Origin of the sequence: Vibrio sp. OPT24, assembly GCF_015163545.1 — a bacterium.
In the GTDB taxonomy this organism is placed as follows: Bacteria; Pseudomonadota; Gammaproteobacteria; order Enterobacterales; family Vibrionaceae; genus Vibrio; species Vibrio cyclitrophicus.
Window position 1 is genome coordinate 232,479 of the sequence record NZ_JADDYI010000020.1, and the last position, 57,671, is coordinate 290,149.

General features: G+C 44.5%; 40 protein-coding genes (2 of these 40 cut by a window edge). 22 read left to right on the forward strand and 18 right to left on the reverse strand.

The window, feature by feature from the left end; translation table 11 throughout:
- Positions 1–484, reverse strand: the 5' portion of a protein-coding gene (ftsH, locus tag IQO02_RS06750) for an ATP-dependent zinc metalloprotease FtsH (RefSeq protein WP_016767297.1). The gene continues 1,481 nt to the left of window position 1, outside the view; only the first 484 of its 1,965 coding nucleotides appear in the window; the start codon lies at positions 482–484; its stop codon lies off the left edge, out of view.
- A gap of 107 nt (positions 485–591) precedes the next feature.
- On the reverse strand, positions 592–1,221 hold the full coding sequence (gene rlmE, locus IQO02_RS06755) for a 23S rRNA (uridine(2552)-2'-O)-methyltransferase RlmE (protein ID WP_010436116.1): 630 nt from the start codon (positions 1,219–1,221) through the stop codon (positions 592–594).
- A 114-nt stretch (positions 1,222–1,335) separates the two neighbouring features.
- On the opposite strand from rlmE, the gene yhbY reads away from it, so the two are divergent.
- A complete protein-coding gene (yhbY, locus tag IQO02_RS06760; protein WP_004734509.1) occupies positions 1,336–1,632 on the forward strand; it encodes a ribosome assembly RNA-binding protein YhbY in 297 nt (98 codons plus the stop codon).
- Positions 1,633–1,766: 134 nt separating this feature from the next.
- On the opposite strand, the gene greA is transcribed toward yhbY, so the two are convergent.
- Complete coding sequence (gene greA / locus IQO02_RS06765) at positions 1,767–2,240, reverse strand: transcription elongation factor GreA (protein WP_010436111.1); 474 nt, start codon at positions 2,238–2,240, stop codon at positions 1,767–1,769.
- Between the two features lie 513 nt (positions 2,241–2,753).
- Here greA and IQO02_RS06770 point away from each other — a divergent pair.
- Entirely contained in the window at positions 2,754–3,806 is a 1,053-nt protein-coding gene (locus IQO02_RS06770) for a porin (RefSeq protein ID WP_010436108.1), read from the forward strand.
- 114 nt (positions 3,807–3,920) lie between these two features.
- Entirely contained in the window at positions 3,921–5,354 is a 1,434-nt protein-coding gene (gene dacB / locus IQO02_RS06775) for a serine-type D-Ala-D-Ala carboxypeptidase (protein ID WP_102282760.1), read from the forward strand.
- Positions 5,355–5,480: 126 nt separating this feature from the next.
- Here the strand turns inward: dacB and IQO02_RS06780 are convergent, their stop codons facing one another.
- Both IQO02_RS06780 and tyrS read right to left on the reverse strand, forming a co-directional pair.
- Entirely contained in the window at positions 5,481–6,326 is an 846-nt protein-coding gene (locus IQO02_RS06780) for a magnesium transporter (protein WP_016790778.1), read from the reverse strand.
- A gap of 424 nt (positions 6,327–6,750) precedes the next feature.
- On the reverse strand, positions 6,751–7,938 hold the full coding sequence (tyrS, locus tag IQO02_RS06785) for a tyrosine--tRNA ligase (RefSeq protein ID WP_004734518.1): 1,188 nt from the start codon (positions 7,936–7,938) through the stop codon (positions 6,751–6,753).
- A gap of 129 nt (positions 7,939–8,067) precedes the next feature.
- On the opposite strand from tyrS, the gene IQO02_RS06790 reads away from it, so the two are divergent.
- A complete protein-coding gene (locus IQO02_RS06790) occupies positions 8,068–9,357 on the forward strand; it encodes a peptidoglycan DD-metalloendopeptidase family protein (RefSeq protein ID WP_010436072.1) in 1,290 nt (429 codons plus the stop codon).
- Between the two features lie 91 nt (positions 9,358–9,448).
- Here the strand turns inward: IQO02_RS06790 and IQO02_RS06795 are convergent, their stop codons facing one another.
- From IQO02_RS06795 to erpA, 3 genes are all read right to left on the reverse strand, one after another.
- Entirely contained in the window at positions 9,449–12,562 is a 3,114-nt protein-coding gene (locus IQO02_RS06795; protein WP_016793796.1) for an efflux RND transporter permease subunit, read from the reverse strand.
- Between the two features lie 10 nt (positions 12,563–12,572).
- Complete coding sequence (locus IQO02_RS06800) at positions 12,573–13,697, reverse strand: efflux RND transporter periplasmic adaptor subunit (RefSeq protein WP_016787802.1); 1,125 nt, start codon at positions 13,695–13,697, stop codon at positions 12,573–12,575.
- 341 nt (positions 13,698–14,038) lie between these two features.
- On the reverse strand, positions 14,039–14,380 hold the full coding sequence (erpA, locus tag IQO02_RS06805; protein WP_004734539.1) for an iron-sulfur cluster insertion protein ErpA: 342 nt from the start codon (positions 14,378–14,380) through the stop codon (positions 14,039–14,041).
- 296 nt (positions 14,381–14,676) lie between these two features.
- On the opposite strand from erpA, the gene hemL reads away from it, so the two are divergent.
- The 14 genes from hemL (at position 14,677) to IQO02_RS06875 (ending at position 37,468) form a co-directional block, all read left to right on the forward strand.
- A complete protein-coding gene (gene hemL / locus IQO02_RS06810; protein ID WP_010436060.1) occupies positions 14,677–15,972 on the forward strand; it encodes a glutamate-1-semialdehyde 2,1-aminomutase in 1,296 nt (431 codons plus the stop codon).
- Between the two features lie 342 nt (positions 15,973–16,314).
- A complete protein-coding gene (locus IQO02_RS06815) occupies positions 16,315–17,400 on the forward strand; it encodes an AI-2E family transporter (RefSeq protein ID WP_009847558.1) in 1,086 nt (361 codons plus the stop codon).
- A gap of 110 nt (positions 17,401–17,510) precedes the next feature.
- A complete protein-coding gene (gene rsmC / locus IQO02_RS06820) occupies positions 17,511–18,533 on the forward strand; it encodes a 16S rRNA (guanine(1207)-N(2))-methyltransferase RsmC (RefSeq protein WP_016800668.1) in 1,023 nt (340 codons plus the stop codon).
- A gap of 216 nt (positions 18,534–18,749) precedes the next feature.
- On the forward strand, positions 18,750–22,139 hold the full coding sequence (locus IQO02_RS06825) for a response regulator (RefSeq protein ID WP_016787808.1): 3,390 nt from the start codon (positions 18,750–18,752) through the stop codon (positions 22,137–22,139).
- Positions 22,140–22,847: 708 nt separating this feature from the next.
- On the forward strand, positions 22,848–24,530 hold the full coding sequence (locus IQO02_RS06830) for an ABC transporter substrate-binding protein (protein WP_016768984.1): 1,683 nt from the start codon (positions 22,848–22,850) through the stop codon (positions 24,528–24,530).
- Between the two features lie 169 nt (positions 24,531–24,699).
- Complete coding sequence (locus IQO02_RS06835) at positions 24,700–25,686, forward strand: ABC transporter permease (protein WP_010436046.1); 987 nt, start codon at positions 24,700–24,702, stop codon at positions 25,684–25,686.
- 2 nt (positions 25,687–25,688) lie between these two features.
- Positions 25,689–26,714: an ABC transporter permease gene (locus IQO02_RS06840; RefSeq protein ID WP_009847563.1), complete on the forward strand. Its 1,026-nt coding sequence runs from the start codon at positions 25,689–25,691 to the stop codon at positions 26,712–26,714.
- Between the two features lie 2 nt (positions 26,715–26,716).
- Complete coding sequence (locus IQO02_RS06845) at positions 26,717–27,700, forward strand: ABC transporter ATP-binding protein (RefSeq protein WP_009847564.1); 984 nt, start codon at positions 26,717–26,719, stop codon at positions 27,698–27,700.
- Between the two features lie 87 nt (positions 27,701–27,787).
- The gene (locus IQO02_RS06850; protein WP_010436038.1) at positions 27,788–28,783 is read left to right on the forward strand and encodes an ABC transporter ATP-binding protein; all 996 of its coding nucleotides are present in this window, start codon (positions 27,788–27,790) and stop codon (positions 28,781–28,783) included.
- A gap of 97 nt (positions 28,784–28,880) precedes the next feature.
- Positions 28,881–30,602, forward strand: a complete 1,722-nt coding sequence (locus tag IQO02_RS06855; protein ID WP_016791601.1) for a glycoside hydrolase family 9 protein — start codon at positions 28,881–28,883, stop codon at positions 30,600–30,602.
- Between the two features lie 2 nt (positions 30,603–30,604).
- A complete protein-coding gene (locus tag IQO02_RS06860) occupies positions 30,605–31,489 on the forward strand; it encodes an N-acetylglucosamine kinase (protein ID WP_010436031.1) in 885 nt (294 codons plus the stop codon).
- A 12-nt stretch (positions 31,490–31,501) separates the two neighbouring features.
- Positions 31,502–33,448, forward strand: a complete 1,947-nt coding sequence (locus tag IQO02_RS06865) for a beta-N-acetylhexosaminidase (RefSeq protein WP_193838520.1) — start codon at positions 31,502–31,504, stop codon at positions 33,446–33,448.
- A 127-nt stretch (positions 33,449–33,575) separates the two neighbouring features.
- Positions 33,576–35,981, forward strand: a complete 2,406-nt coding sequence (locus IQO02_RS06870; RefSeq protein ID WP_010436027.1) for a GH36-type glycosyl hydrolase domain-containing protein — start codon at positions 33,576–33,578, stop codon at positions 35,979–35,981.
- Between the two features lie 74 nt (positions 35,982–36,055).
- Positions 36,056–37,468: a phosphoglucomutase/phosphomannomutase family protein gene (locus IQO02_RS06875; protein ID WP_010436025.1), complete on the forward strand. Its 1,413-nt coding sequence runs from the start codon at positions 36,056–36,058 to the stop codon at positions 37,466–37,468.
- Positions 37,469–37,621: 153 nt separating this feature from the next.
- Here IQO02_RS06875 and IQO02_RS06880 read toward each other — a convergent pair whose 3' ends face one another.
- From IQO02_RS06880 to hrpB, 10 genes are all read right to left on the reverse strand, one after another.
- Positions 37,622–38,650 (reverse strand): ABC transporter ATP-binding protein, encoded by a 1,029-nt coding sequence (locus IQO02_RS06880; protein WP_010436024.1) that lies wholly within the window; start codon positions 38,648–38,650, stop codon positions 37,622–37,624.
- A complete protein-coding gene (locus IQO02_RS06885) occupies positions 38,650–40,275 on the reverse strand; it encodes an ABC transporter permease (protein WP_010436023.1) in 1,626 nt (541 codons plus the stop codon). The genes IQO02_RS06880 and IQO02_RS06885 overlap by 1 nt, the downstream gene beginning before the upstream one ends.
- A gap of 246 nt (positions 40,276–40,521) precedes the next feature.
- Positions 40,522–41,535 carry a Fe(3+) ABC transporter substrate-binding protein gene (locus IQO02_RS06890; RefSeq protein ID WP_010436022.1) on the reverse strand — a complete coding sequence of 338 codons (1,014 nt, stop codon included), beginning with the start codon at positions 41,533–41,535 and terminating at the stop codon, positions 40,522–40,524.
- Between the two features lie 297 nt (positions 41,536–41,832).
- Positions 41,833–43,062 carry an ammonium transporter gene (locus IQO02_RS06895; RefSeq protein WP_010436021.1) on the reverse strand — a complete coding sequence of 410 codons (1,230 nt, stop codon included), beginning with the start codon at positions 43,060–43,062 and terminating at the stop codon, positions 41,833–41,835.
- 27 nt (positions 43,063–43,089) lie between these two features.
- On the reverse strand, positions 43,090–43,428 hold the full coding sequence (gene glnK, locus IQO02_RS06900) for a P-II family nitrogen regulator (protein ID WP_010436019.1): 339 nt from the start codon (positions 43,426–43,428) through the stop codon (positions 43,090–43,092).
- Positions 43,429–43,695: 267 nt separating this feature from the next.
- Positions 43,696–44,064 carry a YacL family protein gene (locus IQO02_RS06905; protein ID WP_016800664.1) on the reverse strand — a complete coding sequence of 123 codons (369 nt, stop codon included), beginning with the start codon at positions 44,062–44,064 and terminating at the stop codon, positions 43,696–43,698.
- Between the two features lie 225 nt (positions 44,065–44,289).
- The gene (gene acnB / locus IQO02_RS06910) at positions 44,290–46,878 is read right to left on the reverse strand and encodes a bifunctional aconitate hydratase 2/2-methylisocitrate dehydratase (protein ID WP_010436014.1); all 2,589 of its coding nucleotides are present in this window, start codon (positions 46,876–46,878) and stop codon (positions 44,290–44,292) included.
- 272 nt (positions 46,879–47,150) lie between these two features.
- The gene (locus IQO02_RS06915; protein WP_010436011.1) at positions 47,151–49,484 is read right to left on the reverse strand and encodes a patatin-like phospholipase family protein; all 2,334 of its coding nucleotides are present in this window, start codon (positions 49,482–49,484) and stop codon (positions 47,151–47,153) included.
- Positions 49,485–49,522: 38 nt separating this feature from the next.
- Positions 49,523–51,922, reverse strand: a complete 2,400-nt coding sequence (gene mrcB, locus IQO02_RS06920) for a penicillin-binding protein 1B (protein WP_010436009.1) — start codon at positions 51,920–51,922, stop codon at positions 49,523–49,525.
- Entirely contained in the window at positions 51,919–54,417 is a 2,499-nt protein-coding gene (gene hrpB / locus IQO02_RS06925) for an ATP-dependent helicase HrpB (RefSeq protein WP_081275293.1), read from the reverse strand. Before hrpB ends, mrcB begins: the two co-directional genes overlap by 4 nt.
- Before the next feature lie 34 nt (positions 54,418–54,451).
- On the opposite strand from hrpB, the gene sfsA reads away from it, so the two are divergent.
- From sfsA to pcnB, 4 genes are all read left to right on the forward strand, one after another.
- A complete protein-coding gene (gene sfsA, locus IQO02_RS06930) occupies positions 54,452–55,177 on the forward strand; it encodes a DNA/RNA nuclease SfsA (RefSeq protein ID WP_010436003.1) in 726 nt (241 codons plus the stop codon).
- A gap of 135 nt (positions 55,178–55,312) precedes the next feature.
- A complete protein-coding gene (dksA, locus tag IQO02_RS06935) occupies positions 55,313–55,759 on the forward strand; it encodes an RNA polymerase-binding protein DksA (RefSeq protein ID WP_004738189.1) in 447 nt (148 codons plus the stop codon).
- A 218-nt stretch (positions 55,760–55,977) separates the two neighbouring features.
- The gene (gluQRS, locus tag IQO02_RS06940; RefSeq protein WP_016768220.1) at positions 55,978–56,853 is read left to right on the forward strand and encodes a tRNA glutamyl-Q(34) synthetase GluQRS; all 876 of its coding nucleotides are present in this window, start codon (positions 55,978–55,980) and stop codon (positions 56,851–56,853) included.
- A gap of 183 nt (positions 56,854–57,036) precedes the next feature.
- Positions 57,037–57,671 carry the 5' portion of a polynucleotide adenylyltransferase PcnB gene (gene pcnB / locus IQO02_RS06945; protein WP_010435997.1) on the forward strand. It continues 721 nt past the right edge of the window, so only the first 635 of its 1,356 coding nucleotides appear in the window; it begins with the start codon at positions 57,037–57,039; the stop codon falls past the right edge of the window.

Sequence of the window (57,671 nt, forward strand, 5' to 3'; positions counted from 1 at the left end):
CTTCGTCACAACCAGCAACATCCGCAAACATCGTTTTAATTTGTTCTTCGCTCATCATACGAGCTTTGCTCTTACCAAAAGACATAGCGCCTTTACCGCCGCCACCGCCTTGCATTTGACGCATGAAGAAAATCCACACACCAATTAGTAAGATCATAGGGAACCAAGAGATGAAGATAGTGCCGAGTAAGCTCTGCTCTTCAGGTGGTGTACCCTGAACTTTTACGTTTTGATTAATTAAGTCATCAAGTAGCTTTTGATCATAAACAGGCATGTAAGTTACATACTTAGAACCACCGCCACGACGTGTGAAGGTAATTTCGCTGTTATTGAACTGTGCGTCTTGAATCTGGCCTTGGCCAACTTCCTGTACAAACGTGGTGTAATCTACTGCTCTGCCGTTGCTTTCCCCAGGGCCGAAGCTCTGGAATACCGACATCAACACTACCGCGATAACAAGCCACAGAATTAAATTTTTTGCCATGTCACTCAAGGTGTAAGCCTCTCGATAACTAATTGTAATTAAAGGTAGGGTACTACAGTTTGTAACCTGTAGCCATGTTGTTAACTCTCACTCTTGGAAGAGAATCGTTAACCTTTGTAACCAGTGGCTACGATGAACACTTCACGAGATCGAGCTCGAGAAGAGTCGGGTTTTCTAACTTTGACTGTTTTAAACATCTCACGGACGTCCTTAACATATTGGTCAAAGCCTTCGCCTTGGAATACTTTTACAACAAAACTACCATTGGTAGCTAGAACTTGTCGACACATATCCAAAGCTAATTCAACTAAATACATAGCTCTTGGCTGATCTACAGAATTATTGCCTGCTATATTAGGTGCCATATCAGACATCACCACATCAACCATGTTGGGTTGTATACGTTCCAATAAGGCATCTAGAACAGCTTCTTCCCGGAAATCACCTTGTAAAAAGCTAACTCCGGCAATCGGGTCCATTGGTAACAAGTCACACGCGATGATTTGTCCGTTGTCGCCAATAATCTTAGCAGCATATTGAGACCAACCGCCAGGTGCTGCGCCCAGATCCACAATGGTCATCCCAGGAGACAGCAATTTATCTTTAGATTGAATCTCTTCCATTTTGAAATAAGCACGTGAACGATAACCTTTCTTTCTTGCTTCGTTTGCGTACTTGTCGTCGAAGTGTTCCTTCAACCAACGACCTGAACTGGCCGAGTGTTTCTGTTTGCTCATTGGATACCTAAATTGGAGGAAAGTACTAATTGCTGAATAAATTATAGTCTTCAGCTTTAGATGGCGTTAAAATAGGTTTTTTCAACCCTAATACTAAATAAAATTGGCCGCGTAATGAACCTAAGTACCAAACAAAAGCAGCATCTAAAGGGCCTAGCTCACAGTTTAAAACCTGTAGTGCTAATGGGCGCAAATGGACTTACTGAAGCTGTTCTAGCGGAAATCGAATTAGCTCTAGACCACCACGAACTGATCAAGATTAAAGTTGCATCAGAAGACCGTGAGACTAAGCAACTGATTATCGATGCAATTGTACGTGAATCTAAAGCTGAAAAAGTACAAACTATCGGTAAAGTTCTTGTACTGTTCCGTCAGTCAGAAGCACGTAAAATCGAGATTCCACGCAAATAAGCTAGTTTGACTTCAAGCTAGCTCCGCAATAACGCAATAAGAAAGCCATAGTGCTTATCTTTTAGTGTAGCGTGAGAAACGAAAAAGGTCGCATTAAGCGACCTTTTTACTTATCAGAAACAAAGCAAATTCAATTAGATGTATTCTACTTTGTCGATTTCGAAGTCTTTATCACCGCCAGGGGTAGAAATATGAACTTCGTCACCTTCCATCTTACCGATCAAACCGCGAGCAATAGGTGATTTAACTGAAATACGACCTGTTTTGATATCGGCTTCATCTTCAGAAACAATTTGGTAACGGAATTCATCATCAGTATCCACATCAACCAAAGTCACTGTCGTACCAAAGATGATCTTACCTGTGTTATCCATCTGGGTTACATCGATGATCTGAGCCAGTGATAATTTGTATTCGATATCTCGAATTTGAGCTTCACAGATACCCTGCTCTTCACGAGCTGCGTGGTATTCAGCATTCTCTTTCAAGTCACCTAGTTCACGTGCTTCACCAATAGCTGCTGAGATAACAGGGCGTAGCTTAAGTAGGCGATCTAATTCGTCACGTAGCTGCTGAGCGCCACGTACTGTCATTGGAACCTTTTCCATTTTTTACCTCTATGCCAAAGCTTTCTTTGACCAACATAAATTCACCCAACATCTTTATTAGGTGATAGAAACAAAACAATTTGGCTTAGTGTAAACAAACTTGATAGCTAAATCACCTTTATTCCACTTTGCGTTATAAAAGCTTTATCTAGGTCTAAATTACAGACATCACAGAAATGAATAATAACCTCCTCATCAATAAATCACCGACCAAATACCTAAAAAAAACAAAAACAAACCAAATAAATACAGATCACACTTTTATAAAAAAACATTAAAAACAAAAACTTAAACAACAGTAAATATAATAAAACAGTGTTCACAATTTTTATTGATATCATTTTACTAACTAGCTATGGAACTTTAGGGGTAAAAAGTAACTCATGGATTGCACTGGCATTTTTTAGACTTCTGTTCTAATCATGGTTATGAAGCTTGATTAATACAGGCAATACACAAAAGGGTTCAAATCCTTGATAAAACTTCTATGGACAGTAATTAGGAAATAATAACATGAACAAGACTATGATCGCGCTTGCTGTATCTGCTGCAGCTCTTGCTACTAACGCTGTAGCAGCCGACGGTAAACAAGCTGGTGGTATTGACGGTACTTCTGTATACAGCTCAAACGGCACTTCTCTAGAGATCGGTGGTCGTGCGGAAGCTCGTCTATCTCTAAAAGATGGCAAAGCTGAAGACAAAACTCGTGTACGTCTTAACTTCCTAGGTAAAGTTGAAATCCAAGACGGCCTATACGGTGTTGGTTTCTACGAAGGCGAATTCACAACGGCTGAAAACGGCGGTTCTACTGATAACAACGACGGCGACATCACTAACCGTTACACATACGCTGGTATCGGCGGTGACTTCGGTGAAGTTACTTACGGTAAAAACGACGGTGCGCTAGGCGTAATCACAGACTTCACGGATATCATGTCTTACCACGGTAACTCTGCTGCAATGAAAATTGCTGTAGCAGATCGTTCAGACAACATGGTTTCATACAAAGGTCAATTCCAAGACCTAGGCGTAAAAGCAAGCTACCGTTTTGCTGACCGTCAAGAAGGTGTTGTTAATGGTTGTAACATCGGTGAGTACTGTGACAACGACGCTGATGGCTACTCTCTATCTGGTATCTACGCTATCGGCGACTCTGGCTTTAAGCTAGGTGCTGGTTACGCAGACCAAGCTGACCAAAACGAATACATGCTAGCAGCTTCTTTCCGTACTGAAGCGCTATACTTTGCTGGTACGTTCACAGATGGTGAACTAGCGAAGAAAGACGGTGACTACACAGGTTACGAATTCGCAACTGCTTACACGCTAGATAAGACTGCATTCACGCTAACGTACAACAACGCAGAAACAGATGGTGATACATCTGCTGACAACGTTGCAATCGATGCTACTTACTACTTCAAGCCTAACTTCCGTACGTACATTTCGTACAACTTCAACCTTATCTCTGAAGGTGACAAGTTCGGTAATGCTGACGGTGTAAACTTTGGCGCAACTAAAGTACAAGCTGAAGACGAGCTAGCTCTAGGTCTACGTTACGACTTCTAATTCTGATTATCTAATTGATTAATTAGTTAATTGAGAATCAAAACGCCCGCTCTCTAGCGGGCGTTTTTTATATCTGTATACTAAAAACATCAGCCATCCAAGAAAAAATCTTCTATGCGCCTTCTATCCACTCTACTTCTATGTGGCTTATCACTTGGTAGTTACTCACTTACCACTTTCGCCTACGCCCCTTTAAATAAACTGCCTGATGGCAGTAGCACAAGTCTAATCTTGGAATCCTTGAGTGGTGATTCAAATGAAATAAGCATCAACATTGATGGTTTTTATCCACCAGCCAGCACCTTAAAACTGGTCACCGCTTTGGCAGCAAAGTTGGAATTGGGGGATGACTTTCACTATACGACCAGCATAGCTCGTTCTAATAAAGATGTTGTGATCTCATTCAGCGGTGACCCAACGCTACAACGAGAGCAGTTAAAAAGGCTTTTAGCTCAATATGCTAAATCACAATCTAAAACTATTAACGGTAACCTGTATCTCGATAACTCAGCTTATACGGGCTATCAACGAGCGGTGGGGTGGCCTTGGGACATTCTAGGCGTTTGTTACAGCGCACCTTCTAGCGCGATGACGTTAGACAGTAACTGCGCACAAGCCTCTATTTATACAAAAGATAACGGCAGCACTCGAGTCTATATTCCCGCCCACTATCCGATAGACGTGACAACCATCGCAACCACCGTAACTCGCTCAGGGCAGAAGGCGACACAATGCGACTTAGAGCTCATTACCACTCCAGACAACGCTTACAAGCTCTCTGGTTGCTTAGTAGAGCGTAAGAAACCACTACCACTCAAGTTTGCGATTCAAAACCCCGAGCTTTATACCTATCAAGTCGTGACCTCACTGCTTAAAGAGCTGAAAATCCAAGTTAAAGGCGATGTGATTGTTGGTAAAAAAGCTAAAGCAGACAAAACTACGTTAGTCGCGAGCCACCATTCTGAAAAGCTTCCTGAACTGCTCGATACCATGTTGAAGAAATCAGACAACCTAATCGCAGACAACCTGACCAAAACACTGGGTGCAACGTTTTATGTCCAGCCTGGTAGTTTCAATAACGGCACCGAAGCGATAAAACAGATATTACTGACCAAGGCCAACATTGACCTAAACAAAGCACAGTTGGTTGATGGCTCAGGGTTATCGAGGAATAATCGCATGACCTCGCAAGCTATGGCTCAGGTTCTGCGTTACATCTGGGATAACGACAAACAGCTCAACCTGATTGAGGCTATGCCTATATCTGGCACTAATGGAACGCTCAAGTACCGTCAGAGTATGAGAAAAGCACCAATCCAAGGTAATATTATTGCGAAAAGTGGGTCTTTGTACGGTAGCTACAACATGGCAGGTTTTGGTTTAGATAAAGCGGGCAATCCAAACTCTCTGTTTGTACAGTTTGTCCGTGATTACTTCCCTAAAGAGCAAGATCCAGAAAAACCTGTAGAAGCACCAATCACCCAGTTTGAACGAGCTTTCTACAAAGGTGTGGTCGAATTCAGTCAAACACAAAGCAAATCTAAGTAATGTTTAGCTCTCTGTAAGCTTCTACTTAAACAATAAAAATGGCGCTGAAGATCGTATGATCTTCAGCGCCATTTTTGTTTCTAAGGTGTTTTTAGCTATTTTTATAGGTGCCTATTTTTATAGGAGCTAAGCGATACCGAGGAATGAGTTAACGACTGTAAAATAAATCCACATCCCTGAAATATCGACTATTGAAGCGAGGACTGGGCTCACCAGCACCGCAGGATCTAATTTGAATAACCGAGCAACAATCGGCAATCCACCCCCAAGCACCGTTGAGATCGTCACCTGAATAAACAGCGCTACCGCAATCGCTAATGCAATCATATTGATGTCATGACCACCTGTCGATTGGTTGTCACTAAACAGTAAGATGCGACCTATCATCACCACTGCAATCGCTAAAGCTAAACAGATAGCAACTCTAAACTCTTTCCATAGAACGTTAGCCCATTGACGTTTCTTCAGTTCACCAGTAGCTAAAGCTCTGATCACCAAAGTCGCGGCTTGTGTTCCGGTGTTACCACCCGCAGCAGCGATCACCGGCATATAGATAGCCAAAAGTACTAGCTGACTGAGGATGTCTTCATACTGGGCAATGATAAGCCCTGAGACGATTCCCAATAGTGCTAACGCAATAATCCAACCAATACGCTGCCTAACGTGGCTAAGCACTCCAGTTGAAAGGTAACCTTGTTGAGGTTCAACCTCTGAGTAGATCAGCCCTAGTTGGTGAGCTAGATGTCGAGAGCGTTTCTCAAAGCCCTGTTCTTCTAGCTCACTAAGTAAAGTCTGAATAATACTGAGAGAGCATTGCCCAAGTACTAACACCGCATCTTCAAGTGGCATACGGTTCAAAAGGTTAATTTGTTGCTCACGTCCGTACTGTTGAAAGGCATTAGATACAGCTTGGATGTCTTTCTCTGAGTACAGAGCTTCAATAGATAAAAAAGTGTTGTTCATTACCGTCATGGCGAATCTCCCGATTGGCAAAGGTAACGACCATCAAAACAAATAGCTTATAGCGAGTACACCAAGAGCATTTAACTCGTGTATCAAGAGCGTATAGCCCGTATATCAGGAGCGTATAGCTAAGCGCACCAAGAGCTTAAAGCGCTAATGTGTCTACTTGTTAGAATCTAGTGTGTGGAAAAGAATGAGGGGGAAAACAAAGATACCCTACCTGAACGGCAGGACAATAGATCAATACCGAGACAGGTTATTCTTCTCCATTCAAACTAGGAGGATGGTCGGTATTGTTCATAAAAATCTCCAGAATTACTGTCAATATGACAGCGCGCATAGTGTAGCAATGCACGTTCAAAAACTTCGTCAACTTTGTGTCAATAAAAAAGGCATCCGTGGATGCCTTTTGTTCAATTATTGATGTGCATTATTACTTAATAGTAATACGAGCAAACTTACGCTTACCTACTTGGTAAACTGCAGTACCTGCTTCAGGTACGAATTTGCTGTCTTCAATCTTCTCGCCTTCAAGCTTAGCAGCACCTTGCTTGATCATACGCATCGCATCAGAAGTAGAGTTTACAAGACCCGCTTCTTTTAGAACGTTAGCAATCGGTAAGCCTGCTTCGAATTCGAATTCAGGCATTTCGTCTGGTACTTGATTCTTAGCAAAACGGTTAACGAACTCTTGCTCAGCCGCTTCTGCATCCGCTTCACTGTGGAAACGAGCAATGATCTCTTTCGCTAGCAGTACTTTAACGTCACGAGGGTTTTTGCCCGCCTCAACGCCAGCTTTCAGTTCCGCAACTTCTTCAAGTGGACGGAAAGACAGTAGCTCGTAGTAGCTCCACATTAGATCGTCAGAGATAGACATGATCTTACCAAACATCTCGCTTGGTGCTTCGCTAATACCGATGTAGTTGTGCGCAGACTTAGACATCTTCTTAACGCCGTCTAGACCTACAAGTAATGGCATCATCAGTACCGCTTGTGGTTTTTGACCTGCTGCTTTTTGCAGCTCACGACCCATTAGAAGGTTAAACTTCTGGTCAGTACCACCAAGCTCAACATCACTCTCTAGTGCAACAGAGTCGTGACCTTGTAGAAGTGGGTACATGAATTCGTGGATTGCGATCGGTTGACCACCAGCGTAACGCTTTTTAAAGTCATCACGCTCAAGCATACGAGCAACAGTTTGGTTAGAAGCAAGACGAATCATGCCTTCAGCGCCAAGCTCAGATAGCCACTCAGAGTTGAAACGAATTTGCGTTTTCGCAGGGTCTAGAATCTTGAATACTTGCTCTTTGTAAGTTTCAGCATTCTTCAATACGTCTTCACGGCTTAGCGGTGGACGCGTTGAGTTCTTACCCGATGGGTCACCAACCATTGCAGTGAAATCACCGATAAGGAATGTCACTTCATGACCAAGCTCTTGGAAAGCACGAAGCTTGTTAAAGATAACCGTATGGCCTAGGTGGATATCTGGAGCAGTTGGATCGGCACCCAGTTTAATGCGTAAAGGACGACCTTCTTTTAATTTAGCAATCAGTTCGTCTTCTGGAATCAGTTCTTCTACGCCACGTTTGATCTCGGCTAGTGCAGCTTCAATACTCGCCATTCTTGTTCACTCCCACAGATTTGGCAAAAATATAATAATTAGACATCTTACTTGAATAGCGATGTATTTTGAAACCAGTTACACTATTCCGTCGTCTATTTTCATAATATTTACTGAACGAACCGGAACATGTTGTCTATTTTTGCACGCCTTCCTATTTTGCACCGGGCTTTTATCGCATTTTTTAGTGCCGTAATTTTCGTCGCGATTTTCTTACTACCCGATGTCAGCAGTTTACGTGACGATACGGGCGCTTTAGTGGTGGGGAAACATTACCCACTCACGATCAATGCATCGGCGCTTGTGAGTTCGAGTGATGCTCCGCCAACAGCTGTGCTTAGCTGGGAGAGATATACCGTTCGTTCAGGTGAAAGTACCTCGGTTTTATTCGAGCGAATTGGCCTCTCATACCGCCTGTTAATCACCCTACTCAATACCAACAATGATATTAAGAAACAGCTATCAAATCTAAGACCTGGCGACGTATTACAGTTCGGCTTCGATGAAAACAACGACCTTATTCAATTAAAACGACAACTTAGTGCGTTTGAAAGCTTTAAGATCACTAAGTCTGGTGATTCATTCTCCTCTAGCCTCGACAAAAAAGAAGTGGCCTACCAATACAATTATGCCGAAGCCAACATCACCTCTAACTTTTGGAATGCAGGCGTCAGTGCAGGCCTAACTGCAAACCAAATTATGGAATTGGCGGGGATCTTCGGTTGGGATATCGATTTTGCATTGGATATTCGTAAAAATGACAGCTTCAAAATCTTGTATCAAGAGAAAGTAGTAGAAGGTGAAGTGATTGGCCGCGGTAAGATTATGGCGGCTGTATTCAAAAACCAAGGTGATTCGTTTACTGCGGTATTGGATGATAAGAGTGGCAACTATTTCGATGAGAACGGTCGCGCAATGAAGAAAGCCTTTCTACGCTCACCGATTGATTTCCGTCGTGTAACATCGAATTTTAACCCAAACAGAAAACACCCAGTAACAGGCAAGGTTCGAGCTCATCGAGGTACAGACTACGCAGCCCCTGTAGGTACACCTATCTGGGCGGCCGGTGACGGCATCGTTCAGAAATCAGGTTACAACCAATTTAATGGTAACTACGTGTTCATTCGACACAGCAACACCTACATCACCAAGTACCTGCACATGAAGCGACGCATGGTTAAGGCTGGCCAGCGCGTAAAACAAGGCCAAACCATTGGTACCTTGGGTGGTACAGGTCGAGTGACGGGCCCGCACTTACACTATGAATTTTTGGTCAATGGTGTACATAAAAATGCGCGAACCGTGAAATTGCCTCAATCTAAGTCGTTAACAGGTAAAGCAAAAGCAACATTTATTGCGAACTCAGAGATTCGACTGAATAACCTTGAGCGATACGGCCAGTTGCTCGCGACTAATTAGATTACTAACGACCAATTAGGTTAAGAACCCTATAAGCCAACGAAAAGAGCGCCCACCAAGGCGCTCTTTTTTATTTCCGTCGAACCTGTACTTATCGTTCATCGTCGTTGCTTTGGAGTATATCGGGTTTATTATCTCGCCCTAGCATCAGCAAACAGGGCGTCAGCACCAAGGTTAGTACCGTTGCAAATGCCAAACCTCCAGCAATAGCCGTAGCGAGTTGCGACCACCATTGCGTGCTCGGTGCACCAAACTCAATTTTTTGGTTAATCAAATCGATGTTCATCTCCAACACCATAGGCATCAAGCCTAAAATGGTGGTAACCGTGGTCAGCATTACTGGCCTTAAACGCTGAACTCCCGTTCTGAGAATCGCATCTCGCTTCTCCAAGCCGCGCTTTATCAGTTGGTTATAGGTATCAATCAACACGATATTGTTGTTTACCACAATTCCTGCCAATGCAATCACCCCAATACCAGACATCACTATACCAAACGGACGTTGGAAGATAAGCAAACCAACAAACACGCCAACCGTTGAGAACAACACCGCGCTAAGAATCAAAAATGCTTGGTAGAAGCTATTAAATTGAGTAATCAGAATCAAAGCCATTACCGCCAAAGCGACTAAGAAAGCACTTTGTAAGAAAGCAGAAGAATTTTCTTGCTCTTCATTTTGACCTCGGATACGGAACTCAACGCTACTCGGTAAGCCCAACTCGCTTAACGCTTGCTCGATCTTCGGCAGTTCAAGCGCAAGGTTATAGCCCTCTTCCATATCCGCCATGATATTCACCACACGCTTTCCATCAAGACGCTTAATCGTGTCTTGCTTGTGGTCGGGAATAATCTGCGCGAAGTTGGTAATCGGAACAAGACCAGCCGGTGTTTTGACTCTTAACTGGTCAAAACGGCCAATGTCTCTCTTATCATTCGGGTAACGCACTAAGATATCGACCTCTTCTGATGAATCATCAGGAAGGTAATCACCGATCTTTAATCCATTAGTCACAAACTGAACGGTATTACCCACCAAGGTAGCATCAGCCGAAAAACGCGCAGCATCATCTCGGCGAATATCCACCTTCCAGTCGATCCCGTCTTTGCTTGCAGTGTCGCTGATATTGGTCAGTGCTTGATTACCATCCGCCCAGTTTCTGACGATCTTTGCCGCTTGATTAAGCTGCTCTGGCGTCTTGGCCGAAAGCTCAATCACTAAGTCATTCTCAACCGGAGGCCCTGCATCTGGAAACTTATATTCAATCTCAACACCAGCGTATTGATCGGTTTGCACCTTTAACTCTTCAATGATCGCCTTAACACTGCGGCGGTATTGCCAATCAACGGGAGTAATCGATATCAAACCAATCTGGTCATCACCGCCAGTACGTGTGTAAACCGTGTCAAACTCATCATGATTGAGCATCTTTCGTTCAATATCGCGCATGATCAAATCTTTTTCTTGAATAGACAGATCACCATGAGATCGAACTTTAACGTTGAAGAATGGAGGGTCAACCTCTGGGAAAAACTCTGCACCGAGCCCTGCCTTTGAGTAGGTAAAACCAACTGCGATAGATAATACAATCGCACTAACAAGAATCTTAAACGGATGTTCAATAGCAATCGATAGTGTCTGGTAATACGCTTTAGTTAAACCTGTTGCTTGTGAGAAGTCACCATTGTGTAGTGCTACCATTCGAGCTTGGTTTTTAGGGGAAACGTATTGAGGTTTACCGATCAAGCCGCCTAGAACTGGAACAAACAGCAACGCCATAATCAATGAAGCAGTTAACGTGGCAATCAATGTTAATGGTAGGAACTTCATGAACTCTCCCGTCACATCTGGCCAAAACAGTAACGGAGCAAACGCAGCTAAGGTCGTTGCCGTTGATGCCGTTATTGGCCACGCCATACGTTTCGCAGCATCTCTGTAAGCGGCTTTACGCCCTTCACCTTCTTGCATTCGCCTGTCGGCAAATTCGGTAACCACAATTGCGCCATCGACCAACATACCCACTGCCATGATCAAAGAGAACAGCACCACGATGTTGACGGTTAGACCAAACACAGACAACACCAACAATCCCGTGAGGAACGATCCAGGAATTGAAATTCCGACCAATAGAGCGGTTCGAACACCAAGAATGGAGATGATCACGATCACCACTAAAATGATGGCGGATAAGATATTGTTTTGCAGATCGTTGAGCATGATCTTCACATCTTTAGATTCATCCCAAGTGTATTTGACCAAAAGGTTATTTGGCCATTCAGCTTGCTGCTGAGCACCTGCCATTACTGCCTTGACTAGCTCAACGGTTTCAATGATGTTTTCACCCGCTCGCTTCTTTATATCCAAGACAACCGCGGATTTGCCATCTAAACGGGCAAAGCTTTCAGGATCTCGAAACGCTCGGCGAACCGTAGCCACATCGCCAAAGGTCACGACCTGTTTACCATCCACTTTGATTGGCAACTCAAGTACGTCTTTTAAGGAGTTAAACACAGAAGGGACTTTGACAGAAAAACGCCCGTAACCCGTATCAACAAAACCGGCCGCTACTACTCGGTTATTCAAGGCGATCAGGTTATAGATATCCGCTTGATCTAGGCTATAGCTTTCCATCAATAACGGATCAACGATGATTTCAACGATGTCATCACGATCGCCTGCAATATCCACTTCTAGAATTTGGCGATAGCTTTCTAATTTATCTCCAACCTCTCGCGCAATTTGCACAATGGTACGTTCGGGAACAGTACCAAATAGCACAACAGACAAAACTGGTTGTTCAGATGCGAGTGTTACTTCATTTACGGTCGGTTCATCGCTGTCTTCTGGCAACTTGGGTTTGGCCAAATCGACAGCATCGCGCACATCCGCCATCGCCTTGGTAAGATCGACGCCAACATTAAACTCTAACACCACAGAGGCGTGCCCTTCTGCTGCGGTTGCTGTCATCTCTTTTACGCCTTCGATTGACCTAAGCTCTTGCTCAATAGGTCGAACCAATAAACGTTCTGCATCCGTTGGCGAGATCCCTTGGTGCCCGACAGAAACATAAATAATTGGGATGGTAATATCGGGGCTCGACTCCTTGGGTATCGTAATGTAAGTCACTGCACCTGCGACAAGAATTAGCGCCAATAACGAAAGCATTGTTCGTGCACGAGACAAGGCTGCATCAATAATTGAATACATCGGCTATCTCCTACTCAGCTTTCGCTTTAGAAAGTTCAGTACTTTGCTCGATAGCAATCACTGAATCACCATCACGTACAAAGCCTTGCCCAACCGTAATGATATCAACTTGTTGGCCTAGCCCAGTAAGCCAGACTCCATCTTGTTCTGCCTTTACTAATTGGATGCCCACAAACTTCACCATTGGTGAGTCACTAGCAGAGACCAAGGTTTTGACCCCGAGGTTACCCGCCTCATCCAATGCCAGCATCGCCGGTGTTATCTTGATTGCGTCTCTTGTTTCTAGATTGAGGGTTACTTCAGCACTGACACCGGCAGGTAACAGACCATCGGAGTTATCGATTTCAATCTCAATTGGGAAGGTATTGGTTGAGGCCGAAGATATTCGAGAGACGTAACGCAGCCGACCTTCCGCTTCTTCTCTTCCTAACAAACGGACCAAAGCAGATTGATTGACTAACAGGTGTTGGATATGGCGCTCACTGACATCAGCCTCAATAACCAGAGGATCAAGGTCAATCACGCCCGCGACTGGATCGCCAACCCCAACGAAATCACCCAATTCGACCATCAAATCCTGAACCACACCCGAAAAAGGCGAGGTAATTACAGTATTTTTTAAAGCCAACTCCGCATTGCGCATTATGGCTTTTGCTTCAGTTAAGGATGCCTCAGCGGTGGTGTAGGCGATCTCACCTTGCAGACCTCTTTTCTTCAGTGACTGCGCCGCTTTGAACTCTTTCTGCTTCAAGCGATATAACGCAGATGCTCGCTCTAGTTGAATCTCTAAATCACCTTTATCTATCTGGGCAATGGCTTGTCCTGCTTTAACCATATCCCCCTTAACAACATTCAATCTGACAATCTTGCCCGCGACTTCTGCACCTAGACGAGCATGCCGATCGGGCGCCGTTCTTCCATAGAGATCAATCGTTTTAAAGGTCGGTGATGAGGTGAATGTTTGAAAGGATACCTTTGCCAACGGAATTTCTGTCGACTTTTTTGCCGGCGACTCTTCCGCTTGCCCGACTCCTAAGCCAAGCCAGATCGACAATAAAATCACAAGAGCAAGTGAAACTAACCAAGGCTGCGTGAACTTTTGAGAAAGCGATGAGCCAGAAAAGTGAGTAGACATACCAAATCCTTTTGTGCCATGTGGTTTAGGTGTGCGATTTTATTGCACAACGTAATGTACAACATCCTGATGCACAAAGAGTTACCTTAACAGAGCAACACCGATCGAAGTTGGACGCTATCGACAATTTAAAAAATATGGCGTTTACTATAATTCAAACTGATGAGATAAATATTACACATCGAATTTGTAAATATTTTCATAAGCTAAACGAATTGAATAGATTAGCTTACTCTCTGTTTTATATAATGATTTTCTTATAAACAAAAACGCCGAACATAAGTTCGGCGTTTACAGTATTTCCAAGATAACTTTTAACTCAAGTTAACTTTCGAGCCAGCCTATACGCTAAATGATGCGCCACAACCACATGTTGTTGTTGCATTAGGGTTGTTTACAAAGAAACGTGCGCCTTCTAGGCCTTCAGTGTAATCAACCATGCCGCCCATTAAGTACTGTAGGCTCATAGGGTCAACAACTAGCGTTACACCGCTGTTTACAATCGTAGTGTCGCCATCATTTACTTTTTCATCAAATGTGAAGCCGTATTGGAAGCCACTACAACCACCACCTGTAATGTATACACGTAGTTTTAGTTCTGGGTTTTCTTCTTCAGCAATTAGCGTTTGTACGCGGGTAGCTGCTGCATCAGAAAAAGACAATGGGATATTTACTTCGCTCACGACAACCTCTCTTACCTGTGTCAAAAACAACATGATACAAATCTAATTCGAGACCATAGTTGTTGAGTATTTTCTTATATTCTGATGATTATCTAATACCTGACTGAAACGTTCAAGTATTCACCACAGGATCGGTCCTTTTACTGCTGTAAACTCGCTAATATCTAACAATTAAAACGTGTAACCACACAAAACAACCAGATTCGGGTGATTATCTGGGCGAAAGCATTCCTACTTGGATTGTGGATAGGTACAATGCGTGCCAATTGGTCCGACAGTCAAAAGAGGATATATCAATGACCAAATCAGCAGAGCTATACGAAAAAGCACAGCAAACTATTCCTGGTGGCGTAAACTCTCCAGTTCGTGCATTCAATGGCGTAGGTGGTTCTCCAATCTTCGTTGAACGCGCTGACGGCCCACTTATTTTTGATGCTGATGGTAAAGCGTATATCGACTACGTTGGCTCTTGGGGTCCAATGATCCTTGGTCACAACCACGCTGTTATTCGTGATGCTGTGATTGCAGCAGCTCAACGCGGCCTTAGCTTCGGTGCTCCAACCGAAACTGAAATCAAAATGGCTGAACTTGTATCTGAGATGGTTCCATCGATGGAACAGCTACGTATGGTGAGCTCAGGTACAGAAGCAACCATGAGTGCGATTCGTCTAGCTCGTGGTTTCACTGGTCGTGACAAAATTCTTAAGTTTGAAGGCTGCTACCACGGCCACGCAGACAGCCTACTTGTAAAAGCAGGTTCTGGTGCACTGACTTTAGGTCAACCAAGCTCTCCTGGCGTACCAGCTGATTTTGCGAAACTAACACTAACAGCAACCTTCAATAATCTAGATTCAGTTCGTGAAATCTTCGCAGCAAACAAAGGCGAGATCGCTTGTATCATCGTAGAGCCAGTAGCGGGCAACATGAACTGTATCCCTCCTGTCGAAGGCTTCCACGAAGGTCTACGTGAAATCTGTGACCAAGAAGGTGCATTGCTAATCTTTGATGAAGTAATGACAGGTTTCCGCGTTGCTGAAGGTTGTGCTCAGGCTTACTACAACATCAAGCCAGACCTAACGTGTCTTGGTAAAGTGATTGGCGGCGGCATGCCAGTGGGTGCTTTCGGTGGCCGTAAAGATGTGATGCAATACATCGCACCAACGGGCCCTGTTTACCAAGCAGGTACGCTTTCAGGTAACCCTGTGGCAATGGCTGCTGGCTACGCATGTTTGAACCTTCTACGAGAAGAAGGCAACGAAAAGCGTCTAGCTTCAAAAACTAAGCAGTTGGCAAAAGGCTTCAAGCAACTTGCTGACAAGCACGGCATCCCAATGCTAGTTCATCAAGTGGGCGGTATGTTTGGTTTCTTCTTCACAGACCAAGAAACAGTAACCTGCTACGAAGATGTAACTAAGTGTGATGTAGAACGCTTCAAGCGCTTCTTCCACCTAATGCTAGATCACGGTGTTTACCTTGCACCTTCAGCATTCGAAGCAAGCTTTACTTCTCTTGCTCATGGTTCAAAAGAACTGGATGCAACACTAGAAGCGGCTGACCGCTCTCTTGCGATCATTGCTGCTGAAAGTAAATAATCGAAAGCACTTTATAAGTCGCTAACCGATTTAATTTAGGGCTGCATTAGATGTAGCCCTTTTTTATACATCGCGTTCATTAGCCACAAATATGACAGTTTTTTAGCCGTCAATTAAGGCTAAAGCTGAACCAAAAGCGATTAACGTTCCCAGAAAAGAAAAACCAACAGCATCAAGGTACCAAGGAACATTCTGAACCAAGGGATCTCTTTTTTTATTTGCTGTTCTTCGTCTTGGCATTTCTTATCTTTATTACAGCACCCCATAATCAAAACTCCTCATTGCTAACTCTCTGTTTTGCAGCCATTATAAACTCAGAACGCAAATATAGAGACCATTAACGTGTCAGAAAAACTCAAAATCAATACTAGCCACTGGGTGATCATCATTGCCCTACTTGCGGCGGCTTATGCTTGTTACTTGCTTATAGAGCCGTACGTCAACTCAATCGTGATGGCCTTTATCATTTCACTATTGATGTTCCCAATCCATGAGTGGCTTGAAAAGAAGATCCCTAATAAAGAAAACGTCGTTTCGCTACTTTCATGTGTAATCTTGACCTTTATTATTGTTATCCCTTTATTAGCCGTGTTTGCAGCGATTGTGCAGCAAGGCTCTTTGTTTTCTCAAAACACCTACCAATGGGTAACACATGGCGGCATTCAAACTCTATTTGCACACCCTTTGGTTGTTAAAGCCTTGTCGTTCGTCAACAACTACCTACCTTTTGACAACATTGAGCCCCAAGCCATCGCACAGAAAGTCGGTGAATTTGCGACCAGCTTCGGCTCAAAACTGGTTGGTATCAGTGCAAAAATCCTTGGTGATGCGACCAATTTCTTGATGGATTTCTTCTTGATGCTGTTTGTTCTGTTCTTCTTATTAAGAGATCACGACAAAATCATCAGTGTGGTTCGTCATATTCTGCCGCTGTCTCGTAGCCAAGAAGACAAACTTCTAACAGAGATAGAGCAAGTATCTAAATCAGCAGTAATGGGCTCATTCTTAACCGCCATCGCGCAAGGTTTTGCTGGCGGTTTAGGTATGTGGATTGCTGGTTTCCCAGGTCTATTCTGGGGCACTATGATGGGCTTTGCCTCTTTCATCCCAGTTGTGGGAACCGCATTAATCTGGATCCCTGCGGCGACCTACTTGTTCCTAACAGGCGATACCACGTGGGCGATTTTCCTAACGGTTTACTGTGTAGCGATTGTTGGTTCTATTGATAACCTGCTTCGTCCGCTGCTGATGCAAGGCAGTGCAGGCATGAATACCCTGATGATCTTCTTCTCACTGTTAGGTGGTATTCAATTGTTCGGCTTAATTGGTCTTATCTACGGCCCACTAATCTTTGCGATTACCATCGTCCTATTCAACATCTACGATGAAGAGTTTAAAGACTTTTTAAACCAGCAAGACAAGAGTTAACGAACTTGACGTCAACTTGATTGGCGAACCCGTATTAAACACTTCAAGCTTTGGGCGGATTATGCGAAAATCCGCCCTCATTTTTTGCTAACGATTCAATAGAGTGTCCTATGTCAGCTTATATTGCCCCAAGCCAGATTGCTCAACGCCAACTCGCCTACTTTGAAGGCAAACATGTTTTAGTTGCTGGTGAGGCAGAAGACTTATTCCCTGTTGAATTAGCGAAACATTGTGAATCAGTCACCGTGTTTACCTCTAATTACAGCTACTACCGTCAATTAGAAGGCTGCAACACCATCCAACGTTTTTATGGTGCGGAGTTTACCGAAGAAACCAAAGCCGACTTAGTGATGCTGTACTGGCCAAAGGCTAAAGCAGAAGCGGAATTTCTGTTGGCGATGTTATTTGCCAAGCTAGGTAAAGATACCGAAATCGTTGTGGTTGGTGAGAACCGTTCAGGCGTGAAAAGCATCGAGAAGATGTTTGCTCCTTACGGCAAAGTCGTGAAATACGATTCAGCGCGCCGTTGCTCTTTCTACTGGGGTCAATGCTTCGAGCAACCACAAGCGTTCAACCTGCAAGACTGGTTTAAGACCTACACAGTTAACATTGATGAACAACCTCTGACGGTAAAAAGCCTGCCTGGCGTCTTCAGTCACGGTCAGTTCGATGTTGGTAGCCAACTTCTGTTGGATACCCTGCCAAAACTAAAAGGCAAAGTACTCGACTTTGGCTGTGGTGCAGGCGTACTGGGCGCAGTAATGGCATCTCGTCACCCTGATATCGATCTAGAAATGTGTGACATCAGTGCATTTGCCGTCGCATCAAGCCAAGCGACCCTCGAAGCGAATGGTTTAACGGGTAAAGTCTTCGCTTCAGATGTCTATTCTGATACTGCAGAAGACTACCAGTTCATCATCAGTAACCCACCATTCCATTCAGGTTTGGACACTAGCTACAGCGCGACTGAGACCTTACTTGCTCAGGCTCCTAAGCATTTGAAGCGTTCTGGTGAAATGATTATTGTTGCGAACAGTTTCTTAAAATATATTCCAATTATTGAACTGGCGTTTGGAAAATGCGCGACTCTAAATAAGACCACTAAATTCGCGATCTATCACGCAAACAAATAACCTATCTAGCACAGCGCAGGGTCATTATCTGCGCTGTCTGCTCATGTTTTTGTCAAAATTCTATAAAAATGAGCTTTTGCACACGCTTTAAATACCACTTACTTGTCAAAGTAAAAAAACTCGTTAATTTCGTTAAATTGGAACCCGTTAATTCTATTCTCTGTACTTGTTTTCGCCCCTTTTAGCAGTACATCAAAGGAAAGTAGTACCCAATTTATGTTTAGATTCTATCGTAAGCAGAAGTTTAAGCGCCTTCAAAATACCCTAATGTTGGCATTTCTTGTCCTCAGTATTACACCAGTGACACTTATCGCGATATTTTTCCTCCAATCGCACAGTCAGGATCTTCAGGAACAAAGCACCTCACACCTTGTTTCGGTTCGTGATACTAAGCAGCAGCAAATTGTCGATTACCTGCAAGCTCAAGAATCCCAAGTCATGGGCTTTGTTCGCTCAGAATTGGCCAATGCCAGTGGCGGACGCTTTTATGGTTTGATTAACGCCTTCCAGCGTCTCGGTTTAGATATTGACGAGGCACGTAGCAATGCTCAGCAACGCTACATCCAAGGCTCCGGCGATCAAATTAAAACATCGATTCTTCCAGAATCCAGCAGCTTTATAGGCAGTGAACGTTATCGTCTGCTGCACAAGCGCTACCATAACGCTTACCTAGAGCTGCTTAAACGCTCCGATTTTGACGATATCTTATTGGTTGATATTAACGGCAATGTGGCTTATTCGGTGTTTAAAAATGACGATTACGGCACCAATTTGCTGACTGGAAAATACAAAGATTCAAATCTCGGTGTTACCTTTCAACGCTTAGCAAAAGACGTAAAAGACAAACGTAAATCCAACGAAGATTACACGCCCGTTATTGTTTCCGACTTTAAAGACGAAGACGGAAAACAAACCGCATGGTTAGGTGCGCCTATCGTACAACAGGGCTATCTACACAGTTATGCGATGTTTAGACTACCGATTAACGGCATTACTAAGCTGATCGCCGATTTAAATAAGCGCTCAAATATTCAAACCCTTTTGGTTGGTGACGATCACTTGCCTCGCAGCCTTGCGCACTCACAAGAGTCGATTAATTTGAGTTTGGATGTTGTCGATAAGGCACTTGCCGGTGAAACAGCCGTTGGGACGTTTGATAACACTCAAGATCAAGCGATCATCGCAGCCTACACTCCTATTGATCTTAAATACGCAACATGGGCTTTGGTCGTGGAACTTCCAGAAAAAGAAGCCTTTGCTCGTATTCATCAGCTAGAAAAGATCTTCGTGATCGTTATGCTAACAGCGATCATTCTTGTATTTGTCGCATCGCATTATCTGTCTAACTTTATCACTTCCCCACTACTTAAACTGACGTGGGCTGCCGAGAAAGTCTCGGCGGGAGATCTTGATGAAACCATGATCAATACCGAACGCAAAGATGAAATAGGTCGCTTGGCGGTGAGTTTCGAAAGAATGCAGCGATCGATTCGTGACAAAATGCAGCTGATCAAGAGCCAAAACGATGAACTAGAGGACAACCTTAAGACCATTCAAAAGCAAAACGAAGAGTTGCAACTGGCCAATAAACTGAAAGATGAGTTCTTAGCCACCACCTCACATGAATTGAGAACGCCATTGCATGGCATGGTTGGTATTGCTGAAGCGCTGATATCTGGTGCCAACGGCCCTATTCCTGCCAGCCAGAAATACCAACTGGATATCATCATCAATAGTGGTCAGAGATTGGCAACATTGGTTGATGATCTTCTCGATTATCACAAAATGCGTTATGGCAGCTTGGACATTAAAAAGTCAGCGGTTGACCTGTCGGCTGCCACCAGCTTGGTACTTGAGTTATCTCATCACCTGTTAGGTAACAAACCAATCCGTATCATTAACCAAGTGCCGAGTGATTTAGGGCTCGTTTCATCCGATCCTCAACGACTTGAGCAAGTCATGTATAACTTGGTTGGCAATGCTATCAAGTACACATCCGAAGGCAAGATTGTTATCTCAGCAAGCGTTATCGACGACAACATTCGTGTACAAGTTGTCGATACAGGTCAAGGTATCCCAGCAGAATACCTTGAACACATCTTTGAACCACTGATTCAAGCAGGCCAAGATTCAAGTAACTATCGCCAAGGTGCAGGGCTTGGGTTATCCATTAGCCGTCAGCTCATTGAACTAATGGGCGGCTCGTTGTACGTGAGTAGTCAACCAATGCTTGGGACAACCTTCAGCTTCACATTACCTCTAGCTACCCAACAAGAATTGGATAGTTACAATGAATCAGGGAGCTACTCACACTTCCAAGCCCCAGATTTAATTGATAACTCTCAGCAAGAAAACAGTGTTATCAACGAAGACCCTAATGGTCCGTTGTTAGTGATTGCTGACGATGAGCCAGTCAACCTGCGCGTGCTAGACAGCTTCTTAAAATTGGAAGGTTACCGAGTTCGTACCGCATGTGACGGCCCTGAAACCATTGAACTGATTGAGAAAGAGAAACCAGAGCTACTTCTGCTCGATATCATGATGCCAGGTATGAGCGGCTATCAGGTTTGTGAAGCACTTCGTAAGCGATACGATCATGCACAGTTACCAATCATCATGCTAACGGCACTCAACCAAGCAGAAGACCGTGTTCGAGGTTTCGAAGCAGGTGCCAATGACTATTTATCTAAACCGTTCAACAAACAAGAACTGGCCGCTCGAATTACAGCGCATCTATCAGCAAGTAAAGCCGAACAGAGACGCCTTGAAAACGACCAACTGCAACTGGAACTCAAGCATAGAGCTATGGTTGAAGCTAACCTGTTGGAAACTCAAGGTCGACTGCTAGAACAACTAGAATCAGCCCCTGAAGCCATTATATGTATTCGTGATGACCAACGTATTCGCTTCGCCAACGAAGCGGCAGCGAAACTATTTAGACGTGGGCAAGAACAACTCAAGCGTTCAATGGCCGACGAGATAATCGCGCCTAAATATCTTAAAGTGGAACAAGCCCATTACTGTGGTGATATTGATATCTACATAGATGACACACGTCAGCGCATACCAAGTGATATCCTTAAGCTACCTGAAGGCTCAGGGCTCGACACAATGTATATCTTTAATGTGGGTGGTGGTGTTAACTCAAACCGAGTTAATAATCTTGAAACCGCGGTTGAAGCACTTTCAAGCTACGCCTTTGAAGGTGACAAAGATAAACTACAACAGCTCAAGGAACTTGGCGGTGAGTTTACTCGCCTTGCTGATAAAGCGAGCGGTGAAGGTAAAAACAAACAAGAACTGATGCGTGAAGTACTAGTCGATGTCATGACTAATGCCATCATCTACTGGGAGTCTGTTACTGGTGAAACCAAGTTTGCCTTCGCAGAGAAAAGTGGGTTGTGGCGCGTCTATTTAGACCGCAGCACCCTGCAAACTCGAACGCTAGACAAATACCTACGCGTCGAAACCCTACCGAAAACGCCTCGCTGGCGAACGGTACTAAGCTCAATCGAATTCATACTTGAGCACTGTAAAGAACAAACACCAGAAAGAACTCATATTGAGATGCTAAGGGATAAACTACAGAAACTACTGACTAGTTAACCTTGAAGTAAGATCACAACACTGTGAATCATGGAGCCCACCTAGCGTGGGCTTTTTTGTGAGTATCATTTGCGATAAAGCACAATAACGTCTATTCAAATACACTTCTTTCACGATATTAAACAAGCAAAATGACACGTTACTCAAGCTTAAACAATCACTAGTTCAACCGCTATTTTTAAGCTTATTCTTGGCTGAATTTCACTATTCCCCTACTCTTTGTTGCAGTTTGAGAAGCGAGTCACAACAGAACGGCAGATTTAATTTTCTAGAGAAATTTAACGTAAAATTAGCAAGTGACCAAGATCTACAATTACATCAAAACCAAACAACCCCCTATAATAAAATGAACCTCAAGTAAGTAAGTACTAACAATTAAGTATCACTACAAATTCAACTGCGAGTCACATCACTCTAACAATTGCGCGCAAAAAACCATCAATCCGCCCTATTTTGACGTTAATGACGTGGGGTTGTGTGTTTTTAACGTTTTTAACGGGAAACGAGTTTGATTAATTCATCGATAAGGTGTTTTCTTACTCCTGCCAAAGGCCTACAGGCCACTCTTACCACTTCTCAGAATCAACGATGAATCTGGAGCAACGAAGAAGAGGTAGGCCTTTAACTAGAGTGTGTATCTACTAAACAATTAGCGACAGATAACATTCAATCCATTAGCGAAATGAAAGCAAATAGTAAGGAACAGCTATGCTTGCCAATATAAAAAAAACAGCACTAGCAACAGCAATTATTGCAACTGCTACAACAGGTTTTGCATCAGTAGCAACTGCTGCAGAACGCAGCGAACTGACCGTTCACCCGAAAGAGTACACTACATTCGTACGTAACTTTAACCCGTACCTTGGTGCTACTAACCTACATACTACAACTGACTTCATGTATGAGCCGCTAGTAGTATTTAACGAAATGCACGGTAACACTCCAGTGTTCCGTCTAGCTGAAAACTTCAAGATGTCAGATGATCTGATGAGCGTTGTTTTCGACATTCGTAAGGGTGTTAAATGGTCTGATGGAGAAACTTTCTCTGCTGATGATGTTGTTTTTTCTTTCAACCTTGTAAAAGAGAAGCCAGAGCTTGACCAGTCTGGTATCAACTCTTGGGTAACTTCTGTAGAAAAGCTGAACGACCACCAAGTTAAATTCAGCCTAACAGAAGCAAACTCGAACGTACCTTATGAGATTGCTAAAGTACCAGTCGTACCTAAGCACATCTGGAAAGACATTAAAGACCCATCAACTTTCACTAATGAAAATCCAGTGGGTTCTGGTCCATTTACAGAAATCGATACGTTTACAGCTCAACTTTACATTCAGTGTGAAAACCCGAACTACTGGGATGCTGACAACCTAGATGTTGACTGTCTACGTGTTCCACAAATTGCGAACAACGACCAGTTCCTAGGTAAAGTTGTAAACAGTGAGATGGACTGGACGTCTTCTTTCGTTCCAGATATCGATCGTACATACGCTGCAGCTAGCCCTAAACACCACTACTGGTACCCGCCAGCAGGTACACAAGCATTCATCGTTAACTTCAAGCACCCTGATGCTGCGAAGCATGAAGCATTGAGCAACGTTGAATTCCGTCGTGCTTTCTCTATGGCTCTTGACCGTCAAACTATCATCGACATCGCATTCTACGGTGGCGGTACTGTGAACGATTTCGCATCAGGTCTTGGCTACGCATTTGAAGCTTGGTCTGATGAAAAAACTCACGACAAGTACAAAGGCTTCAACACTTACAACGCTGAAGGTGCGAAGAAGCTTCTTGCTGACGCTGGCTTCAAAGATGTAAACAAAGATGGTTTTGTTGATACTCCATCTGGTAAGTCTTTCGAACTAATGATCCAATCGCCAAATGGCTGGACTGACTTCAACAACACAGTTCAACTAGCGGTAGAACAGCTAAACGAAATCGGCATTAAAGCGAAAGCTCGTACGCCTGACTTCTCTGTTTACAACCAAGCAATGCTTGAAGGTACATACGACGTAGCATACACAAACTACTTCCACGGTGCGGATCCATACACGTACTGGAACAGTGCTTACAACTCATCACTACAATCTGGTGATGGTATGCCTCGTTTCGCTATGCACTTCTACAAAAACGACAAGCTAGATGGTCTTCTAAACAGCTTCTACAAAACAGCTGACAAGAACGAACAGCTAGATATTGCACATGGCATCCAGCAAATTATCGCTGCAGACCAAGTGACAATCCCTGTGATGTCTGGTGCTTACATGTACCAATACAACACAACTCGATTCACTGGTTGGTGGAACGAAGAAAATCCAAAAGGCCGCCCAAACATTTGGGCTGGTATTCCAGAGCGTCTACTTCATGTACTGGACCTAAAACCAGTTAAATAGGTAATCGTTCAATCTTTGCGGCGTAACTTCTTACGCCGCTTATAAAAATCCCCACACTATCAATTGAAAGTATGGCGCTAGTCGTCAGGGGATTTTTCGTTCCAAATTTCGCTAGGAGCGACCTGAATCCAGAAACAGGGAAACAATCTGGGTGAGTAAGGTGTGAGTTATGGGTTATTTTTTAAGACGTTTGTCATTTTATTTTGTCGCGCTATTAGTTGCAGCGACGTTAAACTTTATTATTCCAAGAGCAATGCCTGGTGACCCAGTTACCATGATGTTTGCGAACGCTTCTGTTCAAGTTACTCCTGAACGTATTGCTGCAATGAAAGAATTATTAGGCTTCGTTGATGGCGGCTTATTAGTTCAATACGTGGCGTACATGAAGAACATTCTTAGCTGGGAGCTTGGTACATCAATCCAATTCTACCCACTTTCAGTAAATACACTGCTGGGTGGTGCATTCGGTTGGTCGCTTTTCTTAGCTGGCACCGCGGTTATTCTTTCTTTCTCTATTGGTTCAATCCTAGGTATTTTCGCAGCATGGAAACGCGGCAGTAAATACGATGCATTTGTAACTCCAGGGATGCTGATTCTCCAAGCTGTTCCTCAAGTTGTTATTGCCATGATTGCGCTATTTACCTTCGCAATCGGCTTGAAATGGTTCCCAACCGGCTACGCCTATACCGCAGGTACGATTCCGGATTGGACAAGCTGGGCATTCATTAAAGATGTCGCTTTCCACGCCTTCTTACCTTTGCTATGTGCATCTATTGTTCAAATTGGTGGCTTCCTAGTAAACATGCGTAACAACATGATCAACCTGCTAGCTGAAGACTACATCACCATGGCGAAAGGCAAAGGCTTGAGCGAAAACCGAGTAGTTTTCAACTACGCAGCTCGTAACGCGATGCTACCAAGTGTGACGGCACTTTCGATGTCACTAGGTATGGCAATCGGTGGTCAGTTGATTATCGAAATCATCTTTAACTACCCTGGTCTTGGCAGCGTACTTTTCAACGCAATTAACGCTCGTGACTACCAAGTACTGCAAGGTCAACTGCTTATCATGACGCTATTCATGCTGTTCTTTAACTTAGTTGCAGACATGCTTTACGTTGTTCTTGACCCTCGTCTTCGTAAGGGTGGTAAATAATCATGAAAGATATTCTAAAACTCATTTGGCGTAACCCGATGGCCCTAACAGGCGTCATCATCCTAAGTATTTTTATTCTTGGTGCTATTGCGGCTCCATTGATCACAAAACATGTGCCAGACAAGCGTACAGGTAATCCACACGAATACCCTGGCTTCGTGGTTAAGTCTGCACAAACTAACCCTGATGGCTGGGTTGCTCAAAACCTAGCAGACGATCGTCGTACGTTGATAATGTCTAAGAAGGCAGACCACGTACTGGGGACAACTCGTATGGGTCGTGACGTTTGGTCACAAGTGGTATACGGCGCACGCGTATCTCTTGCTGTAGGTTTTGGTGCGGGTCTTACCGTATGTTTGCTCGCGACAGTGATCGGTGTTTCGGCAGGTTACTTTGGCGGACGTGTCGATGATGTTCTGACAGCCGCAATGAATATCATGCTGGTTATTCCTCAATATCCATTACTGTTCGTAGTTGCAGCCTTTATCGGTGAGGCAGGGCCACTCACCATAACCTTGGTTATCGGCTTTATGTCCTGGGCTTGGGGTGCGCGTGTTGTTCGTTCCCAAACCTTAGCACTGCGCGAAAAAGAGTTTGTAAAAGCCGCTGAAGTTCTGGGTGAATCTTCATTCCGTATTATCTTCGTAGAGATTCTTCCAAACCTTATCTCTATCGTTGGCGCGAGCTTCATCGGTTCGGTGATGTACGCAATCATGATGGAAGCAACGATTTCGTTCCTAGGTCTTGGTGACCCGAACACAATCAGCTGGGGCATCATGCTTTACAACGTTCAAACCTCTTCATCAATGCTGATTGGCGCTTGGTGGGAACTATTGGCTCCTTGTATCGCACTGACACTACTTGTAACTGGTCTTGCTCTACTTAACTTTGCTGTCGATGAAATTGCCAACCCGCAACTGCGTTCTCACAAAGGCATGAAGCGTTGGAAGAAATTAGCAGCACAAGACAAAGAAGAACGTGAACCAGAACTACCACCACAAAATGCACTTTGGAGCGGAGATAAATAATCATGTCTGAACCACTAATTTCTATCCGCAATTTATGCGTGGATTACATCACAGAGTCTGGCGATGTTCGTGCGTGTAACAACGTAAGTTTCGACATTGCTCCAGGTGAAGTATTCGGCCTAGCTGGTGAGTCTGGCTGTGGTAAATCAACCGTTGCTTTCTCTCTTATGCGTCTGCATAAGCCGCCCGCTTACATCAGTGGTGGTGAGGTTATCTTCAATGGTGAGAACATCCTTGAATACAGTGATGACCGTATGCAAGCATTCCGTTGGAGCGAGATGTCGATGGTATTCCAGAGTGCGATGAACGCACTCAACCCAGTATTACCAATGGAAGAGCAGTTCTGTGACGTAATTATGCGTCACACCAACATGACTCGTGAGCAAGCTAAGCAACGCGCTGAAGGTTTACTTGAAATCGTAGATATTCACCCAAGCCGATTGAGTGACTACCCTCACCAATTCTCTGGCGGCATGCGTCAGCGCTTGGTTATTGCTATCGCGTTAGCATTGAATCCAAAGCTGATCATTATGGATGAGCCAACGACCGCGCTTGATGTGGTTGTTCAGCGCGAAATCCTACAAAAGATCTATGCACTGAAAGAAGAATTTGGCTTCTCGATTCTGTTCATCACCCATGACTTGTCATTGATGGTCGAGTTCTCTGACCGCATCGGCATCATGTATTCAGGTGAGCTTATCGAGGTTGCTAATGCTCAAGATATTCTAGAAAACCCTTACCACCCTTACACCAAAGGGCTGGGTAGTTCTTTCCCTCCACTAACAGGGCCAAAAACAAAACTAGCGGGCATTCCGGGCAACCCTCTGAACTTGTTAGAGATTCCTGAAGGGTGTCGTTTCCAAGCTCGTTGTGACCGTGTACATGAAACGTGTACCAAGGTACCAACCAAGCTGCGTTCTATCGACCCGGGGCATTTGTCTAACTGCCACCTGTACGGTGACCCAATAGTACAAAGGAAGCTATAGCTTGCACGCTGATTCAGCGTGAATAACGAATAAGGCGGTTCGACCGCCGAAATGCAAGCAAAGCGAATAAGGATTCTGGAGACAATTATGAGCAAAGATTTCGGTCAATTATTGGTAGAAGGCAAGAATGTCGTAAAAGACTTCCCAATAAGCAGTACCACAATTCAAACCCCAATGATGCGTGCGATTAACGACGTGTCATTCAAGATGTACAAAAGCCGCGGTCTAGCGGTGGTTGGTGAGTCTGGTTCAGGCAAATCAACAACAGCAAAAATGATCGCAAAAATGTACGCGCCTTCGGGCGGTACAATCGAATACAAAGGCCGTGATATCCAAGAGATCTCAAGCAGAAAAGATCTTATGCATTACCGTGAAGGCGTGCAAATGGTATGGCAAGACCCGTTTGGTTCCCTGAACCCAACACATAACATCTTCCACCACATTGCTCGACCATTGTTGATCCACAAAAAAGTATCTCCAGGTAACAAGAAAGAGTTACAGGAGCGTGTGTACGATCTTCTAGAGCAAGTTGGCTTAGTACCACCACAAGCAACGGCAGAGAAGTACCCTCACCAACTCTCTGGTGGTCAGCGTCAACGTGTCAACCTAGCTCGTAATATCGCAGTAGGTGCAGAAGTTGTATTAGCCGATGAACCTACGTCAATGCTTGATGTATCGATTCGTGCTGGTGTTTTAAACCTAATGGAAGAGATGAAATTTGAGAAGCAAATGTCTCTTCTTTACATCACTCACGATATCGCAACCGCTCGTTACATCGCTGAAGATCTTTCAGTGATGTACGTAGGACACATGGTGGAATGGGGCGATACCGATGACGTTATTGCTGACCCTCAACACCCTTACACTCAGCTATTGGTTTCGGCAGTTCCAGATCCGAAGAAATCGATCCACGAGAAACTGGCAGGTAACAAAGGGGAAATCCCTCTTTGGACACCAGTCTCAGCTGGTTGCCCATTTGCAGGTCGTTGTACTCATGCAATGGATAAGTGTAAAGAGCAGTTACCAGGGGTTACGCAATTAGCCGATAACCACTTTGTACGTTGTTACCTACACGAAAGCTAAGCAATAAATGCCCGTTAGGGTCTGCGGACCCTAACTATTTATCCTAAAAAATTTCAGGTACCTAGCCATAAGAAACTAGGACTTTTGGAGAGTATTGATGCTGTTATTGACCAACCATATTGGCTACGAATCCACGGCTCCAAAGCAGGCTATCTTACAAACTAAGAAAGCTCGCTTATCAAGTACGACTGCATTATTAGTGTGTGCCGACAACCATATTACCGTGGGCAACTTTGATGTTGTAAAACAAGGCCGCGTAGCAAACTGGCATCAAGGACAATTCTTCACAATCGATTTCAGTTCATTTACCGAATCCGGTCGCTACTACCTGCGCTTTGATAACCTACGTTCAGAAGTGTTTGAGATTGGCAACAACCTACTAATGAACCACACGTTTTCTGATGTGCTTCATTACTTTAAGTCACAACGCTGTGGCGGTATTTTCGACAAAAAAGATCAACAGGCACAAATTCTAGGCACTGACAGATACGTCGATGTCCATGGCGGTTGGTACGACGCATCGGGTGATGTGAGTAAGTACTTTAGCCACCTGTCTTATGGCAACTACCTTAATCCTCAACAGATTCCTATGGTTGTTTGGAACATGCTTAAAAGCGTGCGCTTAACCAACAATAACCCTGACTTCCCAAAATTCTCCATGACTCGCCTGACGGAAGAAGCCCTATTCGGTGCCGACTTCTTAGTGCGCATGCAAGACGCGGCTGGATACTTTTATATGACGGTATTCGATAAGTGGAGCAAAGACATCAATCAGCGCGACATCTGCGCTTATGCCACTCAAGAAGGCCATAAATCAACGGACTTGCAAGCGGGCTATCGACAAGGTGCGGGCGTTGCTATCGCCGCATTAGCTGCTGCATCTGAACTTGAAACCTCGGGCAGTTACTCGAGCCAAACTTACCTTGAAACTGCCGTTAACGGTTATTGGCACCTAAAAGAACATAACCTGCAGTACCTAAACGATGGCGAAGAAAACATCATCGATGAATATTGTGCCCTACTCGCTGCAAATGAACTGTACCGAGTAACAGAAGACGAGCAGTACCTATCAGAAGCAAGAACTTGGGCGAATCGCTTGATCGCTCGTCAGCAATCCGATGACTCATTTGCCCACTTCTGGTCGGCCAACTCTGATGGCTCTCGCCCTTATTTCCATGCTGCAGAAGCAGGCCTTCCAGTGATTGCTCTGTGCGAGTACATCGACAATGAAACCAATGCAGTTCTGAAAGAACAAGCTCGCACGGTTGTTGAAAAAGCCTGTCAGTTCGAAATCAATATTACCGACAAAGTCATCAATCCATTTGGCTACCCAAGACAGTACGTTAAAAATGTTGATGGTGATAAGCGCGATGCTTTCTTCGTTGCTCAGAAAAATGAAACGGGCTATTGGTGGCAAGGCGAAAACGCACGTCTTGGTTCAATCGCAACCATGGCATACTTAGTTCAACCACATATTCAAGATAGCGAACTTCAAAAGCGTTTAATCCAGCTTTCACAAAACAGCCTTGATTGGATCTTAGGTCTCAACCCATATCACATGTGTATGCTCGATGGTCACGGCCATAACAACCCAGATTATCTACCACAGCTTGGCTTCTTCAATGCAAAAGGTGGTGTCTGCAACGGCATCACGGCTGGGTTCGAAGATGAACAAGACATCGCATTCAACCCACCAGCACAGAAAGACGACATGCTTCAAAACTGGCGCTGGGGTGAGCAATGGATCCCCCATGGGGCGTGGTATTTGCTCGCGACCGCTGCGCAATTCAATTACCTATCGCAACGTAAGGAGCAATAGTCATGACTATTTACTACGTAGGTATTGATGGTGGTGGCACTTCTTGTCGTGCGCGTATTCGTGATGACCAAGGCACACTCATTGGTGAAGCAAAAAGTGGCAGTGCCAACATCCTTTTGGGTGTTGATGTTGCGATGAGCTCAATTGTTGATGCGATTACTCAAGCGGCACAACAAGGGCAACTCGACTCAAATCATTTTTCCAATATACATGTCGGCCTTGCACTGGCTGGCGCTGAGCAAAAGTCGGCATGGTTCGATTTCATGGCTCAACCACACCCTTTCGCAAGTATGACGCTCAACACTGACGCTTACGGTGCTTGTATTGGCGCCCACAATGGCCAAAACGGCGCGATCATGATTGGTGGTACAGGTTCATGTGGCATCTACCTAAACAACGGCGAACAACATGTGGTTGGCGGTCGTGAATTTCCAATTTCAGACCAAGGTGGCGGCGCAGTGATGGGCCTTCGCTTAATTCAACAAGTCCTGTTAGCAGAAGACGGTATTCGCAGCAAAACCCCACTGACTCAACACGTGATGAACCACTTTGACAATGATGTTGATGCGATCGTGGCGTGGTCAAAAGGCGCCATTCCAAAAGACTACGGTCAATTCTCGCCAGTGATTTTTCAACTCGCTAACGAAGGCGATGAGCTGGCTATCGAGATGCTCAAGCAAACCGCAGCTGATATCGAAATGTTTGTGCTAGCACTTCATCGCAAAGGTGCAGACAAGGTATGCCTGATGGGCAGTATCGCTGAGCGCATTCTCAACTGGCTATCACCACCAGTACAACAATGGATCGTTGAACCTCAATTTGACGCTATTGAAGGCGCATTGATGTTTGCCGGAAAACCACAACACAACTTGTATCAACAGGCTTAGCAGGGAAGTTATATGAATTATCGCATCGACTTAGCTGTTCTTTCTGAACAAAAAAATAACTGCCGATTTGGCCTTACGGTACATAACTTAAGTGACCTCGACGTAAAAGATTGGTCACTGTATTTTGCCTTTGACCGATTCATCCTTCCGGAGAGTCTATCTCAAGGTGAACTGACTCAAGTTGGAAGCTTTTGCTCGTTCAAACCAAGCTCTCCGGTGTTAAAGGCGAACAACCACTACTACCTTGAATTCAGTATTCAAAGCGCCCCATTTCGCTTCTATTCTGATGGCCTTAATGATGCATTTATCCAATCACATCATGATGGAGAAACATCGGTACTGCCTGTCGCGATATCACCGATTTTTTTGGCTTCGCCATACCGTGAACGCAACCAAATACCTGAAGTTAACGCTGCTGAAATTGCATTAATTCCTCAGCCAAATCAGATCGAACTTCAGCTAGGTAGCTTCGCACTAAGTAGCGAATGCAAGATTGAGGTTCAATCTCAACTTGCTGATAAGGCGTTATCTTGGCTGCAACAAGAATTGCTTTCTACCTTTGAGCTGTCGATTTCGAATGAGCTTTCAACTGAATTTTCAAAAGACGAAAGCGGCGACATTCTATTTCGCAGCAACCCGACGTTAGACGAAGCCGAGTACAAGCTCACCGTCACGGCACAACAAATAATGGTTGAATCAGGCAGCCAATCGGGCTTCACACACGCTGTAGCAAGCTTGATTCAGTTGGTACAACAACTGGATGCCAAGAACTTCTCTGTTCCATGTTGCAAAATCGTCGATCAGCCTCGTTTCAAATACCGAGGCATGATGCTGGATTGCGCTCGTCACTTCCATTCAGTGGAGCAAGTGAAACGCTTAATCAACCAGCTCGCGCACTACAAGTTCAACGTCTTTCATTGGCACTTAACCGATGATGAGGGTTGGCGAATTGAGATCAATAGCCTACCTCAACTTACTGAAATCGGTGCTTGGCGTGGCCCTGACCATGCACTAGAACCGCAATACACACACCTTACTGACAACTATGGCGGCTTCTACACGCAACAACAGATTCGCGAAGTCATTGAATACGCAGAGCAGCGTAGCATCACTGTAATCCCTGAGATTGACATCCCAGGTCACTGCCGCGCCGCGATCAAATCACTGCCTGACATGCTGGTAGAGCAAGCTGACACCACTCAATACAAGAGTATTCAGCACTACAACGACAATGTCCTAAACCCTGGCTTGCCAGGCACTTACCAATTCTTAGATGCGGTTATTGAAGAAGTCGCAGAGCTATTCCCCAGCGAATTGATTCACATGGGTGCAGACGAAGTACCACCGGGTGTGTGGACTAACAGCCCTGCAGCTCAAGCTCTGATGAAAGAGCATAAATATCAAGACAGCAAAGACTTACAAGGCCACCTATTCCGTTATGCCGAGAACAAACTCAAGCAACTTGGCAAGCGCATGGTGGGCTGGGAAGAAGCGCAACACGGCGACAAAGTCAGTAAAGAGACCATCATCTACTCGTGGCTCAGTGAAGAAGCAGCAGTGAATTGCGCTCGCCAAGGCTTTGATGTGGTGTTGCAACCGGCACAATTTACCTATCTCGACATGACCCAAGATTATGCACCGGAAGAACCGGGCGTCGATTGGGCTGCCGTTACCCCATTAGAACAAGCTTATAACTACGAAGCACTTGCTGAGATATCCGACACCGACCCAATTCGTAAGCGGATCCGCGGAATTCAGTGTGCTCTATGGTGTGAGATCGTCACCAACCAAAAGCGTATGGATTATATGGTATTCCCAAGAATTAGCGCTTTATCTGAAGGATGTTGGACACATAAAAACAACCGAAACTGGCTAGATTACCTATCTCGCCTAAAGGGGCATCTGCCATTACTCGACAGACTCAATGTTGATTATCGCAACCCTTGGAAAGGTCAATAAAACAAACCAAAGCGACACTCACATCGAGCGGTTGCTGACTCAAATTAAGGTGCTCAGTCAGATAAGACTCAGCATCACTATTTAAAAATTAGCTGCACAGATGCAGTTTGTTAAAAAGGAAATGACAATGAAATACGGCTATTTCGATAACGACAATCGCGAATACGTCATCACTCGCCCTGATGTACCAGCACCATGGACCAACTACCTGGGTACTGAAAAGTTTTGTACCGTAATTTCGCACAATGCGGGCGGTTATTCGTTCTACAATTCTCCGGAATACAACCGTGTTACTAAGTTCCGTCCAAATGGCACCTTTGACCGTCCAGGACACTATGTTTACCTGCGTGATGATGAGACGGGTGATTACTGGTCTATCTCTTGGCAACCAGTGGCAAAAAGCCTAGATGAAGCGAACTACGAAGTTCGTCATGGTCTGTCATACTCAAAGTTCAAATGTGAATACAGCGGTATTACGGCAACCAAAACGCTATTCGTTCCTAAGGGCGAAGATGCAGAAGTTTGGGATGTCGTACTGAAGAACAACACCGACAAGCCAAGAACCATCAGCACATTCTCATTTGTTGAGTTCTCATTCAGCCACATCCAATCGGATAACCAGAACCACCAGATGTCTTTGTACTCTGCGGGCACGTCTTACCAAGAAGGAGTGTTGGAATACGACCTGTACTACAACACCAACGACTTTGAAGGCTTCTACTACCTAGCATCAACCTTCTCTCCAGACAGCTACGATGGTCAGCGTGACAACTTCCTTGGCATGTACCGTGACGAAGCAAACCCAATTGCCGTTGAGAACGGTAAATGTTCTAACAGTGCTCAAACTTGTTACAACCACTGTGGTTCTCTGCACAAGCAATTTACGATTCAACCGGGTGAAGAAGTTCGCTTTGCTTATGTACTAGGTATCGGTAAAGGCAACGGTGAACGCCTCCGCGAGAAGTACCAAGACACAGCAAACGTAGATGCGGCGCTCCAAGGCATCAAAGATCACTGGGACGAGCGTTGCAACAAATTCCAAGTTAAGTCGCCAAACGAAGGCTTAGACACCATGATCAACACGTGGACGCTATACCAAGCGGAAACCTGTGTGGTTTGGTCACGCTTTGCATCATTCATCGAAGTTGGCGGTCGTACTGGTCTTGGTTACCGTGATACTGCGCAAGATGCGATCTCAGTGCCTCATGCCAACCCACAAATGACCAAGAAGCGTATTATCGACCTGCTTCGCGGCCAAGTGAAAGCGGGCTACGGTCTACACTTGTTCGATCCTGACTGGTTCGATCCAGAGAAAGCTGACGTTGAACCTTCAAAATCACCAACGGTTGTTCCAACGCCGTCAGATGACGACAAGATCCACGGCATTGACGATACCTGTTCTGATGATCACTTATGGATCGTACCAACCATCATCAAGTACGTGATGGAAACCGGTGAACACGATTTCTTTGACGAAGTGATTCCATACGCAGATGGTGGCGAAGCAACGGTTTACGAACACATGAAAGCCGCACTTAACTTCTCTGCAGAATACGTAGGTCAAACAGGTATCTGTAAGGGTCTTCGCGCAGACTGGAATGACTGTCTGAATCTAGGTGGCGGTGAATCTTCTATGGTTTCATTCCTACACTTCTGGGCTCTTCAAGAGTTCTTAGACCTGGCTAAGTTCCGCAATAACGATGCTGACGTTACCAAATACACTGAAATGGCAGCTAACGTTCGCGAAGCGTGTGAAACGCACCTTTGGGATGACGAGGGTGGTTGGTACATCCGTGGTCTAACTAAAAATGGCGACAAGATCGGTACTGCTCAACAAGCTGAAGGTCGAGTTCACCTTGAATCAAACACGTTAGCGGTTCTCTCTGGCGCGGTATCTCAAGAACGTGGCGAGAAAGCAATGGACGCAGTTGATGAGAACCTATTTTCTGAATACGGCCTACACCTAAACTCTCCATCATTCGCAACACCAAACGATGATATCGGCTTTGTAACTCGCGTTTACCAAGGCGTAAAAGAGAACGGTGCTATCTTCTCTCACCCGAATCCATGGGCTTGGGTAGCAGAGGCGAAGCTTGGCCGTGGCGACCGTGCGATGAAATTCTACGATGCGCTTAACCCTTATAACCAAAACGACATGATTGAAACACGTTACGCGGAACCATATTCGTACGTGCAGTTCATCATGGGTAAAGACCACCAAGACCACGGCCGTGCAAACCACCCATGGTTAACAGGCACCTCGGGCTGGGCTTACTTTGCGGTAACCAACTTCATTCTTGGTGTTCGCACCGGATTCGAAGGTTTAACTGTAGATCCTTGTATCCCGACTGATTGGCCAGAGTTTGAGGTCACTCGTCAATGGCGCGGTGCAACTTACAACATCACGGTGCAAAACCCTAATGCAGTAAGCAAAGGTGTAGCCTCTATCACTATCAACGGTGAGTCAGTTGAAGGTGCAATCCCAGTACAAACAGAAGGCAGCGTGAATGATGTTGTCGTTGTTCTAGGCTAGTCACGCAATTTAACGAACAGCTCCGGTCTCAAGTCTTTACAGGCTTGAGACCGTGAGACTAAAAGGATTTTCTAATGATTAAATTTGGTACCGGTGGCTGGCGCGCTTTCATTGGTGAAGAGTTCACCAGAGACAATGTTCGCTTGGTGGCACAAGCGCTCGCTAACATCATCAATAATGAAAATGCCGCAAAGAACGGGTTTGTGATCGGCTATGACCGCCGATTCCTTTCAGATAAAGCAGCATGTTGGTTTGCAGAAGTACTTGCGGCGAACAACATCAAAGTAAGCTTCATTGATAAGTTCGTTCCAACACCTATCGTGATGTTCCAAGCGAAAGAGATGGGCAGCATCTACTCGGCATGTATTACCGCATCTCACAACCCAGCAGACTACAACGGCATCAAGATCTTCATTGAAGGTGGACGTGATGCTGATGAGATCATCACCGAGAAGATAGAACAGCAAATCGCAACATTGACCAGCGAAGACGTTATACGAGTTGATTTCGAGCAAGCGTTAAACGACAAAGAAATCGAGATCATCAACCCGATGAACGACTTTGTTGATTCAATCATCAACTTCATCGATATCGAGTCGATCAAGAAAGCTAACCTACGCGTGCTGATTGACCCAATGTTTGGCGTAGCGAAAAATGCTTTGCAGACAGTGCTGATCAACGGTCGATGTGATGTCGACGTCATCAACGATGGCAAAAACCCAGATTTTGGTGGCTTGATGCCATCACCAAATGCCGCAACGCTCTATCGCTTGAAGCACTTAGTTGCAGCAGAAGGCTATGACATAGGTATTGGTACTGATGGCGATGCCGATCGTCTGGGTATTATTGATGAGAAAGGTCACTTCATTCACCCTAACGAAGTACTACTACTGCTTTATTACTACTTACTGGAATACAAAGGCTGGAAGGGCTCTGTCGTTCGTAATATTGCCACCACACATCTACTGGATAAAGTAGCTGCGGATCATGGAGAGAAGAGCTTTGAGGTTCCTGTAGGCTTTAAGCATATCAGCTCTCAAATGGAAGCTGATGATTCTCTAATTGGTGGCGAAAGCTCAGGTGGCTTAACCATTCGAGGTCACATCAAAGGTAAGGATGGCGTATTTGCATCAAGCTTGCTGGTTGAGATGATCAGTGTGACAGGCAAGAAGCTGTCTGAATTGCTTGATGAGATTTACTCTAAATATGGCTATGCCTACACCGCAGAAGGCGATTGTAAGTTTAAACCTTCAGAGAAAGAAGCGCTCTACACTAAGATCTACGTCGAGAAGCAACTACCTGAATTTGAATACGAAATTGAAAAAGTTAGCTATGAAGATGGTGCAAAGGTGTACTTCAAGAATGGCGGCTGGGTCATTGCTCGCTTCTCAGGAACAGAGCCGTTACTACGAATTTTCGCAGAAATGGAAGATAAAGACACTGCAGAACATGTTCTTCAAAAAGTAAAAGACTTCCTCTCTCTATAGGCTTATAGAGTGCAGCAGTGTTGTATGGGACTTAACATATCACTGCCTTGTTAAAGCCTATTGATGAAGAACTTTTGCCCAGTACTTTTAATTAAGTTCTGGGCTTTTTTATGACTGAGCTTTATTTACAGGAATGGGAATGACGAGAAATCGTTAAAACGCCAATACGCCTTTGGTATCCACTTTTACGGTTACCGGCATACCCATTTCAAGAGCCTCTGAAGAGGTTGCTAATAACTTCTGACCGTTCGCTTCAATCACATAACGACAGTGGTCTCCCATGAACTGCTGTTCTAATACTGAAAGGTTACTGTCTACATCATGAGTAGCCACGATATGTTGAGGTCTTAACAACAACGCACATTCAGCCCCCACTTCGATCTCGGTTTGAGCCTTGGCCTCAATCAAACCTAAGCTTGTTTCAAATTCGTTATCTGAAATACGTTGTGCATTCAAGTAACTTCCGCCACCTAAGAAATCAGCAACAAACTTGCTTGATGGGTGGAAGTACAGTTCTGACGCCGAGCCGTATTGTTCGATGACACCATGATTCATTACTGCCATCTTGTCAGCAAAAGCAAACGCTTCTTCACGACTGTGAGTCACAAAAATAGCCGTCACACCCTGCTTCTTAAAGATTTTACGAATCTGAGAAATCAGCTCATGACGTACTTGGGTATCAATGTTAGAAAACGGTTCGTCCAATAGCAGTAGGTCTGGCTTATATGCCAAAGAGCGCGCAATCGCGACACGTTGCTGTTGTCCACCAGATAGCTGATGAGGGTAACGATCGCCAAATTGGTCAAGGTGTACGAGCTCAAGCATCTCTTGAACTTTCGCAGTCTTATCTTGCTCAGACATATCGCGTAGACCAAATGCCACGTTCTGATTCACGGTGAGGTGTGGAAACAGAGCATAATCTTGGAAAATCATTCCAATGTTACGCTGCTCTGGCGGCAACCAATTCGCAGCGTCATCAATAACTTGGCAATTCAAGCTCATAACGCCACTACTCAATGGAAGCAGACCTGCAATCGCTTTAAGCAGCGTCGTCTTACCACATCCACTGGCACCAAGCAGACAAACAATTTCACCATGCTCAACTTCTAAAGAAAGAGATTCCAAAATGGTTTGGGAATCATACTTACAAGTCAGATTTTTAATTGATAATGCACAACTCATTAGTGTTTCTGCTCCAAGGAACGGTTTACGATGATCAGTGGGATTAAGCCTACCAATACTAATAACACAGCAGGCATAGCTGCTAATTCAAGGTGTTCATCTGACGCATAGTTATAAACATAAGTCGCGAGCGTTTCGAAATTAAAGGGACGCAGCAGCAATGCTGCATTTAGCTCTTTCATTGATTCGATAAACACCAATAAGCCTGCAATCAGAGCACCACGCTTAATCAAAGGTAGGTGAACACGGCGTAACATCTGGTTGGTATTACACCCCATTGTTTTAGAGGCCATATCCAATGAAGGTGATACTTTACTTAGGCTACTTTCGATACTACCAATAGCAACAGCTGAAAAACGCACTACCATTGCAAAGATAAGCGCAAACATGGAACCAGAGAAGATCAAACCAGGTCGTCCCCACTCCATCACTTTAGCGATGTCATTGACCAAGTGATCCATAAACAACACGGGTACCATCACGCCAATCGCTAGAACGGTGCCTGGAACAGCATAGCCCATTGAAGCAAACCTAATGTAAGCCAGGTTTTTCTTACCAGGGCTCACACGTTGATTAAAATTCACAATCAACGCAACGAGTACACCAATAATCGCCGCGACAACAGAGACGTAAAGACTATTAAGTGCATATTCTCTGAATTCTGGTGTCCAACTTTGAGCGAAATACTTGTAGGCATAAATGATCAATTGCGCGAGGGGGAATAAAAACGCTATGCACACTAACCCCCAACACCAAAACAGTGACAACCACTTTTTCCAACCGATTAGTTCATAACGAAAATCTTCGCGGCTACTAAATTGATTTTGAAATAACTTTTGTTTACGACGGCTGTATCGCTCGGTGCTCAATAAGAGAATGACAATCACTAACATGATTGCCGATATTTTTGCAGCGGCTGTTAGGCTCGAGTAGCCCAACCAAGTATCGTAAACCGCTGTCGTTAGTGTGTTAACAGCAAAGTAGCTTACAGTACCGAAGTCACCTATGGTTTCCATCGCAACAAGAGACAAACCGACCGCCATGGAAGGACGAACAAGTGGAAGTGAGATACGACGAAAGCTTTCCCAGGGAGAGCACTTCAACAAGCGAGCAGATTGTAATAGGGAAACGTTTTGCTCCATGAAAGCCGCACGGCAGAGCAAATAAATATAAGGGTAAAGAACGAGAGACAGAACAATAATAGCGCCTGATAAGGTTCTAATGTCGGGGAACCAATATTCACTAGGTCCCCACCCCGTCAGTTCTCGTAGCAGGATTTGAACAGGGCCAGCAAAATCAAACCAGTCGGTAAAAATATAGCCCACAATATAGCCAGGCATTGCCAATGGCAGCACCAAAGCCCATTGCAAAACACGCTCTCCAGGAACACGACACATTGCCATGATCCATGCAGACGGAATACCGAAAATCAAAGACAGGAACATGGTTCCTATGACTAAAACCACCGTATTGTAAGCATAGGTGGGCATTACTGTAGACATAAGATGAGAAAATAGCTCATCCGTTTCTCCAACAGCAGTCGTAAAAATCGCCAAGATTGGTAAAACAAGCAGTACAGCGATTATTCCGCTACTGGTGTTCCATAAATAATTCTTTTCTTTCATCGCCTAACTACAATGAGGCTTAATGAAATACATATGCATTTGCAAATACATCTCATATCCTTTTAATGGTGGGGGTATTTATACCCATATACCGTAATGACTTCAAGGTGAGATACTCATAACTCAATGGATCAAGGGAGAGCTTTGTATCAAAAAGTGATTTCTCCAAAAACAAACAACCCCAAGGAGCCGAAAATAGCCACTTGGGGTCATAATTTTATGCGGGCCGGAGCCTACAATAATAAATTATAGATCGAACTTAACTTCATCTAATAGCTTGATTGCCGCCGCATGGTGGTTTGCAATTTCATCTAGAGAAATAGTATCTGCTTTGAACTCACCCCACGAAGCAACAAGCTCAGAAGGTTTAACGTCTGCTTTCACTGGGTATTCGTAGTTCACTTCTGCGTACATGCTTTGTGCAGTGTTACCAGATAGGAATTCCATCAGCTTAACGGCATTCTCTTCGTTTGGAGAGTATTTAGCCATTGCCATACCAGAGATATTCACGTGAGTACCCGTTGTCTCTTGATTAGGGAAGTTAATGTAAACAGAGTCAGCCCAAGCTTTTTGCTCTTTATCATTAATCATTTTACCTAGGTAGTAACTATTACCAAGAGCAACATCACATAGACCTTCTTTAATCGCTTTAACTTGTGCACGGTCGTTACCTTGAGGCTTACGTGCTAGATTTGCTTTTACGCCTTCTAGCCACTCTTTCGTTTCAGCTTCGCCTTTATGAGCAATCATCGAAGAAACGAGAGAAACATTGTACGGGTGCTTACCGCTACGAGTACAGATTTTGCCTTTAAATTCAGGCTTAGTTAGATCTTCATAAGTGAATTCTTCACCTAGACGACCAACACGGTCACGTGAAGAGTAAACGCTACGTGTACGAGTTGTTAGAGCGAACCACTCGTTAGCAGTATCTTGGTACTGGGCAGGGATGTTTTTTTCAAGTACATCACTTTCAACTGATTGAACTAGACCTTGCTTAGTTAGCTCAGATAAACGGCTAATATCGACAGTTAATACAACGTCAGCTGGGCTGTATTCACCCTCTTGAGCTAACTTCTCTGCTAAACCTTTTTTAGCAAACTTCACGTTTACTTTAATGCCAGTCTCTTTTGTGAATTCTTTGAACATTGGCTCAACAAGGAAAGGTTGACGGTAAGAGTATACGTTTACTTCTTCCGCAGCCATTGCTGTCGGGGCAATTACACTACACGCTAGAGCTGAAAGTGTTAGCAGTTTTTTCATTGTAAAATCCTTTATATCGAAATGATAATGTCTATCAGTTGCGTTATTATATTCATCATCAACATAATTACAATGACGAGCGACAAAAAATCTGTCTACTCAGACCATTAAAATCTTCACTTTTGTAACAAAACATTTCAACAAGAATAACCACGCACTCACCAGTGCAGAGCCTTTATATTGGCATCAAGGTGTCTAACAATTACTCTACCGTAAATAAAACAAAACCCCACAACCATAAGTTGTAGGGCTTTCTTTCTATCACCTAACCTTTTCAGGCTAGGTTATTATTACTGATTATTTTACTGACACAAACTCAGGGTAAGCACCAACACCACAATCATGCATATCCATACCTTCAAGCTCTTCGTCTTCAGTTACACGAATACCGATTGTCGCTTTAAGCACAGCCCATACCGCTAGACTCGCACCAAATACCCAAGCAAAGATTACTGCAGCACCTAATAGTTGAGCACCAAATGTTGCATCAGCGTTGCTTAGTGGCACAGCCATTAGGCCGAAGAAACCACACACACCGTGCACAGAGATAGCACCAACTGGATCATCAATCTTAGCTTTATCTAGAGCGATGATGCTGAACACAACAAGTGCACCAGATACCGAACCGATTGCTACCGCGAATAGAGGTGATGGTGATAGAGGGTCAGCAGTGATTGCAACTAGACCAGCTAACGCACCGTTAAGGATCATTGTTAGGTCCGCTTTACCCCATGTTGTCTTACATACTAGTAGTGCTGCAATTGCGCCCGCTGCTGCTGCTGCGTTAGTGTTTAAGAAGATTTGACCAACTGCTGTTGCGTTCTCAAAGTCTGAAACCATTAACTGAGAACCGCCGTTGAAACCGAACCAACCGAACCAAAGGATAAATGTACCTAACGTTGCAAGTGGCATGTTTGAACCAGGAATCGGGTAGATTTCACCGTTCTTACCGTATTTACCTTTACGGGCGCCAAGTAGTACAACACCTGCTAATGCTGCCGCTGCGCCTGCCATGTGTACGATACCTGAACCAGCGAAGTCACTGAAGCCTGCTTCTGATAGGAAACCACCGCCCCAAGTCCAGTAACCTTCCATTGGGTAAATGAACGCTGTTAGTACAACAGAGAAGATCAGGAATGACCAAAGCTTCATACGCTCAGCAACTGCACCCGATACTACAGACATTGCTGTTGCAACGAATACTACTTGGAAGAAGAAGTCTGACTCTAGTGAGTGGTCTGCACCTTCACCTTGAGTACCAATTAGAGTACCGAATGAAGGTAACCAACCACCTTCACCATTGTCTACGTACATAATGTTGTAGCCAACCACTAAGAATGTAGTACAAGCAATTGCGTACAAACAGATGTTCTTAGTTAAAATTTCTGTGGTGTTCTTTGAGCGAACTAGGCCAGCTTCTAACATTGCGAAGCCTGCTGCCATCCACATTACCAACGCACCTGAAATGAGGAAGAAAAAAGTGTCTAGTGCGTAACGTAGTTCCGTTACTGTTGTTGTAAGTTCCATATTAAAGTCTCCAGTCCTTGTAATTCTTTAAAGTGCTTCAGCATCCATTTCACCAGTACGAATTCGTACGGCATGGCTAAGGTCATACACAAAAATTTTGCCATCGCCGATTTTTCCGGTGTGTGCCGCTTGGCTAATCGCTTCAACAACTCGGTCAACATTCTCAGCTTGGGTAGCTATCTCTAGTTTTACCTTTGGCAGGAAATCAACTTGGTACTCTGCACCACGATACAATTCAGTGTGTCCCTTCTGGCGACCGAAACCTTTCACTTCAGAAACAGTCATACCTTCAATACCTACATCAGAGAGCGCTTCACGTACATCGTCTAATTTAAATGGCTTAACAATGGCATTTATTAATTTCATATTCGTTCCTTAAATTCTTCACAAATCCGTTAATTCCCTTATTACAATCCAAGTAGCGTGCCAAAAAGTTAAGTCATTGATTTAAAATAAAATAAAGATATTAAGAGCGTAATAACAAAAAAGGCCGCACCATATTGGTGCGGCCTTTTCACTATCTTAATGCGTAACGCTATTGTTGCTCCAGTTTTGGGCAACGAGATGATTACAGTATGAAACTATTGCTAATTCATAACCTAAAAGTCGTTACTGATCGCTGAGAAATCATAACTAATAACCTAAAAAGTCAATCCAGCGTTCGAGCAACAGCTCAAAATCATCAATTCCGCAACTCGCTTGGCTTTCACAGTTATAAAAATCGAACTCACTACCCTCTTCCATCTCTTGCTCATGCGCTAACACATTTTCTTGAATCGTGACTTCATCTTCATTGATCGCAAGGCTGATCTCTTTGCCAAGTAGTGTAACTTCATTACTAAGATCTTGGCGAGACTGCTGAATAAGCGCCATGACATGCTCTAACTTTTGCTTATCTTTACCAATCTCTTCTTGAAGCCAACGACCAACAATTTCATGGCCCATGCTGCATTTCACATAGTATTCACCCATGAGAGTGTTTCTAGTAAATTCGAATTCCATACGGCTCCAAAGTTCCAATAAAGAGAAGATTCAATAAATAAGTAGTAGCAAAAATGAGGCGAGAGTATATAGCTAACTCTATTTGAGATCGAGCCTGTTTAACGAGACACAGTGCCTCTTACAAAAAGCACAAACAAAAACGCCCTCTCACATGGAGAAGGCGTTGAATTAACAGTTAACACGTACCTTAAAAGCAGTAAGTGCTTACTTGTTATCTATTAAGCGCTACGCAGGCTCTTGAAAGATAACAGTGTCTGCTTTTTCCGTGTACTGACCCATTTTATGGAAGTTCAGGTAACGGTATGTATCTGCAGCGGTTGCATTAATCTTCTCAGCGTACTCTAAGTACTCTTCTTTCGTTGGTATACGACCTAGAATCGCGCCAACCGCAGAAAGCTCAGCAGAAGCCAGGTAAACATTCGCGCCATTACCTAAGCGGTTCGGGAAGTTACGAGTTGACGTCGACATAACCGTCGAAGCATCAGCCACACGAGCTTGGTTACCCATACATAGTGAACAGCCAGGAGTTTCGATACGTACACCAGCACGACCGAAGATGCCGTAGTAGCCTTCTTCTGTCAGTTGGTCTTTATCCATCTTCGTTGGCGGAGCTACCCATAGGCGAGTATTTAGCGAGCCGTTAAACTCTTCTAGCATCTTACCCGCAGCTCGGAAGTGACCGATATTTGTCATACAAGAACCGATGAACACTTCTTGAATCTCAGTACCTTGAACGTCAGAAAGAAGACGAGCATCATCTGGATCGTTTGGTGCACATAGGATTGGCTGATCGATGTCAGCAAGGTCGATCTCGATAACATGAGCGTATTCCGCATCTGAATCAGCAGATAGCAACTCAGGGTTCGCTAGCCACTCTTCCATTGCCGTTATACGACGCTCAATCGTACGTACATCACCGTAACCTTCAGCAATCATCCACTTAAGCATAACGATATTCGAGTTCAAGTACTCATCGATAGACTCTTGAGATAGCTTAACAGTACAACCTGCAGCAGAACGCTCAGCAGATGCATCAGAAAGCTCAAATGCTTGCTCAACAGATAGGTGCTCAACACCTTCAATTTCTAGTACACGACCAGAGAATTCGTTGATCTTACCTGCTTTCTCTACGGTTAGTAGACCTTGCTTGATACCGTAAAGAGGAATGGCATGTACTAGGTCACGTAGCGTGATACCTGGCTGCATTTCACCTTTGAAGCGAACCAAGATAGATTCAGGCATATCAAGAGGCATAACGCCTGTTGCAGCAGCAAATGCGACCAAACCAGAACCCGCAGGGAACGAAATACCTAGAGGGAAACGAGTATGCGAGTCACCACCTGTACCAACAGTATCAGGAAGAAGCATACGGTTTAGCCATGAGTGAATAACACCATCACCTGGGCGAAGTGAAACACCCGCACGGTTCATGATGAAATCAGGCAGCGTATGGTGAGTATTTACATCAACTGGTTTAGGATATGCCGATGTATGACAGAAAGACTGCATAACAAGATCAGCAGAGAAGCCAAGACATGCAAGATCTTTAAGCTCATCACGCGTCATAGGGCCCGTAGTATCTTGAGAGCCAACAGTTGTCATTTTAGGTTCACAGTACTGACCAGCACGTACACCTTCAACACCACATGCTTTACCTACCATCTTCTGAGCTAACGTGTAGCCTTTGTCAGAAGCAGAAGGGTCGATTGGTTTAGCAAATAGATCGGTTTCAGCTAAGCCTAGAGCCTCACGAGCGCGACCTGTAAGGCCACGACCGATGATCAGTGGAATACGACCACCAGCACGAACTTCATCTAACAATACTTTGCTTAACTCAAAGTTTGAAATCACAGAACCGTTTTTATGCACAACACCTTCATATGGGTAGATATCAATAATATCGCCCATGTTCATGTCTTGTACGTTTAGTTCAATTGGTAGTGCGCCAGAATCTTCCATTGTGTTGTAGAAGATTGGGGCAATTTTACCACCTAGACAAACACCGCCAGTACGCTTGTTTGGCACGAATGGGATATCTTCACCCATAAACCAAAGCACTGAGTTTGTTGCCGATTTACGTGAAGAACCTGTACCAACAACATCACCAACATAAGCCAGTGGAATGCCATCTTTTTGCATTTCTTCAATTTGAGTAATCGGACCAACGCTACCCTGTTCGTCAGGAGTGATGCCTTCACGTTCCATCTTCAGCATCGCTTTTGCGTGCACTGGGATATCTGGACGCGACCAGGCATCAGGCGCTGGAGATAGGTCATCGGTGTTGGTTTCACCGGTGACTTTGAATACTTTAACGGTAATTTTCTCTGCTACTTTGTCTTTAGCAGTAAACCATTCAGCATCAGCCCAAGATTGAAGTACTTGTTGTGCAGAAGTATTACCTGCTTTCGCTTTCTCTTCTACGTCGTAAAAAGCATCGAACATCAACAGAGTATGAGAAAGCGCTTTAACAGCGATTGGAGCAAGCTCAGCATCATCGAGTAGAGATACGAGAGGTTCGATGTTGTAGCCACCTTGCATAGTACCAAGCAGCTGAGCCGCTTTTTCTTTGCTTACTAGTGGAGAAGCTACTTCACCTTTCGTGATAGCCGTTAAAAAGCCAGCTTTTACATAAGCAGCTTCATCAACGCCTGGTGGAATGCGGTTTTCTAGTAGGTCAAGAATATATTCATCTTCACCTTGAGGTGGGTTCTTTAGAAGTTCAACTAGGCCAGCGACTTGCTCAGCGTCTAGTGGTTTTGGAACAACTCCCTCGGCAGCACGTTCTTCGACGTGTTTACGGTAGGCTTCAAGCACGACTTTTTTCCTCTCATTGCGGTCCACTTCTTCCCTTCATAATTGTTAGTAAAATAAAGAAGTGAACATCCTTGGAAACTTGGCTCTCCATTGCCATTTTTGTCATTCAATTTGTATTGATGAGCGGCGTCATAGAGGCCAAACTGTGGGCGGTAGAATAGCAAATTTAACGTTAAATTAAAATCTTATCATTTTGACCAACATAGCAAGTTAAGACGAAAGTCCTACGATTTTTGCCTATTTAGTCGGAAAAAGAGCTATCACACGCATGTTTATTTGTAAGACGTTCCGATAATTAAGTAGACCGAATCGTAGTTACTTTCGGTTCTACCGTAAGCTAAAATAATCGGCCCTATTGGAGAATCAACTCCAGCAAAGACAGAGCCAGCAGTGAACATCGGCGCTTCATCAAGACTCAGTTCATTGTTCGACCACACACCACCATGTTCAACGGATGCACCCACGTAGAATGGTGATTTAAAGAGGCCGAAATCATTTTCAAACCACTTGTAACGATAGATTAGACTCGTATAAGCCAAGTTTTGACCGATCAGGCTATTTCTTGGGATACCGGATAAATTAAGGAATCCACCAAGCTCCTTCGGATCAATTGGAAATACAGAGTTTTTGCTTTCTACCATACCAAAATCCAGCTTTGCGACTAAAGTATGCTTCTCAATACTTTGTGCCGCCATGAAATTAGCGGAAATCTCGTAAACGGTATCACTCTCAGAGGTTAAGTCAGAATCCCCAAGAGAACTGTCATTTTCAAAGTCATCATGAGAGACAAGATACTCTAAATCAACAAAGTAACCTTCCGTCGGTAAACTAAAGTTATCTAAGGTATCCAACCGATAACTAACGAATCCTCCGATACGTGAATACCCTCCATTACCTAGAGAGGGCAATGAAGCAACCTCAACTTCACCGTCGGTATAACGAACACCTGCTTTAAGCTCTTGCCACAATGTTGGTTGGTAACCCAATGCAAGTTCACCCACATACTCTCTGTAAGTCATCGGTAAGTAATCTTGCGTGACATCGAGGGTCGGCTCTTCAATCGCTTCCTCACCGGCGGGTAAATTTCTTTTCTGGTTGCTGTAAACAAGCGACGCCGAGGTAAACAACTTCTGGCTTGAGAAAAAAGGAGAAAACAACTCAGCCTCAATAAGCTTATCAGTACCCATTTCTAGATTCGTTCTTAACTCAGCACCGTGCGAGTTGATATCAGTGAAGTTCGCAGACATACCTATTGAATATTGGCTATCAGTTGCAAAGTCATCTTCAAGGTAAAAGCGAAAATTGAGATAATTAGGGCCCCATGATTTCTCATTCACATCAACGACGAGTTGATCTTCACCATCAACGTTTTCAAATTCATAAGTGACCAGTTCAAAGCGGTCTAATGCGTAGAGATCTTTAACCTGAGATTCAATCTCACTGGTTTTAAGGATCTGCCCTGAATCGAGGTTCAAGCGATTCTCTATCAACTTATCTGAATAGTGGCTGTTATTGTTGATAATAACCTTATCAACAACGGTTTGATCACCGTGTTTCAGCTTTTTTCGAGCTTGTTGTTTATGCTCGATATACTTCTGATAGTCTGCATTGGAGAGTGATAACTTAGAAAGTTCAGCGCTGTATTGGCGCGCGGCATCATAACCCGCTTGATAGGCGCCCGGCATCTTATCAAATTCAGTGGTTTCCATTAGCCCAACATCAGGGCGTAGGAACACATCGTCGTCCGTTAACGTCTCGGCCTGCTCTTGAGTGCTACGACGAACAAGGTAGTTGGATAGCTGATCGGCGGCGGCTAGAAAATTAGTAAAATCTTCCTTACCTTTGTAGTTTGAGCTGATATCGACAGCAATAACGATATCTGCTCCCATCGCTCTGGCAACATCAACCGGCATGTTATTGGTGACACCGCCATCAACCAGCATTCGCCCATCGACTTCATAAGGCGGCAAAGCGCCAGGCACCGACATACTTGCCATCATCGCATCAACAAGATGACCATGGTCGATAACGACTTCTTCGAGTTTAATAATATCTGTAGCAACAGAACGGTAAGGGATAGCAAGGTGGTCAAAAGAATCCAGCGGGGATAAGTTACCCGTAGTTTCACGCAAAATACGCAACATATTCTGACCTTGAACCACGCCTTTTCTTGCTTTGATTTCTCCCCAGCCTAAACCTAGATCGGTGTTCAGCTGATAGCGGTCTTCATACTCTTTGTCACGCACTCGGCGATCACTACGATTAACGCGATCACGGTAGCCGCGATTCCAATCAACCGTATAAATAAAGCTCTCGATCTCGTCAGCGCTCATTCCTGTCGCATAAAGTCCACCAACATAAGACCCCATGCTGGTCCCCGTAATGTAGTCGACTGGAATTTGCATCTCTTCGAGCGCTTTAAGCACACCTATATGTGCCGCACCTTTCGCTCCACCACCGGCAAGTACTACAGCAACCGTCGGTCTTTTATAGGCTTGTTCAGCCTGTTGAGATTGAGCAACGTCTGTCACAGTAAAAGCAAACAGCTGAAAACTGATCACAGCACTGGCGATGCTCAAGCTACTCACTAACCAACGAGAAATCATTATTTAAACTATCCTTGTCATTCTTTTCTGTTACGACTTTACCACTGAAAAAGCTTTTTTAGCCACTGTTTTGGTTGACTTTCACAGCCCTTCTTAATATTTCCGTTCTCATCCCACACCGGCAATTTAACAGCGCCATCACAGTCTAACTCTAAGGCACCATCTGACGTTCGGGTAAAACTAGCTGTCGCGACTCCTGTTGGCCACGGCAGTAACAATTGTTCAGGTGTTCTCTGCTTTAAGTAATCAGCATAAACACGTAACGCACCACTAGAACCGGTTAGCTTTGTTGGTTGATTGTCATCACGCCCTAGCCAAATAGTAGTCACTTCACGGCCATCAACCCCAACAAACCAACTATCTCGGCTGTCATTACTGGTACCCGTTTTACCGGCCAAACCTGCCCATGCAAACTGACCTTGTAAGAAGCGACCTGTGCCTTCCGACACCCCTCGCTTCATTGCATAAGTCGTTAACCAAGCCGCTTGTTGATCAACACTTTGCGATACACGAGGAATCGATTGATACAGAACCTCACCATCATTATCAACAACCGAACGAAGCGCAGACAAAGGTGCTATACGGCCAGAGTTGGTAATCGTTTGGTACATCTGCGCTACCTGAAATGGGGTCAATGAGAATGAACCCAAAAACATCGATGGCACTGGGCGAATTTCGTTTTTATCGACACCCAGTTTTCCGATCGTATCGGAAACGCTATCGATCCCTAGCTGCATCCCTAAGCGAACCGTTGGGACGTTGTAAGACTTAGAAAGCGCTACATACAAAGGCACCTCGCCACGGAACTTCCGATCGAAGTTTCTCGGGCTCCAGACACTGCCTTTACTGCCTTTCAAACTCAGTGGCGTATCCATCAAGGTCGTCGCCAACGTATATTTCTGGGGTCGTTCTAATGCAGTCAAGTAGATTGCAGGCTTAACCAAAGAACCAATAGGACGACTCGCGTTCAAGGCTCGGTTAAAGCCATCGTAGCCAGTACGTTTACCACCTACCATTGCTCGGATTTCACCAGTATTTCGATCAACGGCAATCGCAGCTGCTTCAAGCTTATTACCCGCTGTTTTCGAGAGTTCCGGAACTTTACGCGCAATCGACTTCTCTAGCTTATCTTGAGAAACCGGATCCAAAGATGTAAATACTCGTATCCCTTTTTTCGCTTCAAAGCGGTCACCAACATATCTCTTCAGTTCAATATTAACCTGTTGGAAATAAGCTGGCTGACGACTGGCTATGCGAGGGTTATCTTGAATATCCAAATCACGGCTCGCCGCTTCTTCGTACTGTTGCGGAGTAAGAATATCTTGTTGCATCAACAAACGAAGAACCAGATCTCGTCGAGTCTTCGCTCGTTCGGGATAGCGAACGGGGTTGTAATACGAAGGGCCTTTGACCATGCCAACCAGCAGAGCCAACTGATCAATTCGCAGCTCTTGAATCGGCTGACCGAAGTACAAACGAGACGCTAAGCCGAAACCATGAATGGCTTCACCACCATTTTGACCAAGATAAACCTCGTTCAAATACGCTTCTAAGATACGATCTTTGCTATAACGATGATCCAAGATCAACGCAATATAGGCTTCACGAACCTTACGCCACAAGGTACGCTCACTGGATAAGAACAGGTTCTTCGCTAATTGTTGAGTCAGCGTACTGCCCCCTTGCACCGTTCGACCCGCCTTAACATTAACCACCATCGCACGAGCAATCGCCAATGGTGAAACGCCATCGTGCTGGTAGAAATTTCGGTCTTCGGTTGCCAATAACGCATCAACCATTACCTCAGGGAACTGATTGCGTTTTAAGAACAGACGCTGCTCATCGTTACTTTTCTCAAGCATGCCAAGCATTTTCGGTTCAACACGCAGGTACCCCATATCGCCTTTCTTCTCTAGCGACTGGATACGAGTTAGTTCGTTGCCGTTGAAATGCAGCATCACATGACGATCCGCTTCTGGCCCATCGACAAACTCGAACGGGCGACGAATCATTTCAATCTTAGTTGATGAAGAAGAGTATTCACCCGGATGACGAGGCGCATTCACCTTGCGATAATTAAGAACATCGAGCTCATTCTTCACTTGTACCAAGCTAACCTGAGTTCCCGGTGACAAGTCCAGCACTCGTGCATAAACAACGGTTGGCAAGTCAAACAACTGGCCTTCAAAGCGCTGTTTGACTACCGAATCCAAATAAATACCGACGAACAGCAGCAATGCTGCTAGCGCTAGGCCCGCTTTCCAAGATATGCCCCATAGAATCTTCAGCCAACTTCTTTTACTCGAGTTCTTAGCGCTTGATTTGGTCTTTTTCGTAGCCGTTCTCGGTTTTCTTGTTTTAGCTTTAGTCGTTGGTGACTTTTTTGCTGGCGCTTTTTTAGGTGGTGCCTTTTTTGGCGTTAACATTTTGGTCATCATCGATTCAACTGTCGTTTGGTTTTAGTGGTTGCTACATGGTTAGCAGGGTCATCCGGCCAAGGGTGTTTGGGGTAACGGCCTTTCATCTCTTTTTGCACTTCTTTGTACGCGCCAGCCCAGAAGCCAGCTAAATCTTGAGTGATTTGTAATGGTCGTTGTGCAGGTGAAAGTAATTCCAGAACCACCTTTTTACGCCCTTGAGCTATCAATGGGGAATCTTGTTCGCCAAAAACTTCCTGCATTCGTACTGAGATCACAGGCTCAGATTGATATTGGTATCGAATCGCCTTTTTACTTCCCGTTGGCATTAGGTAATTCGTTGGTAACCATTGGTCGATGTCTTGATTCAAAGGCCACCCAAGATACGCCGATAGCGCTTGCTCCACCGAAACATTCAACAACCCTTTAGCTGACTTAATGCCATTTAAATACGGCGAAAGCCACTCATCAAGATGCTCAACTAAGCTTGCATTATCCATCGCAGGCCAATCATGCTCAGGCATCCAAAGTTCAGCACAACGCACGCGCTCAACAAACTGCTTCGCTGAAGCTGTCCAATTCAAACGGTCAAGACCACATCGAGCGATATAATTCAGTAGCGCTTTGCTTGTCTGATTCGCATCCGGCTCTGGCAAGGCTTTAGTGCTGATGATTAGGCTACCCAATGACACTCGTTGTTCGGCGACCAAACGGCCACGCTTCTCATCCCAATCCGCATAATCAGAAATCACGAAGAGCTTCGGAAATGCCTCTTCTAACTTTTCGATATCAATCGCAGTTGCGAGGAAGATCTGACTTGCTCGCCCAGTGCTGCGCATCAAGTCAATCACCACGATATAATCATTGTTAGCCAATGGGTCATCATCACGCACCTCAGCTCCGTGACCGTTCGCTAGAAGAAAAGCACTGCTCGTTGTGCTTCTCGCCTGAGCAATTCGGTCTGGAAATGCAAAACAAAGCACTAATGGTAGCAATGATTCGTCAAGTTGTGACAAATCTAAGTGATGATTGAGTCTGCTAGCGAGGCTTTTCGCTCGTTGCATAACAATACTGTTTTTCGAGTGTTTTCTTTGCTTAAATCGGTGCAATGAATGCTGAATATCAGTGACATTTCGCTCAGGTTCCTCAAGTAAAGCGGCAGCGACGATGGCAATGTTAAGTGAAAGTTGGCTGCTTTGCTGTGCTTTGATTAGCATGCTAGCGATACGAGGTTCTAAGCCTAAACGCTGTGCCTGCTTCCCCATTGCCGTAAACTGGCCATTACCATCGAACAACTCAAGACCCTGCAACAGTTGTTTAGCTTGCGCAATTGAAGCCTGTGGTGGAGTGTCTAGCCACTGCAGTTCATCCGCATTTGCAGCTCCCCATTGTGTCAACTCCGCCACCAACGAAGAAAGGTCGGAATGAAGGATTTCAGGTTCTGGTACAGCGGGTTGCTGCATAAGTTGCGTTTCGCTGTACAGACGAACACACAGGCCCTCTTCAATTCGGCCAGCCCGGCCAGCTCGTTGCTCTGCTGAGGACTGCGAGATTTTCACTTGCTCAAGCTTAGTGATGCCCGTTTTTAAATCAAACTTTGCCACTCGTTCTAAACCAGAATCCACCACCAAGCGAATGCCCTCAATCGTCAAAGAGGTTTCGGCAATATTGGTAGCTAACACCACCTTTCGACGGCCTTTCACCGATGGCGAGATCGCTTTCTGCTGTTGAGAAAAGCTGAGCTGACCGTACAAAGGGCAAACATCGATATCACCGGCAAGTTGTTCGAGTTGAGATACCAACTGTTTAATCGCAGAAACGCCCGGCAAGAAAGCTAAAAGCGAACCCGACTCTTTTTCCATCACAGATCGAATCACACTGGCCATTTTAGGGGCTAGATATTCATTTGCGTTAAGAGGCTGATAGCGAAAATTGACAGGGAAACTTCGACCTTGTGATTCCACGTATTTAGCATTCGGCAGCAAAGTTTGTAGAGCTTGTTGATCTAAGGTTGCCGACATCACAACCACTTTTAGATCGTCACGCAGTGCCTCTTGGATCTCTAAACTAAACGCCAATGCGGTATCGGCATGAATGCTGCGCTCGTGAAACTCATCAAAGATCACCATATCAACCCCTGTTAACTCAGGGTCGCTTTGGATCATTCGAGTCATAATCCCTTCGGTAACGATTTCCAAGCGCGTCGAACTGCTGGTTTTAGATTCACCACGAACTCTATAACCTATGCTTTCACCCACCGTTTCTCCCAATTGGCTCGCTAAATAAGTTGCAATATTCCTTGCAGCCAAACGCCTCGGTTCAAGCATGATGATCTTTCCTTGAACAGCGTTAGTCTTAACTAGTTGCAGAGGGAAGAATGTTGACTTACCCGCACCGGGAGCGGCCTTTAGAATAAGTTGAGTGTGCGTTCGTACGCCAGCGAGTAGATCTGGCATCACAGCTTCTATGGGCAGTTGTGGCAATGGGAGAACCTTGTGGTGTAATGTTGGCAACATTGTACATAAAAACCTACCTGTCTAAATAAGTAATATGCACTTCAATCCCCCATTAGAGCCAGCGACTCTTATTAAACGCTATAAACGTTTTCTCACTGATATAAAACTTCCAGACGGCAGTGAGCGTACTATTCACTGTGCTAATACTGGAGCGATGACGGGATGCGCAACCCCAGGCAATACGGTGTGGTACTCCACATCAGATAATGCAAAAAGAAAGTACCCAAACAGCTGGGAGATCTCAGAAACAGACAAAGGCCACCGTATTTGTGTAAATACTGCGCGGGCAAACCAGCTTGCAGTGGAAGCAATTGAAAATGGGACTATAGTTGAACTCTTAGGATACAACGCGTTACGGACTGAAGTTAAGTATGGCAGTGAGAATAGTCGAATAGATATTCTGCTTGAAGATAGCGAAAAGCCGCTCTGCTATATCGAAGTAAAAAGCGTCACTTTGCTCGACGAGCAAGAAACGTCAACCGAAGGACAAGGTTTTTTTCCTGATGCAGTCACAACCCGAGGCCAAAAACATCTGCGTGAACTCACAGAAATGGTCGAATCTGGAAATAGAGCCGTACTTTTATTCACTGTTTTGCATTCAGGTATTGAAAAAGTGTCTGCGGCACACCATATAGACGCCAAATATTCGTTATTACTAAAACAAGCACAAGACGCTGGAGTTGAAGTGCTTTGCTATAAAGCAGAGCTCAGCAGTACTCAAATACAACTAAAACAAGCCGTTGAATTTATCAATAGCTAAGCAAAGATGCTGAACTAATCACATTGATTGCAACTTTGGATAAGAGTATTTGCCACCATTCGTTCTTTCTGCTATAGATACCCGCCTTAAAATTAGCTGCTTTGCAGTTGACTAGGTGTAAATAGGAGATGCTGTATGCCAGAATCTAAGAAAAAAGCGCTAGGCATCCTAGCCATCGCAGGTGTTGAACCGTACCAAGAAAAGCCAGGTGAAGAGTACATGTCACCTGAGCAAACGGAACATTTTACAAAAATTTTAGCAGCTTGGCGCAACCAGCTCAGGGAAGAAGTTGATCGTACTGTGCACCACATGCAGGACGAAGCAGCGAATTTCCCAGACCCAGTTGACCGTGCTTCTCAAGAAGAAGAATTCAGCTTAGAGTTACGTAACCGTGACCGTGAGCGTCGTCTTATCAAGAAAATCGAGAAGACACTAGACAAGATCGAAGAAGACGATTTCGGCTTTTGTGATTCTTGCGGTATCGAGATTGGCATTCGTCGCCTTGAAGCTCGTCCAACTGCTGATCTTTGTATTGACTGTAAAACGCTTGCAGAGATCAAAGAGAAACAGATGCAAGGTTAATTCTTGCGGATGTAAAAAAGGGAGCTTTGGCTCCCTTTTTTGTTTGTTATTCAAGCGAAGTATTTCACACGCTTGATAGTAAATAGCAGCTTTAAGCCTTGGTTCTATACATCAAACCTTGTTTATAGAGATTGAAGCTTAGTTCTACACATTAATGCTCTAGTTAAACGTCTTAAGAATCGGCTACTGCGGTACCATTTAGATTAGGTTGTTCACTCATGAATTATATCGGGCGCTTTGCACCATCACCGTCAGGTCCTCTTCATTTTGGATCACTTGTTGCAGCTCTTGGTAGCTACTTTCAAGCGAAATCTAACCAAGGACAATGGTTGGTTCGCATGGAAGACTTAGACCCGCCAAGAGAAATGGCCGGCGCTGCAGACCTGATTCTTAAGACGCTTGAAGCTTACCACCTGTTTTGGGATGGCGAAGTCGTTTATCAAAGCCAGCGTCATGACCTCTATCAGGCACAAATCGACCAATGGGTCGCTGATGGCCAAGCTTATTACTGCCAATGCACCCGTAAACAGATAAAGTCCTTAGGCGGATTTTATAATGGTCACTGTAGGCATGCTGGTTTAATTGATTCCGGTGAACAAGCCGTACGTTTGTGCATGGACTTCCCAGTAGAATCTTTTCAGGATGTTCGACACGGTCAGATTCAGATCCCTAAAGGATTGGCTGAAGAAGATTTTATTATAAGGCGCAGAGACGGACTGTTTGCCTATAACCTCGCGGTTGTCCTTGATGACATAGAACAAGGGGTGACAGAGGTAGTAAGAGGTGCAGACTTAATAGAACCGACAGGTCGACAGATTAGCTTGTATAAGACACTCAAACAAAAAACCGTGAATTACTTGCACTTACCATTGGCAACCGATGGCTTGGGGAATAAACTGTCAAAACAGAACCATGCTACTGCAATCGATATCGACAACCCAAAACCGACGTTAATCAACGCCATGCAATTCTTAGGTTTTGATATACCTAAAGCTTTTTATGAGGCCTCAATGGATGAGATTTTAACGTGGGGCAGCCAACAATGGAACGTCAGTCAATTACCTGATAGTTTACAAAAAGAGCACTGTAATTAGCTCGAAACTCACGGCAAATAGTAAAAGCGACACATAAAAATGCCATAACCAATAGCTGCAGCTAAGCAGACGATGTTCTCAAATGGCTCGCGCTAAGTTATTATTAGCCGCAATTAAACTCTGCACTACCACTTTGGACTAAGAGAAAAACAAAGTTGGCGATACCTACTTTGTTCTAAACTAATGAATACAAACGACAATACCCCAAGCGAACAACGCGGATTCCACGAATTAGCACTGAATATTTATACTCGTCAAGAGCACAATATTTCACGCAAGCAGATCAGTGACAACGCACTAAAAGTGTTATATCGCCTGAACGGTGCGGGTTTTGACGCGTTTTTAGTCGGTGGTGGTGTACGCGATATCTTATTAGGCTCTCAGCCAAAAGATTTTGATATTGCTACCAACGCAACGCCAGAACAAATCAAACACCTATTTAGAAACTGTCGCCTTATCGGTCGCCGTTTTCGATTAGCACACATCATGTTTGGCCGAGACATCATTGAAGTAGCGACTTTCCGTGGTCACCACCAGGAACCATCGAAAAACGTTTCGGCTCAATCGGAAGAAGGCATGTTGCTACGCGATAACGTGTACGGTAATGTTGATGAAGATGCAGAGCGTCGTGACTTCACTATAAATGCAATGTACTACAACATTGCAGACTACAGCATCCACGATTACGCAGGTGGTGTAGAAGATTTAGAAGATAAGCTGATCCGTCTAATTGGCGATCCAGAAACGCGTTACCGCGAAGATCCAGTACGTATGCTACGAGCAATGCGCTTCGCTGCTAAACTGGATTTTGATATCGA

Bases quoted from the DNA above. Each gene is read 5' to 3' on its own strand.
- rlmE (WP_010436116.1), bottom strand. From the start codon at position 1,221: ATGAGCAAACAGAAACACTCGGCCAGTTCAGGTCGTTGGTTGAAGGAA.
- yhbY (WP_004734509.1), top strand. From the start codon at position 1,336: ATGAACCTAAGTACCAAACAAAAGCAGCATCTAAAGGGCCTAGCTCAC.
- greA (WP_010436111.1), bottom strand. From the start codon at position 2,240: ATGGAAAAGGTTCCAATGACAGTACGTGGCGCTCAGCAGCTACGTGAC.
- IQO02_RS06770 (WP_010436108.1), top strand. From the start codon at position 2,754: ATGAACAAGACTATGATCGCGCTTGCTGTATCTGCTGCAGCTCTTGCT.
- dacB (WP_102282760.1), top strand. From the start codon at position 3,921: ATGCGCCTTCTATCCACTCTACTTCTATGTGGCTTATCACTTGGTAGT.
- IQO02_RS06780 (WP_016790778.1), bottom strand. From the start codon at position 6,326: ATGACGGTAATGAACAACACTTTTTTATCTATTGAAGCTCTGTACTCA.
- tyrS (WP_004734518.1), bottom strand. From the start codon at position 7,938: ATGGCGAGTATTGAAGCTGCACTAGCCGAGATCAAACGTGGCGTAGAA.
- IQO02_RS06790 (WP_010436072.1), top strand. From the start codon at position 8,068: ATGTTGTCTATTTTTGCACGCCTTCCTATTTTGCACCGGGCTTTTATC.
- IQO02_RS06795 (WP_016793796.1), bottom strand. From the start codon at position 12,562: ATGTATTCAATTATTGATGCAGCCTTGTCTCGTGCACGAACAATGCTT.
- IQO02_RS06800 (WP_016787802.1), bottom strand. From the start codon at position 13,697: ATGTCTACTCACTTTTCTGGCTCATCGCTTTCTCAAAAGTTCACGCAG.
- hemL (WP_010436060.1), top strand. From the start codon at position 14,677: ATGACCAAATCAGCAGAGCTATACGAAAAAGCACAGCAAACTATTCCT.
- rsmC (WP_016800668.1), top strand. From the start codon at position 17,511: ATGTCAGCTTATATTGCCCCAAGCCAGATTGCTCAACGCCAACTCGCC.
- IQO02_RS06825 (WP_016787808.1), top strand. From the start codon at position 18,750: ATGTTTAGATTCTATCGTAAGCAGAAGTTTAAGCGCCTTCAAAATACC.
- IQO02_RS06830 (WP_016768984.1), top strand. From the start codon at position 22,848: ATGCTTGCCAATATAAAAAAAACAGCACTAGCAACAGCAATTATTGCA.
- IQO02_RS06835 (WP_010436046.1), top strand. From the start codon at position 24,700: ATGGGTTATTTTTTAAGACGTTTGTCATTTTATTTTGTCGCGCTATTA.
- IQO02_RS06840 (WP_009847563.1), top strand. From the start codon at position 25,689: ATGAAAGATATTCTAAAACTCATTTGGCGTAACCCGATGGCCCTAACA.
- IQO02_RS06845 (WP_009847564.1), top strand. From the start codon at position 26,717: ATGTCTGAACCACTAATTTCTATCCGCAATTTATGCGTGGATTACATC.
- IQO02_RS06850 (WP_010436038.1), top strand. From the start codon at position 27,788: ATGAGCAAAGATTTCGGTCAATTATTGGTAGAAGGCAAGAATGTCGTA.
- IQO02_RS06855 (WP_016791601.1), top strand. From the start codon at position 28,881: ATGCTGTTATTGACCAACCATATTGGCTACGAATCCACGGCTCCAAAG.
- IQO02_RS06860 (WP_010436031.1), top strand. From the start codon at position 30,605: ATGACTATTTACTACGTAGGTATTGATGGTGGTGGCACTTCTTGTCGT.
- IQO02_RS06865 (WP_193838520.1), top strand. From the start codon at position 31,502: ATGAATTATCGCATCGACTTAGCTGTTCTTTCTGAACAAAAAAATAAC.
- IQO02_RS06870 (WP_010436027.1), top strand. From the start codon at position 33,576: ATGAAATACGGCTATTTCGATAACGACAATCGCGAATACGTCATCACT.
- IQO02_RS06875 (WP_010436025.1), top strand. From the start codon at position 36,056: ATGATTAAATTTGGTACCGGTGGCTGGCGCGCTTTCATTGGTGAAGAG.
- IQO02_RS06880 (WP_010436024.1), bottom strand. From the start codon at position 38,650: ATGAGTTGTGCATTATCAATTAAAAATCTGACTTGTAAGTATGATTCC.
- IQO02_RS06885 (WP_010436023.1), bottom strand. From the start codon at position 40,275: ATGAAAGAAAAGAATTATTTATGGAACACCAGTAGCGGAATAATCGCT.
- IQO02_RS06890 (WP_010436022.1), bottom strand. From the start codon at position 41,535: ATGAAAAAACTGCTAACACTTTCAGCTCTAGCGTGTAGTGTAATTGCC.
- IQO02_RS06895 (WP_010436021.1), bottom strand. From the start codon at position 43,062: ATGGAACTTACAACAACAGTAACGGAACTACGTTACGCACTAGACACT.
- glnK (WP_010436019.1), bottom strand. From the start codon at position 43,428: ATGAAATTAATAAATGCCATTGTTAAGCCATTTAAATTAGACGATGTA.
- IQO02_RS06905 (WP_016800664.1), bottom strand. From the start codon at position 44,064: ATGGAATTCGAATTTACTAGAAACACTCTCATGGGTGAATACTATGTG.
- IQO02_RS06915 (WP_010436011.1), bottom strand. From the start codon at position 49,484: ATGATTTCTCGTTGGTTAGTGAGTAGCTTGAGCATCGCCAGTGCTGTG.
- mrcB (WP_010436009.1), bottom strand. From the start codon at position 51,922: ATGATGACCAAAATGTTAACGCCAAAAAAGGCACCACCTAAAAAAGCG.
- hrpB (WP_081275293.1), bottom strand. From the start codon at position 54,417: ATGTTGCCAACATTACACCACAAGGTTCTCCCATTGCCACAACTGCCC.
- sfsA (WP_010436003.1), top strand. From the start codon at position 54,452: ATGCACTTCAATCCCCCATTAGAGCCAGCGACTCTTATTAAACGCTAT.
- dksA (WP_004738189.1), top strand. From the start codon at position 55,313: ATGCCAGAATCTAAGAAAAAAGCGCTAGGCATCCTAGCCATCGCAGGT.
- gluQRS (WP_016768220.1), top strand. From the start codon at position 55,978: ATGAATTATATCGGGCGCTTTGCACCATCACCGTCAGGTCCTCTTCAT.